At 32.5% G+C, this 57,671-nt stretch carries 50 protein-coding genes (1 of these 50 running past the window's edge); 35 read left to right on the top strand and 15 right to left on the bottom strand.

The features are described 5' to 3' along the window. From RC62_RS06275 to RC62_RS06265, 3 genes are all read left to right on the top strand, one after another. Nucleotides 1-19, top strand: the end of a protein-coding gene (locus RC62_RS06275) for a S41 family peptidase (protein ID WP_055093689.1). 1,559 nt of this gene lie to the left of the window's left edge; the window shows 19 of its 1,578 coding nt (coding positions 1,560-1,578); the start codon falls outside the window, past its left edge; its stop codon occupies nucleotides 17-19. Nucleotides 20-38: 19 nt separating this feature from the next. Further along, entirely contained in the window at nucleotides 39-404 is a 366-nt protein-coding gene (locus RC62_RS06270; RefSeq protein WP_055093687.1) for a nuclear transport factor 2 family protein, read from the top strand. Between the two features lie 77 nt (nucleotides 405-481). Then, nucleotides 482-793 carry a hypothetical protein gene (locus tag RC62_RS06265; protein ID WP_055093685.1) on the top strand — a complete coding sequence of 104 codons (312 nt, stop codon included), beginning with the start codon at nucleotides 482-484 and terminating at the stop codon, nucleotides 791-793. A gap of 173 nt (nucleotides 794-966) precedes the next feature. On the opposite strand, the gene RC62_RS06260 is transcribed toward RC62_RS06265, so the two are convergent. From RC62_RS06260 to RC62_RS06250, 3 genes are all read right to left on the bottom strand, one after another. Then, complete coding sequence (locus RC62_RS06260) at nucleotides 967-1,572, bottom strand: FAD-dependent oxidoreductase (RefSeq protein WP_055093683.1); 606 nt, start codon at nucleotides 1,570-1,572, stop codon at nucleotides 967-969. Between the two features lies 1 nt (nucleotide 1,573). Continuing rightward, nucleotides 1,574-1,774: a hypothetical protein gene (locus RC62_RS06255; RefSeq protein ID WP_017496183.1), complete on the bottom strand. Its 201-nt coding sequence runs from the start codon at nucleotides 1,772-1,774 to the stop codon at nucleotides 1,574-1,576. Between the two features lie 107 nt (nucleotides 1,775-1,881). Next, nucleotides 1,882-2,460 carry a MarC family protein gene (locus RC62_RS06250; RefSeq protein WP_055093681.1) on the bottom strand — a complete coding sequence of 193 codons (579 nt, stop codon included), beginning with the start codon at nucleotides 2,458-2,460 and terminating at the stop codon, nucleotides 1,882-1,884. A 305-nt stretch (nucleotides 2,461-2,765) separates the two neighbouring features. Here RC62_RS06250 and RC62_RS06245 point away from each other — a divergent pair, with 305 nt between their 5' ends. From RC62_RS06245 to RC62_RS06235, 3 genes are all read left to right on the top strand, one after another. Then, nucleotides 2,766-3,335: a DUF3109 family protein gene (locus RC62_RS06245; RefSeq protein WP_055093679.1), complete on the top strand. Its 570-nt coding sequence runs from the start codon at nucleotides 2,766-2,768 to the stop codon at nucleotides 3,333-3,335. Nucleotides 3,336-3,671: 336 nt separating this feature from the next. After that, nucleotides 3,672-4,649: a ribonucleotide-diphosphate reductase subunit beta gene (locus RC62_RS06240; protein ID WP_029270611.1), complete on the top strand. Its 978-nt coding sequence runs from the start codon at nucleotides 3,672-3,674 to the stop codon at nucleotides 4,647-4,649. A gap of 251 nt (nucleotides 4,650-4,900) precedes the next feature. Next, nucleotides 4,901-7,297: a ribonucleoside-diphosphate reductase subunit alpha gene (locus RC62_RS06235; protein ID WP_055093676.1), complete on the top strand. Its 2,397-nt coding sequence runs from the start codon at nucleotides 4,901-4,903 to the stop codon at nucleotides 7,295-7,297. Between the two features lie 183 nt (nucleotides 7,298-7,480). On the opposite strand, the gene RC62_RS06230 is transcribed toward RC62_RS06235, so the two are convergent. Beyond that, on the bottom strand, nucleotides 7,481-7,795 hold the full coding sequence (locus RC62_RS06230; protein WP_055093674.1) for a GIY-YIG nuclease family protein: 315 nt from the start codon (nucleotides 7,793-7,795) through the stop codon (nucleotides 7,481-7,483). 267 nt (nucleotides 7,796-8,062) lie between these two features. Here RC62_RS06230 and RC62_RS06225 point away from each other — a divergent pair, with 267 nt between their 5' ends. The 17 genes from RC62_RS06225 (at nucleotide 8,063) to RC62_RS06145 (ending at nucleotide 31,830) form a co-directional block, all read left to right on the top strand. After that, on the top strand, nucleotides 8,063-9,460 hold the full coding sequence (locus RC62_RS06225) for a DUF1800 domain-containing protein (protein WP_055093672.1): 1,398 nt from the start codon (nucleotides 8,063-8,065) through the stop codon (nucleotides 9,458-9,460). Nucleotides 9,461-9,472: 12 nt separating this feature from the next. Continuing rightward, nucleotides 9,473-10,639, top strand: a complete 1,167-nt coding sequence (locus RC62_RS06220; protein ID WP_055093670.1) for a DUF1501 domain-containing protein — start codon at nucleotides 9,473-9,475, stop codon at nucleotides 10,637-10,639. Nucleotides 10,640-11,090: 451 nt separating this feature from the next. Continuing rightward, nucleotides 11,091-11,930, top strand: coding sequence for a prephenate dehydratase (locus RC62_RS06215; RefSeq protein ID WP_055093668.1), 840 nt, complete (start codon nucleotides 11,091-11,093; stop codon nucleotides 11,928-11,930). 88 nt (nucleotides 11,931-12,018) lie between these two features. After that, nucleotides 12,019-13,164: a pyridoxal phosphate-dependent aminotransferase gene (locus tag RC62_RS06210; protein ID WP_055093666.1), complete on the top strand. Its 1,146-nt coding sequence runs from the start codon at nucleotides 12,019-12,021 to the stop codon at nucleotides 13,162-13,164. Nucleotides 13,165-13,356: 192 nt separating this feature from the next. Continuing rightward, complete coding sequence (locus RC62_RS06205; protein WP_055093664.1) at nucleotides 13,357-14,214, top strand: prephenate dehydrogenase; 858 nt, start codon at nucleotides 13,357-13,359, stop codon at nucleotides 14,212-14,214. Nucleotides 14,215-14,233: 19 nt separating this feature from the next. Beyond that, entirely contained in the window at nucleotides 14,234-15,316 is a 1,083-nt protein-coding gene (locus RC62_RS06200; protein ID WP_055093662.1) for a bifunctional 3-deoxy-7-phosphoheptulonate synthase/chorismate mutase type II, read from the top strand. 308 nt (nucleotides 15,317-15,624) lie between these two features. Then, nucleotides 15,625-18,816 (top strand): VIT domain-containing protein, encoded by a 3,192-nt coding sequence (locus RC62_RS06195; RefSeq protein WP_055093660.1) that lies wholly within the window; start codon nucleotides 15,625-15,627, stop codon nucleotides 18,814-18,816. A gap of 138 nt (nucleotides 18,817-18,954) precedes the next feature. Beyond that, nucleotides 18,955-19,932, top strand: a complete 978-nt coding sequence (rsgA, locus tag RC62_RS06190; RefSeq protein ID WP_055093658.1) for a ribosome small subunit-dependent GTPase A — start codon at nucleotides 18,955-18,957, stop codon at nucleotides 19,930-19,932. 154 nt (nucleotides 19,933-20,086) lie between these two features. After that, nucleotides 20,087-20,539 carry a D-aminoacyl-tRNA deacylase gene (gene dtd / locus RC62_RS06185; protein WP_055093656.1) on the top strand — a complete coding sequence of 151 codons (453 nt, stop codon included), beginning with the start codon at nucleotides 20,087-20,089 and terminating at the stop codon, nucleotides 20,537-20,539. A gap of 64 nt (nucleotides 20,540-20,603) precedes the next feature. Beyond that, entirely contained in the window at nucleotides 20,604-22,511 is a 1,908-nt protein-coding gene (locus RC62_RS06180) for a DUF3857 domain-containing protein (RefSeq protein ID WP_055093654.1), read from the top strand. A gap of 8 nt (nucleotides 22,512-22,519) precedes the next feature. Then, nucleotides 22,520-24,541, top strand: coding sequence for a DUF3857 domain-containing protein (locus RC62_RS06175; RefSeq protein ID WP_055093652.1), 2,022 nt, complete (start codon nucleotides 22,520-22,522; stop codon nucleotides 24,539-24,541). 1 nt (nucleotide 24,542) lies between these two features. Beyond that, entirely contained in the window at nucleotides 24,543-26,534 is a 1,992-nt protein-coding gene (locus RC62_RS06170; protein WP_055093650.1) for a DUF3857 domain-containing protein, read from the top strand. Nucleotides 26,535-26,536: 2 nt separating this feature from the next. After that, nucleotides 26,537-26,863, top strand: a complete 327-nt coding sequence (locus tag RC62_RS06165; protein WP_012022600.1) for a nucleotide pyrophosphohydrolase — start codon at nucleotides 26,537-26,539, stop codon at nucleotides 26,861-26,863. Nucleotides 26,864-26,992: 129 nt separating this feature from the next. Next, nucleotides 26,993-28,216, top strand: coding sequence for a 3-phosphoshikimate 1-carboxyvinyltransferase (locus RC62_RS06160; protein ID WP_055093648.1), 1,224 nt, complete (start codon nucleotides 26,993-26,995; stop codon nucleotides 28,214-28,216). 336 nt (nucleotides 28,217-28,552) lie between these two features. Beyond that, the gene (gene queA / locus RC62_RS06155) at nucleotides 28,553-29,602 is read left to right on the top strand and encodes a tRNA preQ1(34) S-adenosylmethionine ribosyltransferase-isomerase QueA (RefSeq protein WP_055093646.1); all 1,050 of its coding nucleotides are present in this window, start codon (nucleotides 28,553-28,555) and stop codon (nucleotides 29,600-29,602) included. A gap of 173 nt (nucleotides 29,603-29,775) precedes the next feature. Beyond that, nucleotides 29,776-31,053, top strand: coding sequence for a kynureninase (kynU, locus tag RC62_RS06150; protein ID WP_055093643.1), 1,278 nt, complete (start codon nucleotides 29,776-29,778; stop codon nucleotides 31,051-31,053). A gap of 330 nt (nucleotides 31,054-31,383) precedes the next feature. Next, complete coding sequence (locus tag RC62_RS06145) at nucleotides 31,384-31,830, top strand: YMGG-like glycine zipper-containing protein (RefSeq protein ID WP_055093641.1); 447 nt, start codon at nucleotides 31,384-31,386, stop codon at nucleotides 31,828-31,830. A 55-nt stretch (nucleotides 31,831-31,885) separates the two neighbouring features. Here the strand turns inward: RC62_RS06145 and RC62_RS06140 are convergent, their stop codons facing one another. Together RC62_RS06140 and RC62_RS06135 are read right to left on the bottom strand one after the other, a co-directional pair. Beyond that, nucleotides 31,886-33,697 (bottom strand): hypothetical protein, encoded by a 1,812-nt coding sequence (locus RC62_RS06140; RefSeq protein ID WP_055093639.1) that lies wholly within the window; start codon nucleotides 33,695-33,697, stop codon nucleotides 31,886-31,888. A gap of 238 nt (nucleotides 33,698-33,935) precedes the next feature. After that, complete coding sequence (locus RC62_RS06135; protein ID WP_055093637.1) at nucleotides 33,936-35,492, bottom strand: hypothetical protein; 1,557 nt, start codon at nucleotides 35,490-35,492, stop codon at nucleotides 33,936-33,938. Nucleotides 35,493-35,608: 116 nt separating this feature from the next. On the opposite strand from RC62_RS06135, the gene RC62_RS06130 reads away from it, so the two are divergent. Beyond that, on the top strand, nucleotides 35,609-37,999 hold the full coding sequence (locus tag RC62_RS06130) for a penicillin acylase family protein (RefSeq protein WP_055093635.1): 2,391 nt from the start codon (nucleotides 35,609-35,611) through the stop codon (nucleotides 37,997-37,999). A gap of 180 nt (nucleotides 38,000-38,179) precedes the next feature. Here the strand turns inward: RC62_RS06130 and RC62_RS06125 are convergent, their stop codons facing one another. The 6 genes from RC62_RS06125 to RC62_RS06100 form a co-directional block, all read right to left on the bottom strand. Then, the gene (locus RC62_RS06125; protein ID WP_245176796.1) at nucleotides 38,180-38,530 is read right to left on the bottom strand and encodes a hypothetical protein; all 351 of its coding nucleotides are present in this window, start codon (nucleotides 38,528-38,530) and stop codon (nucleotides 38,180-38,182) included. A gap of 474 nt (nucleotides 38,531-39,004) precedes the next feature. After that, complete coding sequence (locus RC62_RS06120) at nucleotides 39,005-39,472, bottom strand: nuclear transport factor 2 family protein (protein ID WP_245176795.1); 468 nt, start codon at nucleotides 39,470-39,472, stop codon at nucleotides 39,005-39,007. A 34-nt stretch (nucleotides 39,473-39,506) separates the two neighbouring features. Beyond that, a complete protein-coding gene (locus tag RC62_RS06115) occupies nucleotides 39,507-41,015 on the bottom strand; it encodes a serine hydrolase (RefSeq protein ID WP_055093629.1) in 1,509 nt (502 codons plus the stop codon). A gap of 74 nt (nucleotides 41,016-41,089) precedes the next feature. Continuing rightward, nucleotides 41,090-41,896: a helix-turn-helix domain-containing protein gene (locus RC62_RS06110; protein ID WP_055093627.1), complete on the bottom strand. Its 807-nt coding sequence runs from the start codon at nucleotides 41,894-41,896 to the stop codon at nucleotides 41,090-41,092. Nucleotides 41,897-41,944: 48 nt separating this feature from the next. Further along, the gene (locus RC62_RS06105; RefSeq protein ID WP_055093625.1) at nucleotides 41,945-42,511 is read right to left on the bottom strand and encodes an HD domain-containing protein; all 567 of its coding nucleotides are present in this window, start codon (nucleotides 42,509-42,511) and stop codon (nucleotides 41,945-41,947) included. 68 nt (nucleotides 42,512-42,579) lie between these two features. Then, complete coding sequence (locus RC62_RS06100) at nucleotides 42,580-43,173, bottom strand: GNAT family N-acetyltransferase (RefSeq protein WP_055093623.1); 594 nt, start codon at nucleotides 43,171-43,173, stop codon at nucleotides 42,580-42,582. 465 nt (nucleotides 43,174-43,638) lie between these two features. On the opposite strand from RC62_RS06100, the gene RC62_RS06095 reads away from it, so the two are divergent. After that, nucleotides 43,639-44,982 carry an FAD-dependent oxidoreductase gene (locus RC62_RS06095; protein WP_055093621.1) on the top strand — a complete coding sequence of 448 codons (1,344 nt, stop codon included), beginning with the start codon at nucleotides 43,639-43,641 and terminating at the stop codon, nucleotides 44,980-44,982. A 196-nt stretch (nucleotides 44,983-45,178) separates the two neighbouring features. On the opposite strand, the gene RC62_RS06090 is transcribed toward RC62_RS06095, so the two are convergent. After that, the gene (locus RC62_RS06090) at nucleotides 45,179-46,696 is read right to left on the bottom strand and encodes a helicase HerA-like domain-containing protein (protein WP_055093620.1); all 1,518 of its coding nucleotides are present in this window, start codon (nucleotides 46,694-46,696) and stop codon (nucleotides 45,179-45,181) included. A gap of 380 nt (nucleotides 46,697-47,076) precedes the next feature. Between RC62_RS06090 and RC62_RS06085 the strand changes: the two genes are divergently transcribed. From RC62_RS06085 to RC62_RS06050, 8 genes are all read left to right on the top strand, one after another. Continuing rightward, nucleotides 47,077-47,901 carry a MotA/TolQ/ExbB proton channel family protein gene (locus RC62_RS06085; protein WP_055093618.1) on the top strand — a complete coding sequence of 275 codons (825 nt, stop codon included), beginning with the start codon at nucleotides 47,077-47,079 and terminating at the stop codon, nucleotides 47,899-47,901. A gap of 56 nt (nucleotides 47,902-47,957) precedes the next feature. Continuing rightward, nucleotides 47,958-48,584: an ExbD/TolR family protein gene (locus RC62_RS06080; protein ID WP_055093616.1), complete on the top strand. Its 627-nt coding sequence runs from the start codon at nucleotides 47,958-47,960 to the stop codon at nucleotides 48,582-48,584. 19 nt (nucleotides 48,585-48,603) lie between these two features. After that, a complete protein-coding gene (locus tag RC62_RS06075) occupies nucleotides 48,604-49,164 on the top strand; it encodes an ExbD/TolR family protein (protein ID WP_055093614.1) in 561 nt (186 codons plus the stop codon). Nucleotides 49,165-49,194: 30 nt separating this feature from the next. Beyond that, nucleotides 49,195-49,995 carry an energy transducer TonB gene (locus RC62_RS06070; protein ID WP_055093612.1) on the top strand — a complete coding sequence of 267 codons (801 nt, stop codon included), beginning with the start codon at nucleotides 49,195-49,197 and terminating at the stop codon, nucleotides 49,993-49,995. Then, nucleotides 49,995-50,225: a hypothetical protein gene (locus RC62_RS06065; RefSeq protein ID WP_055093610.1), complete on the top strand. Its 231-nt coding sequence runs from the start codon at nucleotides 49,995-49,997 to the stop codon at nucleotides 50,223-50,225. Before RC62_RS06070 ends, RC62_RS06065 begins: the two co-directional genes overlap by 1 nt. A 2-nt stretch (nucleotides 50,226-50,227) precedes the next feature. Further along, the gene (locus RC62_RS06060) at nucleotides 50,228-51,151 is read left to right on the top strand and encodes a PstS family phosphate ABC transporter substrate-binding protein (protein WP_055093608.1); all 924 of its coding nucleotides are present in this window, start codon (nucleotides 50,228-50,230) and stop codon (nucleotides 51,149-51,151) included. Nucleotides 51,152-51,167: 16 nt separating this feature from the next. Then, the gene (locus RC62_RS06055) at nucleotides 51,168-52,835 is read left to right on the top strand and encodes a tetratricopeptide repeat protein (RefSeq protein WP_055093606.1); all 1,668 of its coding nucleotides are present in this window, start codon (nucleotides 51,168-51,170) and stop codon (nucleotides 52,833-52,835) included. A 99-nt stretch (nucleotides 52,836-52,934) separates the two neighbouring features. Then, a complete protein-coding gene (locus tag RC62_RS06050) occupies nucleotides 52,935-53,567 on the top strand; it encodes a 7-carboxy-7-deazaguanine synthase QueE (protein ID WP_055093604.1) in 633 nt (210 codons plus the stop codon). 81 nt (nucleotides 53,568-53,648) lie between these two features. On the opposite strand, the gene RC62_RS06045 is transcribed toward RC62_RS06050, so the two are convergent. Together RC62_RS06045 and RC62_RS06040 are read right to left on the bottom strand one after the other, a co-directional pair. After that, the gene (locus RC62_RS06045; RefSeq protein WP_055093602.1) at nucleotides 53,649-54,194 is read right to left on the bottom strand and encodes a YfiT family bacillithiol transferase; all 546 of its coding nucleotides are present in this window, start codon (nucleotides 54,192-54,194) and stop codon (nucleotides 53,649-53,651) included. Nucleotides 54,195-54,211: 17 nt separating this feature from the next. Next, nucleotides 54,212-54,919, bottom strand: a complete 708-nt coding sequence (locus RC62_RS06040) for a class I SAM-dependent methyltransferase (RefSeq protein WP_055093600.1) — start codon at nucleotides 54,917-54,919, stop codon at nucleotides 54,212-54,214. Nucleotides 54,920-54,993: 74 nt separating this feature from the next. On the opposite strand from RC62_RS06040, the gene RC62_RS06035 reads away from it, so the two are divergent. After that, the gene (locus RC62_RS06035) at nucleotides 54,994-55,488 is read left to right on the top strand and encodes a YkgJ family cysteine cluster protein (RefSeq protein ID WP_055093599.1); all 495 of its coding nucleotides are present in this window, start codon (nucleotides 54,994-54,996) and stop codon (nucleotides 55,486-55,488) included. A gap of 112 nt (nucleotides 55,489-55,600) precedes the next feature. Beyond that, nucleotides 55,601-56,836, top strand: coding sequence for an ABC transporter permease (locus RC62_RS06030; RefSeq protein ID WP_055093597.1), 1,236 nt, complete (start codon nucleotides 55,601-55,603; stop codon nucleotides 56,834-56,836). Nucleotides 56,837-57,671: the final 835 nt, after the last annotated feature.

Below are 57,671 nucleotides of genomic sequence, written 5' to 3'. Positions count from 1 at the left end.
TTTGAATCCGAAAAAGTAATTCTTAATTTTTATATCAAATGAAAATAGAAACTATTGTAAATGCTGAAATCGAACTTTTAACGGCAATTAAAAATGCTGATGTTGCAACATTGGATAAAATGCTTCATGATGATTTGCTTTTTAATTTAGCAAACGGACAAACTATTACTAAAGAATTTGATTTAGAATCGTATCGTTCAGGCAAAATAAAAGTAGAAACTATAGAGGCTTCAGATCAGATTATAAATGTAATTGGAGATATTGCTGTAGTTGTGGTAACTGTTTTATTAAAAGGAAATTATGAAGGTAATTCTTTAAATGGAACTTATAAGTACAACGGAGTTTGGAAACAATTTGATGAAACCTTAAAGGTGATTGCCGGAAGTTGTATCATTTTACAATAAAATAATAATAATTTTTTAAAATATAGTGTAATAAATCTTGTCTGGAAATAAACGAGATTTACAGTAAAATATAAAATATGAAAAATCTAAAAAGAATAAGTTTTTTAATGTTGTTGATGACTTTTGTAATTTCTTGCGCCTGTATGAAGGATAAAAATACAATTTCAGGAAAAGTTGAGTCGATAGAATTTGGAAAGGACGGTTACACTGCCAAAATCAATACCGATAAAAATGAAGTTTATTTTGCAGTAATAAGCATTGTAAATGTTGGAGGACCGCAAAACTACAAGAAATTAAAAGAAGGTGATGAGGTATCGTTAAAAGGAGAAATCTGGAAAACAGATACAGAAAAACATATCACAGTAAAAGAAATTGTTTCGGTGAAGTAATTTTTTTACCATATAAGTTATATAAGTTCATTTAATGCTATGTGTAAATCATAGCTATTAATGAAAACTTAAGCAAAAAAAGAAAACCATATAAGTTATATAAGTCAATATAATGCATTTCGCATATTAAATGAACTTATATAACTTATATGGTTTAATAATTTTATAGAGTTTTATCGAATGCTATCGTGCGAGTGAGTTTGTACACCGTTATTCCATAAAGTAAGAATATCTGTTGCAACCGCAGCACCACTTCCGGCAGCAATTGCCAATTGACTTCTCCAGCCTGCTAAAGTTCCAATTACATAAATACCGTCGGCTACTTTATGATCGTCGTTTTTAAGCTGAATACGTTGTTTTTCGGGTAATGCTTTTTTATGAGGTTCAATGTATTGCATTAAGCCTTCGATATCAAAAGTATTTGCAGAACCAATGCCTATAACAATACTTTTGGTTTTGTATGAGTTTTTGTTTGTTGTAACTGTAAATTCAGGGTAAGTCCCTTCGATTTTAATTACTTTCTCATTTGGGATCTGGGTAATATGCGGATAACTCATTGTTAAATCCTGTGTACTTTCTGTGAGTAAATCAGAACCTAATTTGCCTGGCGTTATACCATAAGCATTGTAGAAAATTGCTTCTTGTAAAGAAGAATTTTTTTGATGCGTAAAAATTCCAATTTTTTTATCGGCTGCAAAGGATTTCTTTTTTGCTGATCCCAAAACCAGAGCACAAGACATGCCAGAAACTCCTCCGCCAATAATTAAAACGTCAAACATATTATCGTCCGTTTGTTTTTTCTTCAATTCTTTTAGAAATTCTAAAAATTAAAAGAATCAAAACGGCACAAAATGAAGCTGCAATTCCAATAAAAGCAACTACACTATCTCCCTGAAAAGGATTTTTGAAGTCTAGCAACGTAATATTAAAAACAATTAAAGCTAATGCTAGAAGCACTAAGATTGAAGTGAAAATTTTCATAATGGTTGTTTGTTTGCCTAAAATAATAAAGTAAAACCCTTTGACCTGAAAAATGTCCTAAAGTTGTATTTTAGAAATTTTATGGGGTAAATTTATAAAAATAATTGTTAGACAAACAAACCTTTAACATTAGCGGCAAATAATTTAACAGCAATCGCTAAAAGTATCACTCCAAATGTCTTACGAACCACGCCAAGTCCGTTTTCTCCTAATAAATTCTCGATTTTTTTTGAAGATTTCAAAACAATATAAACCAATATAATATTCAATAAAATAGCGATAATAATATTAATGGTATGAAATTGAGATCGTAAGGAAAGTAAAGTTGTCATTGTTCCTGCTCCGGCGATTAACGGAAACGCTAATGGGACTATTGAAGCAGATCCCGGTTCTTCGTCACGATAAATCCTGATTCCTAAAATCATCTCCAAGGCCAGAAAAAATAATACAAAAGAACCTGCAACGGCAAATGAATGAACATCTATGCCTATCAGGTTAAGAAAACCTTCACCAACAAAAAGAAAAACAATCATAATGGCACCAGCAACTATCGAAGCTTTCTCAGATTCTATATGTCCAACTTTAGCCCTTAGATTTACAATAATAGGAATTGATCCTACGATATCAATTACAGCAAAAAGTACCATTCCGACAGTGATAATTTCTTTAAAATCAATCTCTAACATATTTCTTAAATTTATGGATTAAAAGATGTGCAAAGGTAGATAATAAAGATAGCGCTTTTTTATAAGATATGATGAACAAGGTATTTTTGTTATAAAAACACGTGTTAGTAATTAAAATAGTGATTTTTGTAACAAATGTGTGCTTTTACCAAAGAGATTCGCAAAGATTTGAGCAAAGATAAGCAGGATAAAGTTTTCTGATTTTTTAGATATATTGCTTCAGGCTTTACGGTGAAATATTTAGATCGTTTTATCTGCTTTCTTTGTCTATCTTTGCACTTTATAAATTTCAGTACTTTATTATCATGTTTCAATTAGGGAAAACCATTATTTCAGAAGATATTCTTGAAAAAGAATTTGTGTGCAACTTGTCAGCTTGTAAAGGAGCTTGCTGCGTTGACGGAGATGCCGGTGCGCCACTTAGTGAAGCAGAAACTAAAATAATGGAAGAAATTTATCCTAAGGTAAAACCGTTTTTAAGAAAAGAAGGAATTGCAGCTATCGAAGCCCAAGGAACCTGGGTAAAAGGAACTGATGGTGATCTTGAAACACCGTTAATAGATAATAAAGATTGTGCTTATGTTATTTTTGACGGTAAAACAGCGCTTTGTGGAATCGAGCAAGCCTATAATCAAGGTATTGTAGACTGGAAAAAACCAGTTTCATGTCATTTGTACCCAATTCGTGTAAAAGACTTTACAGAATTCGCTGCCGTAAATTATGATAAATGGGATATTTGTGATGATGCCTGTTCTTTAGGAAAAGAATTGGAAGTTCCGGTTTATAAATTTGTCAAAGAAGCGTTAATTCGCCGTTTTGGTCAGGACTGGTATTTAGAGCTTGAAAAAGTGGCTGAAGAACTTAAAAAATCTTAAAAACAAGCGCCTCTTAGTTACCACTTTTAGCAGAGATATTTTGACTCAAAAAATAAAGTTTTAACTCAAAAAAAACTTTTAAAAACAAATTAAAATTTCTTGCTTTTTATTTCAAAAAGTCTATATTTTACAGGGGCTTTAGGTATAAAAGCTACTATTAAATGTCTCATTTACAAATATTTAATTATTGTCTGAAAAATATCTCATTTTTTCTGCTTTGTTAAAAACTACGTCGAATTGTGAATAAGTTTGGCTTTCATTTTTGGCTGTAAATGACAATCTTTGTAGTCTATTGAATTAGTAAAAATTCAGTACAAAAATTAAACAAAAATTACCATGTCACAAGTTGAACCAATATTACAAGAAAATAAAAATCGTTTCGTTATTTTTCCTATCAAACATCATGATATTTGGGAATGGTATAAGAAAATGGAAGCTAGTTTCTGGACTGCTGAAGAAATCGATTTACACCAGGACTTGACAGATTGGAACAATAAACTTAGTGACGACGAAAGATATTTTATTAAACACATTTTGGCATTCTTTGCAGCTTCTGACGGAATCGTAAATGAGAATCTTGCTGAGAACTTTGTAAACGAAGTTCAATATGCAGAAGCAAAGTTTTTCTATGGTTTTCAAATCATGATGGAAAACATTCATAGCGAAACTTACTCTTTGCTAATTGACACTTACGTGAAAGATGAAGCGGAAAAAGCAGAATTGTTTAATGCATTAGAAGTTTTTCCGGCAATTAAGAAAAAAGCAGACTGGGCTTTAAAGTGGATTGAATCTGATTCATTCGCTGAAAGACTGATTGCTTTTGCAGCAGTTGAAGGAATTTTCTTTTCAGGTGCTTTCTGTTCTATCTATTGGTTGAAAAAACGTGGTTTAATGCCAGGTTTGACTTTTTCTAATGAGTTGATTTCCCGTGACGAAGGTGTACACTGTGATTTTGCAGTTCACTTACATAATCATCATTTAATCAATAAAGTCCCAAAAGACAGAATTAAAGAAATTATTGTTGATGCATTAGATATCGAAAGAGAATTTGTTACAGAATCCCTGCCGGTAAGTTTAATAGGTATGAACGCTGCTTTAATGACGCAATATTTAGAGTTTGTCGCAGATCGATTATTAGTAGAATTAGGTTGCGAGCGTGTATATGGATCAGCGAATCCGTTTGATTTCATGGACATGATCTCTCTTCAGGGAAAAACCAATTTCTTTGAAAAACGTGTTGCCGAGTATCAAAAATCAGGTGTGATGAACACGGATAGTGATGCTCAGAAAATTTCATTCGATGCAGATTTTTAGGCACCAAAATAATTTTAGCGTAATCTAAGACGCTAAGAAAAATTACAATTTTTTAAGATTGAATCTTCATCCCAAATCGCTGATTCAATAACAATTTTTAATGTATTTAAATTCATTTTTCGAATTTGAATCGGGTAACTATTGAGGATCCTGCAATTCTCAAAAAATAATTTAAAAACACGCAATGTTTAAGTCTTGGAATTCGTTATTCCAATGTCTTTCATTTTTTCAATAACTAAAATAGTAAGCTTATGTATGTAGTAAAAAGAGATGGCCACAAAGAGCCGGTAATGTTTGATAAGATTACAGAAAGAATCAAAAAATTGTGTTACGGCTTGAATGAACTTGTAGATCCTGTTAAGGTAGCCATGCGTGTTATCGAAGGATTGTATGACGGTGTTTCTACATCTGAACTTGATAATCTTGCAGCAGAAACGGCAGCTTCTATGACAATTGCGCATCCTGATTATGCACAATTAGCAGCTCGTGTGGCAATTTCGAACCTACACTCAAATACTAAAAAGTCGTTCTCAGAAACGATGAAAGATATGTATAATTACGTAAATCCAAGAAATGGCCAGGAAGCACCATTACTTTCGGATGAAGTATTTAAAGTGATTCAGGAAAACTCGGCTTTCCTTGATTCTCATATTATTTATACAAGAGATTTTAATTACGATTACTTTGGTTTCAAAACCTTAGAACGTTCGTATTTGTTAAAAATAAACGGAAAAATCGTAGAAAGACCACAGCATATGTTGATGCGTGTTTCGGTTGGTATTCACCTTGACGATTTAAAATCAGTAATCGAAACTTACGATTTAATGTCTAAAAAGTTCTTTACGCATGCAACGCCAACGTTGTTTAATGCCGGAACTCCAAAACCACAAATGTCTTCTTGTTTCCTTTTAGCAATGCAGGACGATAGTATCGATGGTATTTACGACACTTTAAAACAAACGGCTAAAATCTCGCAATCAGCGGGAGGAATTGGTCTTTCTATTCATAACGTTCGTGCAACAGGATCTTATATTCGTGGTACAAACGGAACTTCAAACGGAATCGTTCCAATGTTGAGAGTTTTCAACGATACGGCTCGTTATGTAGATCAGGGTGGAGGAAAACGTAAAGGAAGTTTTGCGATTTACATCGAAACATGGCATGCGGATATCTTCGACTTTTTGGATTTAAAGAAAAACACAGGAAAAGAAGAAATGCGTGCACGTGATTTATTCTTCGCAATGTGGACATCTGATTTATTCATGAAACGTGTTCAGGAAGATGCATCATGGACTTTAATGTGTCCTAACGAATGTCCTGGATTATACGATGTTTACGGAGAAGAATTCGAAGCAATGTACCTTGATTATGAGTTTAGAGGAAAAGGTAGAAAAACGATTCGTGCACGTGAATTATGGGAGAAAATCCTTGAATCACAAATCGAAACCGGAACGCCTTATATGTTGTACAAAGATGCAGCAAACCGTAAATCAAACCACAAGAATTTAGGAACAATTCGTTCATCAAACTTGTGTACAGAGATTATGGAGTTTACTTCTAAAGATGAAATCGCAGTTTGTAACCTGGCTTCTATCTCATTACCAATGTTTATTGAGAATGGTAAATTCGATCACGAAGCACTTTACAATGTTACAAAACGTGTAACTCGTAACCTGAACAAAGTAATCGACAGAAACTACTATCCTGTAAAAGAAGCTGAAAATTCTAACTTACGCCACCGTCCGGTTGGTTTAGGGGTTCAAGGATTAGCAGATGCTTTTATCATGTTGCGTATGCCGTTTACAAGTGATGAAGCAAAAGCATTAAATCAGGAAATTTTCGAAACATTATACTTCGCAGCTGTAACCGCTTCTATGGAAATGGCAAAAGAAGAAGGACCATATTCTACATTTGCTGGATCTCCAATGTCACAAGGAGAATTTCAATACAACATGTGGGGAATGAAAGATGAAGAATTATCAGGCCGTTGGGACTGGGCTTCATTAAGAAAAGAAGTAATGGAGCATGGAGTTCGTAACTCATTATTAGTTGCACCAATGCCAACCGCTTCGACTTCTCAAATTTTAGGAAACAACGAAGCTTTTGAACCATATACATCAAACATTTACACACGTCGTGTATTGTCTGGAGAATTCATAGTAGTAAACAAACATTTACTTCACGATTTAGTAGACAGAGGTTTATGGAACGAAACGTTGAAGCAAGAAATTATGCGTCATAACGGATCAGTTCAAAATATTGATGTGATTCCGCAAGACCTTAAAGAACTATACAAAACAGTTTGGGAAATGTCGATGAAAGACATTATCGATATGTCACGTCAAAGAGGTTATTTTATTGACCAGTCGCAATCATTAAACTTGTTCATGCAAGATGCAAACTATTCTAAACTGACGTCAATGCACTTTTATGCTTGGCAATCAGGTTTAAAAACAGGAATGTATTACCTAAGAACAAAATCTGCGGTTGATGCAATTAAATTTACCCTAAACAACGATAAAAAAGAAGAAGATGCTCCGGTAACTTTAGTTCCGGAAACAGAAGCAATCAGCGTAGAGGATTACAAAGCAATGCTTTTAAAAGCACAAGCAGCTGAGCCTGATGATTGTGAAATGTGTGGAAGTTAATGATTTTAGAGTTTAGATCTAAGATTTTAGATTTTTAGAATATTTATAAAAAGCAGTTATTGTAATGATAGCTGCTTTTTTTGTTATTCTTTTTTATCCGTAATCTTTGTCATTCCGAGGAACGAGGAATCTTAACAAGAAGCTCCGTAAAGTAATTCAGAATTTGTGAAGAAAATTAGTGATTTAAACGAATAAATAGTTTAAGAAATCAAGGTCTAGATTAATAGTTTTGATTAACTCTATTTTTTTATTTCTAGTCCAACCTTTTATTTCTTTTTCACGACTAATTGCTTCTTGAATCCAGGTAAATTTTTCATAATATAACAAAAATTCAATTTTATATTTTGAAGCAAAACTTTTATTTCCGGCTATAATATTTTCTTTGTGCTGATTTAAACGAGTTTTTAAGTTATTTGTTACTCCAGTATAGAAAACAGTTTTTGATCTGTTTGTTATAATGTAGATATAATAAGTATGATAGCCTTCTAATAATTGCATTTTGCTAAATTACTATTTCTGATTTATTAGAGAAGAAAAATAAAGAAAGAATTTTCTTTATTTATTGATGATGTTTTTTTGCGCCAATGCATGTGGAGTTTCTTGTGAAGATTTCTCGTTCCTCGGAATGACAATATTGAGAAGAAAACATCGTTCTAATTATTACCAAAGATTTTAAAACTTAGTCCCTTAGTAACTAAGAAACTCAGAACCTTCTCTTTAAACCTTTAAGAGAAAGTCAAGTCTTATTGTAATAATTTCTGAATTATGAAAAAAAGCAATCTTTGGTCCTTACGATTGGGTTTTTCCGGAAAAGAATCCGATGCAATAGAAAAATTAGGATTAGAAAAATTTCTAAAACATTCCTATGATTCAAAATTCGATACACAACTCCCCACTTTTTTAAATGACGATCCCAAAACATTAATCGAACTCAAAGAGCTGCGAGAAGCGATAAAAACTGCCGATTCAGAAGCAAAAAAGAAAATTCTCAAGCAGGAAATTTATTCATCAGTTGAGCTAAAAAAATGGTGGATTGGCAAAATGCGAAACGATGAATTTCCGTTACGCGAAAATATGGTTTGTTTCTGGCATAATCATTTCGTTTCTACAACTCAAAAAGTAAAAGTCAATTACTGGATTTATCAGCACAATATGATTTTGCGAGAAAATGCATTTGGGAATTTCAAAAAACTGACCAAGGAAATCGTAAAATCGAATGCAATGGTCAAATACCTGGACAATGTCGATAACAAAAAAGGAAAGTACAACGAAAATCTAAGTCGGGAATTACTCGAATTATTCACAATCGGGATCGGAAATTATTCTGAAAATGACATCAAAGAAGGCGCAAGAGCTTTGGCCGGATTAAATTACGGAGACGATGGCGCAATGTATAGAAGCCTGGCGCAGGATAATACCAATAAAACCTACTTCGGTAAAACCGGAAACTGGAATTCAGATGATTTGGTTGATATTATTTTTGAGCAAAAAAATATTCCATATCTCATTACCCGAAAAATTCTAAAATGGTTTATTTACGATAATCCTTCAGAAGAATTAGTAACCTATTACGGCGATTATTTCAGAAAAGTAAAGTTCGAAATACAGCCTTTATTAACCAAAATTTTTACCGAAGAATATAAAAAAGAAACCTCAGGAACGAAAATCAAAGATCCGCTGGTTTATATTTTACAGCTTTTAGATGAATTACATATCGACGATCTTGATGATGGTATGATTCTTTATTTTCTGAAACAACAAGGAATGGATTTGTACAATCAGGTAAATGTAAAAGGTTGGGACGGTGGGAATTCCTGGCTGACTTCACAAATTTATTTACAGCGCAACAATACCTCAGATTTGCTTTGCAGCGGAAGAAGCATTACCAGAAAAATACTGAATACGATGACTTCGGATACTGAAAAACCAAAAACAGAAGTAGAGAAAATAGACATTAAAATCGACTTTGATCCTAACGGAAATAATAAAACCATCATCACCGAATTATCAAAGAGATTATTATTTAAAGTAAATGATTCGATGCAAAAAGACATGGAGAATTTACTGAAATACGATTTCGACCCTAAAGAAGCCCACGCCAATTTTGCCGTAATACGACTTTTTGATTATATCACGAAACTACCCGAATATCAATTAATCTAGAAAGTTACAGCTATGAACAGAAGGAATTTTCTAACGCTTACAGGAACTTTTACTGGCGGAATGCTGGTGCTTCCTGATTTTTTACATGCATTTGGTTCGCAAAATAATTTAGTAATCGGCGAGCAATGTATTGTATTTGTACAGTTGAATGGCGGAAACGATGGTTTAAACACTTTTATTCCGTACGATAATCCATTGTATTATGATCTTCGAACTAAAATTGCCTTAAATAAAGATTTGGTTATCAGTAAGAATAAAGGAATGGCTTTTCATCCTTCGTTAAAAGATTTTGCTCAAATGCAGCAAAACGGAGATTTAACCGTAATTCAGAATGTGGGATATCCGGAACCAATTCGGTCGCATTTTCGCAGTCAGGAAATTTGGCAAACCGCAACAGATTCTAATAAATATATTAATGAAGGCTGGTTAGGGCGTTATCTGGATTTGCAATGCAACGGACATCAGGCAACGGCAGGAATCAATATCGATTCGATTGATAATCTCGCATTAAAAGGATTAGAACCTAATTCGATCACGGTAAAAGACCCAAATCGATTCAAAGTAAAATCAGATAAAGAAGAAAATGTAACCTTATCCGATAATCCGCAATTAGATTTTGTTCGAAAAATTGCCAATTCCGTTACCGAAGGATCAGATGAAATTCAGAAAGCATTGGCGAAATCAAAATCAGAAATCACTTATCCTAAAACTGACTTATCTAAAAATCTGGAATGGATTGGACGATTGATTAAAGGGAATCTGAATTCGAAAATATATTATACTTCGCTTGGCGGATTTGATACACATGACAATCAACTCGCCATTCACGAGAAAAAATTAGCCGATTTAAATGATGCCTTGTACAGTTTTTATCAGGATTTAAAACAAGCCCAATTGCTTCAAAATGTTACTATCGTAGTGTTTTCAGAGTTTGGGCGACGAGTAAAAGACAACGGAAACGGAACAGATCACGGAACTGCTGCGCCAATGTTTATAATAGGAGGAAATAACAAAGGAACTATTTTAGGACACAATCCGGATCTAGCGAACCTGGATAATGGCGATTTAAAATACGAAACCGATTTTAGAAGTGTCTATGCATCTTTATTAAAAGAAAAAATGAATTTCGATTATTCTAAAATTGGTATTAAAAATCAGCCGGTTTCGGGGTTGTTTTGAGAATAGATAGCCACGAATTCACGAATTATTTATTTAGAATTTTTGAAAATATGAATTAAATGATCACAAAGATTCGAGCTAATTCGTGAATTCGTGGCGAAAAAACTTAGCATCTCAGCAACTTAGGACCTCAGAATCTCATTATAAATATCTTATTTTAAACCAATATTTTTATATTATCATACAAAACCTGCTAAATTTGTTAAGAAATCCTTTTTTGTTTCATAAAATGCAATATTTTTTTTGGTGCACTGAAATTAATTTATACATTCGCAGAGAATTTATTGAAAAACACAAACAAAATGTCTAATAACCGTTTTTATTTTAGCAACTCTTTTTATTTCTTCTTTAGTAGAAGTGAGGATTGTGCTATGGTTATTTGAGAAAATTAAAAAAGACAAATAAAACTAATATACAATCCTGATGAAAATCAGGATTTTTTTTTGAATATATGACAACTAAAATTGCAATACAAGGTATAAAAGGTTCTTTTCATCATCAGGTAGTGAAAGAGTATTTCTCTGAAAATGTGACTATTGATGAGTGTTTGTCTTTTGAAGAATTGGTTGACAGCCTGCTTTCAGGAAAATCTGATCAGGCAGTTATGGCAATAGAAAATTCGATTGCAGGGCCAATTATTCCAAATTATGCTTTGATTGACAAGAACAATTTGCACATAATTGGAGAACATTATTTAAGTATCCACCAAAATTTAATGGCATTGAAAGGTCAGAGAATTGAGGATATAAAAGAAGTTCATTCACACCCAATGGCAATTTTGCAATGTATGGATTTCTTAAAACAATATCCAAATATTAAGTTGGTTGAAGATAAGGATACGGCTGAAACGGCAAGAAGAATTCAGGAGAAACAATTAAGTGGAATTGCAGCGATTGGAAGTAAAGTAGCTTCAGAAATGTATAATTTAGAAATTCTGGCTCCGGAAATTCAAACGATCAAAAACAATATGACTCGTTTTGTAATCATTAAAAAACAAAATTCATTTTTGCCCGAAAACGAAATCAACAGAGCTTCTATCAAATTTGAATTAGATCACAAAAGAGGAAGTTTAGCAGCAGTTTTGAATGTAATGAGCGATTGCAAACTGAATTTGACAAAAATTCAATCGCTTCCAAAAATCGAAACACCTTGGAAATATTCATTTTTCGTAGATGTGACATTCGAGAAATATGAAGATTTTGCAAAAGCTAAATCACTATTAAATATAATGGCAGAGTATTTAAAGGTTTTGGGAGAATATAAAAATACTAAACCTTTAAGTCAGTCTTAAAGTTAGAAAGTCGAAAGTCAAAAAGTCTAAAAAGAAAGCATAAAGCTTACGGCCTAAAGCCTAAAGCATTTTTTAATAAAAAATAGAAATGATTACAACAGCAAAAAGATTAGATACAGTTGAAGAATACTACTTCTCATCAAAATTAAGAGAAGTTCGTCAACTGCAGTCTGAAGGAAAATCTATCATCAATATGGGAATTGGAAGCCCAGATTTGAGTCCGTCGAAAGCAGTAATTGAAGCGGTTGCCGCAGCAATTCAAGATGAAAACGGGCATGGTTATCAGAGCTATCAGGGATTACCGGAATTGAGAAAAGGGATGGCAGATTTTTATCACAATCAGTTTGGTGTTGAGTTGAACCCTAATAATGAAATTTTGCCTTTGATGGGTTCGAAAGAAGGAATCATGCACATTTCGTTGGCTTTTTTAAATGAAGGTGATCACGTTTTGATTCCGAATCCGGGTTATCCAACGTATACGTCGGTAACTAATTTGGTTGGAGCAGTTCCTGTTTATTATGACTTGAAAGAAGCAAATGCATGGGAACCGGATTTTGAAGCTTTAGAGAAATTAGAGCTGGAGAAAGTGAAAATTATGTGGCTGGGATATCCGCACATGCCAACAGGAGCAAGAGGAAGTTTAGCGTTATTTGAAAAATTAGTTGCTTTTGCTAAAAAACACAATATATTATTGGTCAACGACAATCCGTATAGTTTTGTTTTGAATGATAACCCAATGAGTTTATTGCAGGTTGAAGGAGCGAAAGATGTGGCTTTAGAATTGAATTCACTTAGTAAGACATTCAACATGGCAGGCTGGAGAGTTGGGATGGTTTTAGGGAATCCTGAAATTATCGATGCAGTCTTAAAAGTAAAAAGCAACATGGACAGCGGAATGTTCTACGGAATCCAGAAAGGTGCAGTTGCAGCATTGAATTGCGATAAATCATGGTTCGAAGATCAAAATAAGATTTACAGACGCCGCAGAGAATTAACTGAAAAATTAGCAGAAAAATTAGGCTGCAAAGTTTATAAAGAAGGCGTTGGACTTTTTGTCTGGGCAAAATTGCCGGAAGGAATTGAATCATCAGAAAAGTTCATTGACGAAATATTATACGAGAAACACATTTTCATCACACCGGGAACCATTTTTGGAAGCAACGGCGAAGGTTATATACGATTCTCGTTGTGTGTAAAAGAAGAAAAAGTACAAGAAGCGATTGATAGATTTTAGAAGCAAGAGCAAAGAGTAAAGAGTCAAGATTTTATATTTTTTGGTATAGTTTGTCTGGGTGATAAGAAAAAAATAAAGATCTTGAAAAAACGAGAAGCCGTAGCCCTGATAGAAGTGGAAATCCTTTTGCGCCGGGGTTCGGCGGTAAAGATTGAAACGGATAGCAGGAAATAGCTTCTAATAAAAAGAAATATGAAAGTATACGTAATAGGAATAGGGTTAATAGGCGGTTCGATGGTGCTGGACATCAAAGACCAACATCCTGATGCAACTATTTTTGGGATTGATAATAACGAAAAACACCTGCAGGAAGCAATTGATCTAGGTGTTATTGATCAGGCAGGAAGTTTTGAAGAATTGGCAGAAGCTGATTTTGTAATTGTTTCGGTTCCTGTAGATGTTGCATTGGTAGTTTTGCCAAAAGTGCTGGATTTAGTTGGTGATAAAACGATTGTTTTTGAAGTAGGTTCGACTAAAAAGCCAATTTGTGATGCTGTTGCCAGTCACCCAAAAAGAAGAAATTTTATTGCAACGCATCCGATAGCAGGAACGGAGTTCTCAGGACCTTCGGCAGCGATAAGAGGTTTGTTTAAAGGAAAGACAAACATAATTTGTGAGGTGGAAAAAACCACTTTTAAATTGCAGGAAAAGGCGTTAAAGCTTTTTAGCGAAATAGGAATGAGGATTCGATATATGGATCCAACTTCGCACGATAAACATATTGCTTACGTTTCGCATTTGTCGCACATTAGCTCGTTTATGCTTGGGAAAACGGTAATGAATAAGGAAAAAGACGAACAGGATATTTTTGATATGGCGGGAAGTGGATTTGAAAGTACTGTTCGTTTAGCCAAAAGTTCGCCGGCAATGTGGACACCGATTTTTAAGCAGAACAAAGAACACGTTATTGAAACATTAGAAGAATATATCTCAAATCTCAGTCGGTTTAGGGATTTGTTGAAAGATGAAAATTACAATGCCATTTTTGAAGAAATGGAAAGCACGAATAAAATCAAAGAAATATTAAACGGATTAACAATTAAAAAATAAAAATAAACTAAAAATTAAGATGGAAAATAAGAAAGAAATGAGAAAGTGGTTAGAAGATTTCAATTTAAATCACCCACTTGTGATAGCAGGACCATGTAGTGCAGAAACAGAAGATCAAGTATTGAAAATTGCTCATGAATTGAAAGATTCAAAAGTTAGTGTGTTCAGAGCAGGAATCTGGAAACCAAGAACTCGTCCGGGAGGATTTGAAGGTGTTGGAGAAATTGGTTTAAAATGGTTGCAAAAAGCTAAGAAAGAAACTGGTTTATTAATGGGAACTGAAGTTGCAACTGCAGCGCATTGTAAACTGGCTTTAGAACATGATATCGACGTTTTATGGGTTGGTGCCCGTACAACTGCAAACCCTTTTGCTGTTCAGGAAATTGCTGATACGTTGAAAGGAACTGATAAAATCGTTTTAGTTAAAAACCCTGTAAACCCTGATTTAGCTTTATGGTTAGGTGGTGTTGAGCGTTTACATATGGCTGGAATCGAGAAATTAGGAGTTATTCACAGAGGTTTCTCGACTTACGAAAAAACAAAATACAGAAACATTCCGGAATGGCAAATTGCTATCGAATTACAAAATAAATTCCCTGATTTACCATTAATCATCGATCCATCTCATATTACAGGAGATCGTAAAATGATTTTTGAAGTAACTCAAGAGGCTTTAGATTTGAATTACGATGGTATGATTATCGAAACGCACTACGATCCGGACAATGCTTGGTCTGATGCTGCCCAACAAGTTACTCCTGATGCTTTGAAACAAATCATTAAAGATTTGACGATCAGAAAAACAGATGATACTACAGATGAGTACAGCAATAAAATGACAAAATTAAGAGCGAACATCGATGTACTTGATGCTAACTTATTAGAGATGTTAGGAAAACGTATGAAAGTAGCCGACGAAATTGGTCAGGTGAAAAAAGATGCAAACGTAGCGATTCTTCAAAATAACCGTTGGAACGAAATTTTAGGAAAAATGATTCTTGAAGGAGAGAAAAAAGGACTTTCTGAAGAATTTGTTTTAAAAATGTTCAAAGCGATTCACCAGGAAAGTATTGGTCACCAGGAGAAAATTTTCAACGCATAATTTTCTAAACCCTATTAAGTGATATAAGTTAATTTAAGTTTTATTAAAACTATTTTAAAATTTTCTTATAGCATTATTTGAAAATAGATTGTTTTTTTTAAGAATCTCCGGCACTTTGTAAAAGAAGTGTTGGAGATTTTTTTTGGTTATAACCTATATAAGTTAAATCTATATAGAACAGCTTTAATCTCAATCTTAGGCTAATATTTTCTTATATAGCTTATATAGTTTAAATTTTTTTATAACCCATTCCAACCTTTTTAGATTTTATATGCTCTATAGTTATATACAAACTTAACTCTCGTGTTATGAAATTAAAAAGACGTTTATCTCAGCCAGGAATTTTTCAAGTAAACTTGAAAGTGTTATTTTATATGTTATTGTTTTTAGGAACAAAATCCTTCGCACAAAGTCCGGAACTTACGGTAAAAGGGGAAGATGCTGAAAAAGTAAGGATGAATAAATTAATTGTCAATGTAAAAGTGGTTGGGAATATTGCGTATACAACTGCCGAAATGCATTTTTTTAATTCAGGAACACGCCAGATGGAAGCAGAACTTATTTTTCCGTTACCAGAAAATGTTTCGGTTTCAAGATATGCAATTGATATTAATGGAAAAATGAGAGAAGCAGTTCCTGTAAATAAAAATAAAGGCAAACAGGTTTTTGAAGCCATCGAACATCGTCGTGTCGATCCCGGATTGTTGGAAAAGGTAGATGGTAATAATTTTAGAACCAGAATTTATCCGTTGATGCCAAACGGAGAACGAACTGTTATTATTGGCTATGAAGAAGAACTTTCGGCATTTGATAAAGATAATCTGGCGTACCAATTAGTGAGTCGTTATCCTAAAAAACTGGATCAGTTTGAAATAAATGTTTCGGTTTTAGGAACTGCGACAACGCCAACTATTGCGGAGAATTCCGGTAGTGAAATTGCTTTTTCAAAATGGAATCAATCTTTTCAGACTTCCATAAAAAAAGAAAACTATCAGCCATCTGAAAAATTAGTTTTTAAAATTCCAATTCAGCAAAATATTCCAAGCGTAATTATGCAGGATGTTGGCGGTCAGCATTATTTTTATGGAAATACTTTTGTCGAAGGAAATAAAATCACCAAAAAAACACCAGTTTCAATTGGCTTGATTTGGGATAATTCTTTGAGTTGCAAAACACGTGATTTGAAAAAAGAATTGGCTTTGCTTGATGCTTATTTTCAAAAAATAAAAAATACGAAAGTCACTTTGTACTTTTTGAATTACACTTTCGAAAAACAAAATGAATATATAATTACTAATGGAAACTGGAATGCATTAAAAGCTATTTTAGAAAATACTAAATATGATGGAGGAACTAGATTTTCTAAAATCAACCTTTTAGCTCACGATGAATTTTTGTTTTTCTCTGATGGTTTATCTTCTTTAAGTGACAATGTTTTACCAAAAACTAAAAAGCCAATTTATACGATTACGTCATCTGTTTCTGCTGATTTTTCTTTCCTTAATTATTCTTCGATGCAAACTGGCGCTAATTTGATCAACTTAAACCAGATAAATCAGGAAAATGCGTTGGATAAATTGATGAATACGACCCTGAAATTTTTAGGAATAAAAGATAATTATACAGTAACTGATTTATATCCAATCGAAGGAACTTCAGTTTCTGGTAGTTTTAGTTTTTCAGGGATTTCATTAAATCCTAAAAATGAAATTACGTTGTTATTTGGTTATAATAACGAAGCTGTTTTAGAGCGAAAAATAACGCTGGATGCAAGTATTCAAAGTACAAATGATATTAATATTGAAAAACTTTGGGCACAGAAAAAAATAGCGAATCTTGATTTTCAATACGCTAAAAATGCTGATGAGATTGAACTTCTGGGTAAAAAATACGGAATCATAACCAAAAATACATCATTGATCGTTCTGGAAGATATTCGAGATTATATCTCTTATGATATTATTCCGCCAGCAGAATTACGTGCGGAATTTGACCGAATTAAAAAACAGGAACAGAATAATAATCTCGCACAACAAAAGAATAACTGGGAAAGTATCCAAAGTTATTTTGAAGATTTAAATCATTGGTGGAAAAAAGATCTTAAATATTCAGCTCCAAAAGTTTTACCAAAATCTAAGAAAAACTTTCGCAGAGGATCTGAAACCATAAAAGGCGATGCCAATGCTGTGCTTACAATTGATGAGCCTGTTGGTTCAGGACCAGTATTATCTATAGTCGAAGAAGCGAAATCAAGTCCTGTAGCAGATCAGGTTAAATTTGTTGCGCCGGTATCGGCAAGAGCTTCTGAAATGACTTTAGACAGCTCAGAAAAAAAAGCAGAATCTGAGTTGAAAGAAGTTGTCGTTGTTGGTTATGGAACAGTTAAAAAATCTGATGTTTCTTATTCTGTGCAAACAATCTCGTCTGAAAGTATTTCGAAAAATACTAATGTATCTCAAGCACTTGCCGGAAAAGTTGCGGGAGTTCAAGTAAGTCAAGCGACTGAAGCTGATAAATCTTTAAATAAGGAAACTTTATCGAATGAAGATTCTAAAAAAGATTTTATTGTAGAAAACAAGGATTCTCAGGCAATCGAAAATCAGACTAAAACCTGGAATCCGGATCGATTATATCTTAAAGCTTTAGCAAAAGCACCAAAAGAAAAACAATACGAATTGTATTTTGAATTAAGAAACGGACAAGAAAACAACCCAAGCTTTTATTTTGATGTAGCACATTTTTTCTATAATCAGGGCGATGTAAAAAGAGCATTGCAAATCATTAGCAATATTGCAGATTTAGGTTTAGAAAATCATCAGCTTTATAAAACACTTACTTATACTTTACGACAATGGAAAGCTTATGATGATGCTGAGTTTACTGCAAGGCAAATTGCAAAATGGAGAGCGCATGAGCCACAAAGTTTAAGAGATTATGCATTAGCTCTTGAAGATGCAGGAAAGTATCAGGAAGCTTTTGACCAATTGATTAAAGCCTTAGAAGTAAACTATTACGGAGAAATGAGCGGACAATATGAAGGTGTTGAAGATATTATTTTAATGGATATTAACCGCCTGACTATTGAACATAAAGGTTTGAAAACAGACAAACTCGATAAAAAATATTTGGAGAAAATGCCAGTTGATATTAGAATAATTATGAATTGGAATTTAATGGATGTTGATCTTGATTTGCATATTATGGAGCCAAATGGAGAAGAATGTTATTATGGACATAAAGACACACAAGCCGGCGCAAGATTCTCTAAAGATTTTACACAAGGTTACGGTCCAGAACAATATTTAATCAGAAATGCGATTAAAGGAAAATATCAAATTAAAACCAATTATTTTGGCGAAACTGAGCTTACTCAAAATGGTCCTGCTACAATTATGGTGGAAATTTATACTACAAGAGCGGGAAAAACCACAAAAACTTTAAAAACAATTCAGTTAGGAAAAATTAAAGAAAATGAGATATTAGCTGAAATTGTTTGGTAAACGAGTCAATTTTAGGATCTGTTTTTCAATTTTAAAAGGCGAAGTTGCGTTGTTCAATTCTAAAAACGTAATTTTGCCTTTTAATATTTTTAGTTTTCAGAATAATCTAAAATCTAAAATCAGCAATCTAAAATTTGAATGACAGGACTCGTATATAAATCTACAGGAAGTTGGTACACTGTAAAATCAGAAAAAGGCGGTTTTATAGAATGTCGTATGAAAGGGAAGTTTAGGATGAAAGGGATCAAAAGTACCAATCCTATTGCTGTAGGCGATATTGTCGATTATGAACTCGAAGAAACTTCTGATGCTTTAACCGGAACTATTTTTAATATTCACGAAAGAAAGAATTATATCGTTCGTAAATCGGTTAATTTATCGCATCAAATGCATATTATCGCATCGAATATTGATCGTGTATTTTTATTGATCACGATTAATAATCCTCCAACAACCTTCAATTTTATAGATCGTTTTCTGGTAACTGCCGAAGCCTATAATATCGAAACAATCTTGGTTTTTAATAAAATAGATACTTTTGATGAACCAACATTGGAGGATCAATTGTATATGCAATACGTATATCAGCAAATCGGGTATAAATGTCTTCGTGTTTCTTCTACAGAAATGAAAGGTGTTGAGGAATTAAAAGAAATGATGATTGGTAAAGTAAGTATGTTTTCCGGACATTCAGGAGTAGGTAAATCGACTTTGGTAAATGCAATGGAACCGTCTTTACATCTTAAAACCAAAACCATTTCTGAGGCCAGCAAACAAGGTCAGCATACCACTACTTTTGCAGAAATGTATGATTTGTCTTTTGATGCAAAAATCATCGACACACCGGGAATTAAAGGTTTCGGAATTGTTGATATGGAAAAAGAAGAAATCAGCGGTTATTTTCCTGAATTCTTCAAATTAAAAGATCAATGCAAATTCAATAATTGCCTGCATAAAGAAGAACCACATTGTGCTATTAAAGCTGCTTTAGAAAGAGACGAGATCGCCTGGTCACGTTATAACAGTTACTTGAAGATCTTAGAAGGCGATGACGAAAATTATCGTACAGATTCTTATGATGAAGATCGTAAAGCAAGTGATGAACTTAGGAAATAAAAAACAAATCTCAATTTCTTGAAGTCCAAATTCCAAATCAAAAATTATCGACAGAGTTTGATTGTAGAGATGAACTGCAGTGCATGTAACGTTAGAGTTTAAAATCTTTTTAATTCGTATAATCTGTGGTAAAACCAAAATATCTTCTATTATAATGAAAATAGTAATTCAAAGAGTTTCTCAGGCATCAGTTACGGTTGATGAAAAAAAAGTAGCTGATATTCAGAAAGGTTTATTAATATTAGTTGGAATTGAAGATCTCGATACTCAGGAAGATATTGATTGGCTGGTTGGGAAAATCATAAAAATGAGAATTTTTGGCGACGAGAATGACGTCATGAATTGTTCTGTTCAGGATGTTGATGGCGATATTATTGTGGTAAGTCAATTTACACTTCATGCTTCTATAAAAAAAGGGAATCGTCCATCTTATATAAAAGCTGCCAAACCAGACTTTGCGATCCCAATGTATGAGAATTTTGTTCAGTCTTTAGAAAAAGAATTCAATAAGAAAATACAAACCGGAATTTTTGGTGCAGATATGAAGGTTAATCTCCTGAATGACGGGCCTGTAACGATTTTAATAGACAGCAAAAACAGAGATTAAAAAATCATTAGACCAGTGTTAAAAATTTCTAAAAATAATATATATTTGGCGAAATTACTTACTAATGAAAAAACCTTTTTTCGCATTATTTTTTTTCTTTGTTTCCCTAATTTCTTCTGCTCAAAAGAGTGAATATGCCGTAACTGCAATTGCAGATAGTCTTAAAGAAAATGCTAATGCTGTTGTTCGTTTAGATCAGACTGATATAAATATTCTTTCGCAGCGGAGTATGACTATTAAGACTGAGAGAGTTGTAACAGTTTTAAATGAAAAGGGAGCATGGGGAATTAATGCACACGATAGTTATAATAAAAGAAGCTCCATTAAAAATATTGAAGCTACGATTTACGATGCATTAGGTAATGAAATTAAAAAAATAAAACGAAAAGATTTTAAAGATGTTAGTGCAGTTGATGGGGCCACACTTGCTTCTGATGCAAGATATATTTATTTAGAATATACTCCAATCTCTTATCCATATACAGTAGTTTACAAAAGTGAGAAAGAAACTTCAAGTACTGCTCTTTTTCCAAACTGGTATCCTTTAGAAGATTATTTTGTTAGCGTAGAAAAAAGCATCTTGAATGTGAAGTATCCTAATAATCTTGGATTTAGAAAAAAAGAAAGTCAACTTTCAGTTTTTGATATTAAAAAAATTACAGATACAGATACTCAATTATCGTATGTGACTAAAAATATTTTAGCACAAAAACCTGAGGATTATAGTCCAGGTTTTAGTCAATTGTATCCAAAAGTAATGATGAGTTTAGAATATTTTAATCTTGAAGGAATTGATGGAAATGCAAAGAACTGGAAGGAATATGGAAAGTGGTTTTCAGATAAAATTTTAAAAGAGACAACAATACTACCTGAAGAAACAAAAGCAAAAATAAAAGGATTAGTTGGTAATGAATCAGATCCGATCAAGAAAGCAAAAATTGTATATAAGTTTATGCAGGAAAAGTCTAGATACGTGAGTATCCAATTGGGAATTGGCGGATTTAAACCTATGATGGCTGCAGATGTTGATCGGTTAGGATATGGAGACTGTAAGGCACTATCTAATTATACAAGAGCTTTGTTAGACGTTGTAGGTGTGCAGTCTTATTACACAGAGTTATATGGGAATTTTGATTTGCTTGATATTGATGAGGATTTCTTTTCAATACAAGGAAATCATGTAATCTTGTGTGTGGCAGATCAGAATGAATATGTTTTTTTAGAATGTACAAATCAAAATGATCCTTTTGGATATCAAGCAAATTTTACTGATGATAGAAAAGTTCTTGTTATTAAGCCTGATGGTGGAGAAATAATAAGAACAAAAATTTACGATCCATTAAAAAATAAGCAGTCTAGCCAAGGAAGTTATGTAATAGATGAGAATGGTAGTTTTTCGGGTAAAATAAATATTCAATCTGAGGGGTCTAAATACGGTAGAAGGATACAAGTAGAGAAATTACAGCCAAACGAAAAAGAAGCTCATTACAAAAATTATTGGAGTAATATCAATAATTTAAAACTTGGAAAAATATCTCTTTTAAATAATAAAGAGAATATTCAATTTACTGAAGATGTACAAATAAGCGCCATAAACTATGCTGTGATTTCGGGTAATAAAATGATTTTTACGGTAGATGCTTTCAATCAAAGTTCCGTTAATGTCAAAAGAATCAGAAATAGAAAAAATCCATTTGAAATTCAGCGTGGCTATTTAGATACAGATGAAATCGAAATTAATTTACCCGCTGGTTTTACGATAGAATTTTTGCCTTCAAATTTTGAATTGAAAGGAAAATTTGGAGAATATAAAACCGAAATCATCAAAAAAGAAAATAATAAACTGACGTATAAACGCTCGATGTTTTTAAATAAAGGGAAATATTCTAATAAAGAATATGATGAATACCGCCTTTTTATGGAGCAGGTTTCAAGAAACGACAATGCTAAAATTATATTAACCAAGAACTAATCAATCAAATGAAAATTACCAAACTTTTTAGTCTTTCACTTCTATTGTTGCTTATTACAAATGCAACAGCACAGGAATTTAAATTAGGAAAAGTATCTATTGCTGAATTAGAGCAAAAAGTGCATCCTAAAGATTCATCAGCTGCAGCTGCTATATTGTATAAAAAAGGAGAAACCAGAATAGAATATGATGTAAAAGATGGTTTTGTTACCTTGACCGATGTTGAGACCAGAATTAAAATTTATAAAAAAGAAGGTTACAATTGGGCAAATCAAGGTCTTTGGTATTACAATACAATTAATTTACCTGAAAAAGTAACTTTTACGGATGCAGTAACTTATAATCTGGTAGGAGGAAAAATAGAAAAGACAAAACTGAAAAGTGAAGGTGTTTTCGATGAAGGCGTAGATAAATTTAGAAGGCTTAAAAAGATAACGATGCCTAATGTTAAAGAAGGATCGGTAATTGAGTTTAGATATACCATTAAAAGTCCAACAGACAGATTGATAAGAGAATGGGGTTTTCAAACGAGCATTCCCGTAAATTATTCGGAGTTTATAACGTATATTCCTGAATATTATGTTTTTAATACCAAGCAAAAAGGTTATGTTTTTCCTAAAATTACAAGTGAGAGAAATTCCAGAACTGTAACACTTACTAATAAGGAACGAACTATTCCGGGAGGTACACAAGATACGAGAACGCAGTATGCTTCAGATAAGTTTGACTATATAGAAACTAAAACGACATATTTGGCAATCGATTTTCCTGCAATAAAAGAGGAAGTATATGTCAATAATATCGATAATTATGTTTCAGGTGTTCAACATGAATTATCAATGATAACCAATTTTAAAGGTGAGAAGAAAATGTATTCTACTGATTGGAATTCGGTAGTAAAAACGATTTATAGTTATGATGATTTTGGTCCAGAGTTAAATAAAACAGGCTATTTTGAAGATGATTTAAATGCATTACTATCAGGAGTTAATAATGCTGATGAAAAAATAATCATTATTTTAAATTATGTAAAATCAAGAGTAAAATGGAATGATTATTTTGGATATAGTTGTGATAAAGGAGTTAAAAGAGCATACAAAGAAAAGTCAGGAAATATTGCTGACATAAATTTAATGCTTACCGCTATGTTACGTTATGCAGGTTTGACAGCAAACCCGGTTTTGGTAAGTACACGTTCTAACGGAATTGCAATTTTTCCAAATAGAACTGCTTTTAATTATGTGATTGCGGCAGTTGAAACTCCAAACGGAAATATTTTATTAGACGCTTCTGATAAATTTTCAACTCCAAATGTTTTACCCTTTAGAGCTTTGAACTGGTCAGGAAGATTGATTAGAAAAGACGGAAGTTCTGAAGAAGTAGATTTGATGCCAAAAAAAGCATCGATTGATAATATAACTCTGAATTATAGAATTAACCCCGAAGGAAAAATAACAGGAAAAACCAGAAGACAATTAGGGGATTATCAAGCTTTGATAACAAGAGATAATATAGATAGTGTAAAAGAAGAAGAATATTTAGAAAAGCTCGAAAATCAAAATAATAAGATTGAAATTACCGATTATTCAAGAGCAAATGAAAAAGAAATTTTGTTGCCAGTTATAGAAACGTATTCATTTACGGGTAATAACTTATGCGAAATAATAGGAGGAAAAATATATGTTAGTCCAATGTTATTCTTTGCAAACGAAAAAAATCCATTTAAGCAAGAGACTAGGGAATATCCAGTAGATTTCGGATTTCCTTTTACAAGCAGATATAATATTACAATTCAAATCCCTGAAGGATTTATGGTTGAAACATTGCCAGCCCCGGCAGTTATCAATATGCAGGATAATTTAGGTGTATTTAAATTTAATATCGGGGCAAATGGTAATTCATTACAATTAAGTGTTCAGCACCAAATTAATGAAGCGATAGTTTCTACAGAGCAATATGAGATGCTTAAAGAATATTATAAAGGGATGATCGCAAAACAATCTGAGAAAATTGTTTTAAAAAGAATATAATATGAAGTTTCAGAGCTTAATTATAATTATTTTTTTGTTTTTAGGATTTTCAAAAGTCAAAGCTCAAAACTATGAACTAGGAAAAGTTACTATTGCTGAATTAAATGAAAAAGTAAATCCAAAAGATAGTACAGCGCCAGCAACAATATTATTTAAAAAAGGAAAGACTTTTTATACGTTTGATAAAGACAAAGGTTTTTCAGCGAATCATCTCTATGAATTTAAAATTAAAATTTATAAGAAAGAAGGACTAAAATGGGCTGATCAAAAAGTACGTTTTTACGTTGGTTATCAAACGATGAGCGAAGACCGTTTAGAGTTTTCGAACGCCGTTACTTATAATTTAGAAAATGGATCGATTGTAAAAACAAAACTGGATAATCAGGGGACTTTTAAGAAAAAAGTAAATGAGTTTTGGAATGAAAAAACAATCACGTTGCCAAACGTAAAAGCAGGTTCGATAATCGAATACAGATATATATTGAAATCTGAAAATGTAGTAAAATTACCGGATTTTGATTTCCAGTATGATATTCCGATCAATTATTTCGAATATAAAACAGATATTCCGGAATATTATATTTATAAACCAATTTTGATTGGAGGGCATAAAGTCGAAACAGATTCAAAACTCACTAATGGTAGTCAAAGTTTTGAAGATGAATATAACAGATCAAAAGGCATTTCGTATAAACAAATAAGTGCTTTTTATAAAGGAAAAGATATTTCCGCATTAACAAAAGAGCCTTATGTGGATAATATAGATAACTACAGAGGGTCTGTTCAGCATGAACTAGAAAGGGTTCGTTATCCGGATCAGCCTGTAAAAGATTATACCATGACATGGGAAGGCGTGGCAACCAATATTTTTAAAAATGAAAATTTTGGAAAAGAACTAAATCAAAGTGATTTTTTGTTAGAAGATGTTAAACGATTATTGACTAATGTTGAGTCTAAAAATGAACGGCTGAATATCATTTTTAAATTCATTCAAAACAAAATGAACTGGAATGAAGTAAATGATTGTTTTACAGATAAAGGAGTTAAAAAGGCGTATGCCGATCAAACGGGAAATGTAGCTGAAATCAATTTTATTTTGATCAACATGTTAAAATTGGCAGGAATAGATGTAGGTCCGGTTTTAGTGAGTACAATAGAAAACGGAGTTCCTGTTTACCCCACAAGAACAGGATTTAATTATGTAATTGCAGCTGCTGAAATCGATGGAAAACAAATTTTGTTAGACGCCAGCCATAAATTTACTTATCCAGGAGTTTTGCCTTTAAATGTTTTAAACTGGAGAGGGAGACTCATTAAAGATGATGGAACTTCGCAAGAAATAAATCTGGTTCCTGATAAAGCATCAAAAGAGTTTTCAAACTTAGTTGTTAAAATAGATAATCTGGGCAAAATAGAAGGTAAAATCAGAATTCAAAGAACAGATTATGATGCTTATCACTTTAGAATTGAAAATGCCAATAAAAATCAAGACAATTATCTCGAAAAATTAGAAGAACAATTGGGGGATCTGAAAATTTCTAATTACACAATTGAAAATAAGAAAACGAATCTATCAGATCCTGTAATAGAAACCTTCTCTTTCGTATCAGACAATAGAGTAGAAATAATTGGAAACAAAATTTTTGTAAATCCGTTGTTGTTTTTTACAAGAAGTAAAAATCCTTTTACTCAGGAAGTGAGACAAATGCCGATTTATTTTGGTTATCCAACTCAGGAAAAATTCAATTTAAATATAGAAATTCCGGATGGATATGCTATAGAATCTTTGCCATCTCCAATTAAGATTTCATCAGAAAACAAAGAGATTGTTTATGTATTAAATATATCGGGAGAAGAAAACAAAATTCAAATAAGTAGTTTAAAAGAAATTAACAATAGTATTTTTGCAGCAGATCAATATAATGGATTAAAAGAACTTTTCCAGAAAATGATTATGAGTCAAAATGAAAAAATTGTTCTTAAAAAAATATAACTATGGACTTGAAAAATGCACAACTTGATGTCGATACCTGGATAAAAGAACACGGTGTTCGCTATTTTAATGAGCTTACAAATATGGCACAACTTACAGAAGAGGTAGGAGAAGTAGCCAGAATTATTGCCCGCAGATATGGTGAGCAATCCGAGAAAGAAAGTGATAAAAATAAAGATTTAGGCGAAGAATTAGCTGATGTTGTTTTTGTTGTTTTATGTCTTGCCAACCAAACCGGAATAGATTTGCAAGCCGCTTTTGATAAAAAAATGGATTTAAAATCAGTTCGCGATAAAGACCGTCATAAAAACAATGATAAATTGAAATAATTGTGAAATATCACTTATAAGTTTTGAATTATGAGTTTTGAATTTTGAATTATGAATGTGGAGTGGTAAATTGCGTGGCGAATTACGTTTCTAATCATAATTCAAAATTTACAACTTATAATTAAAAAAATGAATTTACTACTTCAAACAACTCAACATAACTTAAAAGGACAAATTGCAGTAACAGGATCAAAAAGCGAAACGAATCGTTTATTGTTATTAAAAGCATTGTTTCCAAATATTACACTTTCTAATACTTCAAACTCTGATGATAGCGAGGTAATGCAAAAAGCCTTGATTGGGAATGATGAGATTGTAGACATTCATCATGCAGGAACGGCAATGCGTTTCCTGACAGCTTATTTTGCCGTAAATGAAGGACGCGAAGTAGTGATGACAGGTTCAGGCAGAATGCAGGAACGTCCTATAAAAATTTTAGTAGAAGCTTTGGGACAATTGGGAGTTGAGATTTCTTATGAAAAAGAAGAAGGTTATCCGCCAATTAGAATTAAAGGAAAAAAAGTAACCGCTTCAAAAGTTACTTTGGCAGCAAATGTAAGCAGCCAGTATATTTCCGCACTTTTATTAATCGCTTCAAAATTAGAAAATGGTTTAGAGCTGACTTTAGAGGGAGAAATTACTTCGATTCCGTATATCAAAATGACCTTGGCTTTGCTAAACGATTTAGACATTCAGACTAGTTTTGAAGAAAACGTGATTAAAGTTTATCCAAAAGCTGGAGTAGCTTCAAAAGAAATGGTGGTAGAATCAGATTGGAGTTCGGCATCGTACTTTTTTAGTTTAGTTGCTTTGGCAGATACAGCTTCTATCACTTTAAGCAGTTACAAAGAAAATAGTTTACAAGGAGATTCTGAATTAGTTTCTCTTTATGAAAAGTTAGGAGTTCAGACTACTTTTCAGGACAATAAAATGACGTTGGTAAAACAAGAGAATTTTAAATACGAAACGGTAAACTTCGAGTTAAACAATACACCTGATATTGCACAAACAATTGTAGTAACTTGTTTAGGTTTAGGAATTGGCTGTCATTTAACAGGTCTTCATACCTTAAAAATTAAAGAAACGGACAGACTTGAAGCCCTTCGAATTGAGTTGACAAAATTAGGAGCCAATATCTCGGTAACGAATGATAGTCTGACTCTGGTAGCTTCAGAAAATATTAATCATAATATAAAAATAGGAACTTACAACGATCACCGTATGGCAATGGCATTTGCACCTTTGGCTTTAAAAGTACCTATCATTATCGAAGATGCTGAGGTAGTTTCTAAATCATACCCTGATTTCTGGAATGACTTAAAAGCTTTAAATTTCCAAGTTTCAGAATTATAGGTTTAAACCATATAAGTGATATAAGTTCATTAAATAAGCATAATTTGAATAGCCTCCAGTTTTAACTGGAGGTTTTTTTATGCGCAAACTGCCCGGATTTAGTCAAATAAAAACACCAGCAATTTTTAAAGATTCCTAATTTAAATGAACTTATATCACTTATATGGTGAAATCCCATTTTTTTATCTCACCAAAACACCACTAAATCAGCGACTTTTGAAAATAAACGTCAAAACACTTGACAACGCCTATCTCACAGTCGTATATTTGCACACGATTAAAAATCAGGTCTTCAAATAATCCTGATTGAAAATCTATAACTCATAACTTTCTCAAATGAAATTATCACATTTTCAATTTAATTTACCGAAAGAACTTTTAGCAGAATTCCCGGCAGAAAACAGAGACGAATCTCGTTTAATGGTGATCGATCGTCAAAAACAAACTATAGAGCACAAAATGTTTAAAGATGTTATCAATTATTTTGATGACGGAGACGTTTTGATTCTTAACAATACAAAAGTTTTCCCTGCACGTTTGTACGGAAACAAAGAAAAAACAGGAGCAAGAATTGAAGTTTTCTTATTAAGAGAATTAAATTCAGAACAACGTCTTTGGGACGTTTTAGTTGATCCGGCTCGTAAAATCCGTATCGGAAACAAACTTTATTTTGGTGATGACGATTCGTTAGTTGCTGAGGTAATCGACAACACAACTTCTCGTGGTAGAACTTTACGTTTTTTATATGACGGTTCTTATGAAGAATTCAGAAACAAATTGACAGAACTTGGAGAAACTCCAATTCCTAAATACATCAGTAGAGAAGTAACAGCAGAAGATGCTGAAAGATATCAAACAATCTACGCAAAAGAAGAAGGAGCTGTAGCGGCACCAACAGCAGGTTTACACTTCTCAAAACATCTTTTGAAAAAACTGGAAATCAAAGGAATCAACTTTGCTGAAGTTACACTTCACGTTGGTTTAGGAACTTTTAACCCGGTTGAGGTTGAAGATTTATCTAAGCACAAAATGGATTCTGAAGAATTGATTATCAAACAAGAAGCTTGCGATATTGTAAATGCTGCCAAGGCAAACAAAAAACGTATTTGTGCTGTTGGAACAACTTCGATGCGTGCTATCGAAAGTTCAGTTTCATCTCAAAATACTTTGAATCCTTATGAAGGTTGGACAAATAAATTTATTTTCCCTCCTCACGATTTTAGTATTGCAAACTGTATGATTACAAATTTTCACACACCAAAATCAACATTATTAATGATGATTTCTGCTTTCTGTGGACATGATTTAATGAAACGTGCATACGACGAAGCAATCAAAGAAGAATACAAATTCTATTCTTACGGAGATGCAATGTTAATTATCTAATATTAGATATTTAAAATAAATATAAAACCTGTCAGTGATGACGGGTTTTTTTATTTAAAACTGGTTTCAAGTTTTTTTTGTTTCAGGTTTCAAGTTTTACAGAACGTTAAACTTGAAACCTGAAACTTGAAACAAAAAAACATTTCCTATTTTTACGCATCAAAACAAATACAATGACTTTTCAAAATACACGTGAATTCGCACGAGAGCTTGATTCGCAAGACACATTAAATCATTATCAGGATCAGTTTATATTTCCTAAAGTAAATGACAAACGCGTAATTTATTTCACAGGGAATTCCTTAGGCTTACAGCCAAAACGAACTAAAGCATACATTGACGAAGTAATGAACGATTGGGCAGATCTTGCTGTAGAAGGTCATTTTTATGCTCAAAAACCATGGTGGGATTATCAGGAAAGATTCGCTGAACCATTGAGTAAAATTGTTGGAGCATTGCCATCAGAAGTTACGGTAATGAATACTCTGACGGTAAATCTTCATTTATTGATGGTTTCTTTTTATCAGCCAAAAGGCAAACGTTATAAAATTATTTGCGAGGAAAAAGCATTTCCATCAGATCAATATATGTTTCAAAGTCAGGTACATTTTCATGGATATAAAACAGAAGATGCCATAGTTGAAATCAAACGTCGTGAAGGCGAACACAATATTCGTCTTGAAGATGTTTTGGCAAAAATTGAAGAAGTTGGTGATGAACTGGCTTTAGTTTTAATTGGTGGAGTAAATTATTATACCGGACAAGTTTTCGATATTAAAACCATTACCGAAGCCGGGCAAAAAGCAGGCGCAAAAGTGGGTTGGGATCTGGCGCACGCTGCGGGAAACATCAAATTGGAACTTCATAACTGGAATGTAGATTTTGCTGCCTGGTGCAGTTATAAATACATGAATTCAGGGCCGGGAAATGCTTCCGGTTGTTTCGTACACGAAAAGCATCACAATAATCCGGATTTACCAAGATTTGCAGGTTGGTGGGGACACAATAAAGAACGCCGTTTTAAAATGGAGCCAAATTTTGATCCCGTTCACGGAGCTGATGGCTGGCAAATTAGTAATCTGCCGGTACTTTCTTTAGCACCTTATTTAGCATCTGTAGAAATGTTTGCTGAGGTTGGTATGGATGCTTTGATAAAAAAGAGAGATCATATTACTTCATACTTAGAATTTATTTTACATGAAATCGATAAAGAAGTGTCAGGTAATTTTGAAATCATTACACCTTCAAACCCTGAAGAAAGAGCTTCACAATTATCTGTTTTTTTACACGGAGAAGGAAGAAGTCTATTTGATTATTTAATGAAAAACGGAGTAATTACAGATTGGCGTGAACCAAATGTAATTCGTCTGGCTCCGGTTCCATTATATTGTTCTTATGAAGATATGTATGACTTTGGCCAAATCCTTAAAAAAGGAATTTTAGGAAAGTAAAAGTAAATTAATCTCGCAAAGACGCGAAGGCGCAAAGTTTTTTGTTTCACGCAGATTTAAATGATTTAAGCAGATTTTTTTAATCATTTTGATCCTTTAATCTGTGGCTAAATTAAACTTTGCGGCTCTGCGATTTTGCGAGATTATTTTTAGGCATCGACTTAAAAATAATCCGCTTTAAATCCGCGTTTTGCTTTAGCAATTCGTTTCATCTGGGTCTAATTTTTAAGTGTGATCTTTAAATTCTGTAACCATTAACCTGAATCATGTAACATCAACAAAAGAAATCTTCTTTAATTTGTAGTGTAATAATTTTAAACTACAATAATCATGAAAGCCTTATATATATTATTCGCCGCTTTATCAATAGTTTCTTGTCAAAATCAAGGAAAAGAACAATTAAATAAAGCAAAACAAGCTAGCATTGATTCAATGAAAGTGGAAATTGATAAACAAAGAGTTCTTGATTCAATGAAAACGGAAATGGCTAATATTAAAGAACAGCAAAAAGTAGAACAACAGAAAGTAGAATCTCAAAAAGTTGTGGTAGTACACCAACAACAAGCAGACGGAACTTCGACTACAACAACTACACAAAAGAAAAAAGGATGGAGTGCTACTGCTAAAGGTGCTGTAATTGGTGCAGGAGTTGGTGCTGCAACAGGAGCAATTGTAAGTAAGAAAAAAGGAGAAGGTGCTATTATTGGTGGTTTAGCAGGTGCTGCTTTAGGAACTGGAACTGGTGCTGTTATCGATAGCAAAAAGAAAAAAGAATAGAACAATTTCTATATAAATAAAAACCCCGATTTAATTTAAATCGGGGTTTTGTGTTTTAAGCTAATTCTAAAATTGGGATTTGTATTTTAGATAATTCTAATTTATAAAATTCAAAATCCTTTTTAATTTTATTTAAATCCTCTTTAAAATATAAAGCAGGAGAAAATAAAGTATTATAATATTCAATTCCTTCCAGAATATTGGTTCTAAAAGTATTCCATTTTTTTAGTTGAGAATTGGTAATTTCCCCTGAATTATTTTCGATTTCATTCCTAAAATAATCCACATACATTTTTAATTCCTTGACAAATAAATTTGGTCTGTTTTCCGTTCGCAGAATCGATTTGTTTCCATAAATATGACCCAACATATGAGCCAAAGAAACTTCTTGGTCAAAATAGGCCATATTTGGGCCGGGACATATAACAACTCCCTGCGCTTGTCCTTTTATTTTAATATCATTCTCTAAATAGGAAGCATTTGCTAAACCTACACATAAACATGATTTCTCTGTAATGGCGAATTTTGCTTTTTCGAATGCCAGTTCTGACATCGTATTTTTTACGTTTTCTAATTCTTCAAGCTTATGATCTTGAAATTTTTTAGAAGCCGTACATATTCCGTGTGGATCGTATTCTTTACTTAAAGCAAGAAATTTTTTAGGGCAGGAACTTCCGGCCTTATTTTGTTCTATTCTTTTTTGTTTCAAAATTTCATTCGTTGTTCCTCTTAAAGTGTTAAAAGGAACTCCCAATGGCGAAATATGACTAAGATATAAATCTTCTTCTTTTGCATTCATTAATAATTCCCGTGTTGCTTTATCTACAGAAGTAGCTTCGGGAACCAGTAAAAAAGGCGTTCCCCAGCCTACAGAATCTACTTTGTAGTTTTCTAATAAAAATTCATGTTCTTCAGAAGTTCCTACACCGCCTTGAACCGTTATTTTAAGAGGTAAAGGATTTTTTGGTGCATAAATTTGTTTTTGCTGTAATACTTTTGTCATCAGCTCATGTGCTGATTGCACTAGCTGATCCTTTTTTTGTTTAAATTCTTCTAATATTGGACCTAACAAAAGTCCGTCAGTAGCAAAAGCATGACCGCCACAATTTAATCCGGATTCAATACGATATTCAGAAACCCAAAGTCCTTTTTTAGCTAAAAAGTTTCCCTGAATCATCGCTGATCTAAAGTCACTTACTTTTAAAATAATTTTCTTTTTAAGCTCGTTATTTAGATTCGGGAAAAAATCTGAAAAATTCTCAAAATAGCTAAATAACCTTGGATTCATTCCTGCAGAAAGTACGACAGAAGATTCAAGATTACTTTTTGCAAATCCTCTTAGTGCAGCATGAGCATCATTAAATTCAATTGGGAGTTGTTCGTTTTTTTCAAAATTATCTTTGTCCAGTTTGGTCATGATATTCACATCAATCAATCCTGGAGAAAGATGCGATTCGATATAATTTTGTATGTTTTCTTTAAAAGAGATTCCATCGTCTAATAAATTCTGGAAGCCTTTTTTTATATCTGATGTATTGGGTAACATTGTGATATAATTTTCTACGGCTGCTTTGCTTTCTATTAATTCGGTTTTAAAACTTTCGAACTTTTCTTTTACGATTTTATCAACTAGATTAAGATATGAAGTAATTCTTTCGGCTCTGTAGTCGTGAAATTTTTGACTTATTTCCTCATAAGGAATATTGAATTTGGTGCTGTAAAAGTTACGCATCTTTTCAATAAGATCATCATCAGCAATAGAAACCACAGACGAAATACCGTATTGTGCCACTCGAATTGGGCTGTCGATAGTATAGGCAAGCCCCATTACAGGAATATGAAAAGTGTGTAAAGGTGGTTTTGTCATTTGTTTTTAAATTAAAAATAAAAGCAAATTTTGGAAAAAGAAATTACTTAAAACCTGATAATTGTCAGGTTTGTAAAATGTTAGGTGATGTTTTTTGCCACGAATTAGTCTTGTTTTTGTCATTTCGAAGAATGAGAAATCTTCGCAAGTAGCTCTGCAAAGATTGGCGATTTTGATTGTGTCAGTTTCTTGCGAAGATTTCTCCTCCGTCTAAATGACAAGATTGTCTGGAATAGCTTTAAATCAAAATCTTCTTTAAAGATTCGGCTATGCTTCTCCAGAGAAAGTTATAGAATGATTTTTCCTGGATTCGATCTAATTCTACATCTGCCTTTTTGGTTTCATCATTCGAATCATTTTTAAGCAATAAATTAGCAACTGCAGTTTTTAATTTTGCTTCTTTCTCACGATTTTTCTTTTTAAATAATTTTACTTTTAGATCTTCGTAATCCAGTGTTGCATTTCCTTTTGCAGTATTATCATTTCCATAAAAATTAAAATGATATTTATTGAATTTTCCGCTAAATGTAGTGTTTATATAAGGTTTTGTAAACCTTTCCATTGCAACTACATTAAAATTAGAGATCGTTCCCTGAATATGAAAGGTGTCATTCAGACTCAGAACATTAAAATTCCAGTCGACATCAAGAGGAGATGTTTTCATGAAGAGGCAATTGACTTTGATCTTTACATCGGCCATTTTTTTTAGGCCAAAACCGCTTTTTAGATTCGTTACCTGCATATTAAAACGATCAAAATTTAAAATTCCTGGACCTTTCGAGAAATCAATTTCTTCCTCATATACCAGTTTCGATTTTAAAATTTGTATGGTATCTATTTCAAGAGGAAATTTAATTTTTCGTAATAAATGATTGTAAAGATATTTTTTGCTCAAATCATCTTTCGGAATTTTATTGCGGTAAATATTGGCATCTACATGATTAGCGATAAGGGAGTTTGCTTTAAAGAAAAAAAGATCATTTTTGAACCCCCAATCCATTTTTTCGATGTGTGCCGAATCTAATTTAATAGTATAAATGTCTTTTTCCTTATCTAATTTACTCACAAATACTTTACGGCTGAATTCCGGTAAATAAGCAAATTTCTTAATCTTTAAAAAATTATTTTCTGTACTTATTTGTCCAATCGTCATAGTATAAAATGCGCTTGGTTTGTAATATAAACTATCACATACCAACACATATTTATCAAAATGCATAGGAATCTTTTCTTTTAAAGTAGCATTTGTAAGCAGAATGCCTTCAAGTTTTAAAATGATTTTCCTGATGCTTAGAATTGGTTTGTTGCTATCTAAAGAAACAACATCGATTGTCCCTTCATTTAGATAAATATTCGAAACCGCGACAATTTTGCGAAACGGCTCGATAATCTGGCTCTTTATACTTTTGCTGTTATTTAAAAGTTTCTCACCTTTTTTGTATAAAATTACCCTGGGCTTATTGATGATGATACTTTCGGCCTGAATAACATCATGAAAAGCAAGATCCCAAATATTAAAGTGTTTAATATTGATCGATTCGATTTTAGAAAAAAGCCCATTTTTACTATCTTTTGGTTGGTTTTTTGGACTTACTAATAATGTTGTAGCGTTTATATTTCGGGAAATAAGCGAAACTTCAATTTTTTCATATTGAATGTTATATTCCGTCTTATTTTTTTCGTTTATAATTATGGGTAATTGCTTTTTTATCCAATAATTGAGACCAATATTGACTAAAATGACAAAAAGAAACACAGAAATTATACCTATCGCTATTTTTTTGTAGATTGACATTTATTGTATTGATTTTAAATACATAAATTTAGACTTTAAAAAATGATGTTTTTTACACGATTTAATCTTAAAGTTATATCATTACAGATTCCTTTATCATTATACTTATTTTGAATATGAGAAAAATAAAAAAAATTCTGCTGGTTTTATTATTATTGATTGTTGTTCTTGGAATTGGTTTATGCGCCTATATCTTTCATTTAAAACCCAAATATGAAGGTGAGGTACAACTTAAAAACATCCAAAAAGAAACCACTGTATATTTTGATGATTTTGGAGTTCCTCATATTTATGCCAATTCTGAAAAAGATGCAATGACCGCTTTAGGATATGTTCATGCTCAGGAAAGATTATGGCAAATGGAATTGTTACGCCGAATTGCACCGGGAAGGTTATCTGAGATTTTTGGATCTGTAGCGCTTAAAAATGATAAATTTTTCTCCGGAATTGGTATCGAGGAAGCTTCGGCGAAAGCCATTGCGAAACTGGATAAAAATAGTCAGAGTTATAAAATGACAATGGCTTATCTAGACGGGATTAATCAATATTTAGAACAAGGAACCACGCCAGTTGAATTTACTTTGGTGGGCGTTAAAAAAGAAAAATTTACGATAAAAGATGTTTATAATATTTTTGGATATATGTCTTTTAGCTTTGCAATGGCTCAAAAAACAGATCCTTTATTAACTGATATTCGAAATAAATATGGAGCTGAATATTTGAAAGATTTAGGAATTGAAGGCGAGTTTAATACCACACAAATTAAAAGTTCAAAAGAAAATATTGAAGAATATACCTCAATCGCAAAATCTGTAGCAGCATTGTTGGACAATTCACCAATTCCGCCATTTGTGGGAAGTAACAGTTGGGTTGCAGGACCAAATAAAACCAAAAGCGGAAAAGTGATTTTTGCCAATGATCCCCATATCGGATTTTCTCAGCCTGCAACTTGGTACGAGGCGCATCTAATTACGCCAGAGTTTGAATTATATGGCTGTTATCTGGCTGGAACTCCATATCCGTTATTGGCACATAACCGTGAGTATGCTTACGGATTAACCATGTTTGAAAATGATGATATCGATTTTTATCAGGAAAAGGATAAAGCAGGAGATTCAAATCAATATCAGACACCAATGGGTTTTGCAGCTTATGAAACCAGAAAAAAAACAATTAAGGTAAAAGATACTTCTGATGTCGTTCTTACTGTAAAATCAAGCCGACACGGATCTATAATGAATGATTTGTTAGAACGATTGGATAGAAAAAATCCTATCGCAATGTCGTGGATTTATACCCAACAGCCTATTCAGATACTTGATGCCGTTTACGGATTATCGCATGCTAAAAATAAAGAAGATTTCAGGAAAGCAGTTCAATTGGTTGCTGCACCGGGATTGAATGTAATGTATGGCGATGCCAAAGGAAATGTAGCCTGGTGGGCGACGGGAACACTTTATAAACATGATAAAGGTGTAAATTCTTTTTTAATACTAGATGGAGCAAGCGGTAAAGATGATATTAAAGAATATTTAGATTTCTCTAAAAATCCATCTGCCGAAAATCCAAAATGGGGATATGTTTACTCAGCAAATAATCAGCCTGAAGCGATTGATGGTTATTTATATCCGGGTTATTATTTGCCGGAAGATCGTGCCAAAAGAATTTCTGCTTTAATGGATGCTAAATCAGATTGGGACAAAGAAGCGATTAGTAAAATGATTTTTGATAATACTTCGCCAGTTTCTCCGGGCGTGGTTCAGAGTTTGATTTCGAATGTAAACACGGCTTCGCTTTCAGCAAAAGAAAAAGAAGTAATTAAGGTTTTAAAATCATGGAAAGGAACGAATAATCTTGAAGATCTTGCCCCAACGATTTATAATAAATGGATTTATTTATATCTAAAAAACACTTTTGAAGATGAAATGGGAGAGGATAATTTTAATCTTTTTTTAGGAACCAGTTTAGGGAAACAAATAATAGCCAGACAAATTGAGAATAAAAATTCGGTTTGGTGGGATAATATTAAAACCAAAAATGTAAAAGAAACCAGAACCGAAATTGTCTCAACATCATTTCATCAATCTGTAAAAGAACTCCAGGAACAATTAGGAGATCAGGTTGCTGATTGGAATTGGGGAAAAGTACATACTGTAGAACATGAACATCCATTAGGGAAAATAGCAGCATTACGCAGGCTTTTTGACGTAGGGCCATTTGCAGCTCCGGGATCTAATGAAGTAATAAACAATCAATTCTTCGGATTTAATAAAGAAGGTAAATATTATGTAAAAGGCGGACCGTCAACCCGAAGAGTTGTTGATTTCTCGGATATAGAAAATAGCTGGAGTATCTTGCCAACCGGGCAATCAGGAAATCCGTTTAGTAAACATTATGATGATCAGGCAGAAATGTATAATGAAGGTAAATTCAGAAAAATGAAATTGAATAAAGATGAGATTATAAAAATATCAACTAAATTGGTTTTTAAACCGGCAAAGGAATAGTTTTTTTAGTTTCAGGTTTCAAGTTTCAGGTTTTTGCTTTTGTGGTTTTACCCCAAGCAAGCAAAGTTTTTTTGTGTTACTGCAGATCGAAGAGTTAAGCTATTGATCTTTGTCAAAGTTTTAAACTTTGACAAAGATCAAAAAAAACTTAGTATCTCAGCAACTTAGTATCTTAGAACCTTATTTTTTATATTTCCCTCGAACAATGTCATTTGCAAAAATCTCAAGATTATAAGCCAGAGCATCATTTGCAATCATAACATTTGTAGTTCGATATGCAGTATCCTGTTTATACGTTTTTAGTAATGTTTCCAGTTCAATTTCGTTGTAAAATGCAAACATATTATAAACAGCGTCTCTGAAATTTTTGTAATTAATACTTTCTGTTATTTCGACTGTTTTTTGATCATTCCATTTTTCTTTTTGAGCAGCTTCATTTATAGTTTCTAAACAAAAATCGACAACGTAGTTTTTGTAATGTGCTGCCTCAACAATTTTGTCTATTATGATTTTGTTTTGCTGAGTAGGCATAGGTACTGTTTTTTCCGTAGTTTGAGAAAAACAAATAGTTGGAATAAATACGCATAGTAATAAAACTAAAAGAGAAGAAATCTTTAAATTTTTCATAGGTCAATTAAATACTATTTACAACTTTAGCGATTGTAAATCAGATTGATTTGGGTTATTGAAATAATTATTTTTGGGCAGTGCTAAAATAGTTTTTTTATGCTAAATATCGAATTGGAAAAGCATTTTTAAAATAAAAAAAACTCTGACAGTTTTGGTTTTTACCACAACTGTCAGAGTTGGTAAGATAAAGATTACCGCTCCTACATATAGTTTTTACGGAATATTATTTTTTTGATTTGATGATTGAAACTGTATAATCTCTTATGATTATGCTGGCGTCTTTTAGTTAGACGAATCATTTTTAAATAAGTTTCACAATCATCTTATTATTTTTGTAATTATCTTTATTAATGATGTTATAGTAGTCACCTGGCTTTACTTTTTTATTGGCCTATGCTCATAACTAACGATTCGTTTTAGTTTCCAATCTTTGTCTTTTCGTTCCCAGATATGAATAAATTTACCGGTTCCTTCCGGTTTACCGTCAACATAAAAAGTATGTTCGCCCACTTGTACAGCGCCAAAATCTCCTAATTTGTCAATTGTACAGGAATTTAATTTTCGGGTAAGCTTTTCTGGTCTTATGCATTTTTGGTTTAATGATTTGATTTCATTTTCTTTCGAAACATTTAAGCCAAAACGATCGTCGTAAAACTCAACATCATCAGCAATTATTCTTTTAAATTGAGATGCATCACATTGATTAAATGCAACATCAAAAAGTAAACTGTCCATCTTAATGATTTCGGTTTTTAGAAGGTCCATTTTTAAAACCTCATTATTGGTTTGTCCGTTTGCCTCTCTACTTAAAAATAGAATAAAAAGCACTATTATATTTATCATGGGAGTCATAATTGTGTTCTTGTTAATATCCATTTTATTTCGTTTCTATGTCAATTATTTTCTTTCCGTTTTCGCCTAAATAGTGATTCACTATTTTTTCGTAAACTTTATAACCGTCGTCAACATTAGTAAAAATTATTAAACCTTGTTTAGTTTTAGGCAACAACAAAGTGATGGTCTGAACTCCTTCGTCTGCACCGCCATGTGATAAAGCATAATCATTATTTCCTAAATCGTATATTTCGAAACCCAGGCCAAAATATTTGTTTTTCTTTGTTTCAACCTGATGCGATGTCATATCGTCGAATACTTTTTTGCTCAATCCGTCGCTATTCATTACGCTGCATAAAAACGTTCCGTAATCTTCGATTGTAGTAAGTAAATCATCAGCCGCATTTGCCGTTTTATTTTTAGTTGGCTCATATGCATTTCCTTTATTGTCATATCCAACTGCAAATCTTGAAACATCAGTAATTTTATTCCACACAAATTTTGTATCAGTCATTTTTAGTGGTTTAATGATTAATTCATCTGCTAATTGTTCTAAAGTTTTGCTGAATTTTTTCTCTAACGCTTTTCTCAGATATTCAAAACCTTCACCTGAATATTGATATTTTGTTCCGGGTTTAAATTTAAAATCTAATTTACCGGATTCGTTCATAGATCTCCAATTTGGAAAACCCGTTTGATGGCTTAAAATAATTCTTGTTGTTAATAGCTTGATATTAGGATTATTGGCAATATCCGGATCTGTCCAATACTTGTATAACGGTTCGTCTAAATTCAGTTTTCCTGCGCTTGCCAGTTTCAACGCTACAATTGCTGTTACCGGTTTAGTCAGTGAAGCTACATTCCAAATTGTATTGTAAGGTGCTGTAACTCCTTTTTTGAGCTCACCAAATACTTTTATTTGCTGTAGTTTTCCGTTATTGATGATTCCAATACCAAGAGTGGGAACATTATTCTGTTTCAGCCATTTCTCAATTTCCTGATCATTGTCAAAAATACTTGCTTTAGTTCCCGCAGTATTTACATTTTGATGATCGTAACTAAAAGATCTTCTAAGTTTCCAGATGCCATTTTCTATTATCCATACATGTGTAAATCTTGCTGTACTGCCAAATTTGTCTTTCTGTCCCGGCACAGGTTCAAAAAACTGATGAATTCCAATCTGTAAAGCTCCGTACAAAATTCCGCTTTTGGATAACGGATAAATTTCAGTGCTTCCGTCTACTAAATCCCTTCTCGCTTGGTAAGTTTTAGTAGAACCGCATAAACCTTTTCTAATGTTTTTAAGAAATAAAGCTTTGTCCTGAATACTGTCTTTGTCGTGGTAAAATTCAAAGTTGTTACTTAGTAAATTTTCGAACTGCGAGACATCGCAAGTATTGAAGCCAACATTAAATAAAAGACTGTCTTTTGACATAATGGTCTTATACAATGCTGAGTTGTTTTCTTCCTGTGAAAATCCAATATGGAATTGAATAAGCAGGATTCCAACTAAAATCGCTTTTAGCTGAAAAAATGATTTGTTGATTTTCATTTTGATTGATTTGATTGATGATTTTGCAATATTAATGCAATCAAATGTAACAAAATTGTACAAATGCGAAATTGCTATCTTTTTTTAGAAAGAAAATAAGACTCAGAATCGAAAGTTTTCGGAGTTGATTTTGTTACATCTTTAAATTTTTTTATAAAATGCGACTGATCAAAATATTTGTTGTAAAGTGCTACTTCTGTCAAAGTAAGCTTCTCAATAGTAGCGTTTACCATTTGATCAACGGATTTTCTAAATTTCAATATCTGAATGTAGTTTTTAATAGTAAGTCCTGTTGCTGTTTTAAATTTAATTTGAAGTGATCTTTGCGAAGAATTCAGCATTTTTCCAATTTCGGAAACTGTAATTTCTTCATTATGCAATTTGATAATCTCACAAATTTTTTCAACCACACTTTTATTAGGATGTAAAGTATTTAATTCTTCAAAATAAGCGTTTAAGGTATCTAATAATGTAGTAACATCACTTTTTAAATTAGTGTCAACTTCAGTTTTAAAAGGTAATTCTGTCGAGTTAATTTTGATAATAGAATCGCTAAAATCGCTCAAATCATAACTAGGAAACATCGAAAGTGTCGATGTATGCAATTGTATTATAGTGACTTTAGTTTTTGGCTGTATATGGACTAAAACTTTATTGGTCATTTGCGAACAAAAGTAAAAACCTTCGTTCATTTCATATTTCTGTTTACTTGTATGAACTTCTATCGCTTTTCCGCTAACAATAGCCAGATTAAAACAGCCATTGGGTAAAACAAGTTTATTTTCTATCAGGCTTTCGCCAATACTGTTATCAAGACACCAAATTTTATTTACAAATCGCTCGCAAATTTTACTTACATAATATTCTGAATATAGGTTCATTTGAGATTAAGTTATAATCGATTTGTTGTTATCCTGAACGTTTTTATTTTATTGATGTTTTATTTGTGAATCAGTATTACAGTATTTTGAGTAATTTTCAATTCTTTCTGATAATCTTTTTTCTAAATATTCATTTCCACCTTTTAATGTATTTAGTATTTGTAAGGCTTGTTTATGATATTCATTTATCTTTTCAACGCTCCAGCTTTCAGGCGGAATTTGCAAATTAGTTATTCTGTCTGCTAGTTTAACCGCCCAAACTTCTTTTGATAATTTTTTAATTCGGCTTAAACTATCATTCATTCTTTCTTCTTTAGCAATTGCGGCATTTTTTGTTAATGCTAAAACTGCCAGAGCAATTTCTTCATCAAATTCATTTACAAGTTCATCAAATGTAGTTTGGGTATCTTCAAGTACATCATGTAGTAATGCAACTTGAATGGCAAATGCAGTATTAAACTGTTTTGTTTCTTGCGAAGCAATTATAATTTCCATTGCTACATTACTTAAATGAACAACGTAAGGTAAATTAGTGCCGGGAATTACCTGATTTTGACTGGCATGTTTTTTAGCGGCAAATTTTATGGTGTTTTGATATATAGCTTGTAATTGCATTGTAGATATATAGTTTTTAGAATAAGCTAAAATACTATTTTTTTCTATGACAAAGGACTAATAAGCTTTTAGATAAACTCAGGAAAATAATCTTGCTTTGTCTTTTTCCATTGTTCTAAAATCACACTGTAATAAACATCATCTTTGCTTTTTCCTTCAGAGTCTGTATAGTTATTTCTAAAGATTCCTTCTTTTACAGCACCCAGTTTTTCAATCGCTCTTTGTGATCTGTTGTTTTCAAGATCTGCGCTAAATTGTATTCTTTTAAATTGAATGCTTTCGAAACCAAAATTTAATAATTCGTATTTGCAGGCTTTGTTTAAGCCGGTTCCCTGAAATTCCTTGCCATACCAAGTCCAGCCAATTTCGCATTTTTGACTTGCGTGATTTAAATAACCGTAACGCGTACTTCCTGCAACTTTGTTGGTTGCTTTGTCAATAATTAAAAACGAATAACAGATTCCGTCTGCCTTTTGCTTTAAGGTATTTATAATGTAATTTTCAAAATCTGAATCATTTCTAACATACATTCCCATGTATTTCCAGATTTCGTCATCAAAAATGATTTCTTTGAGTTCGATGTTTCTTTCATTCTCAAATGGTAGTAATAATACTCGTTCGTTTTCTAAAATGATATCAGATTGTAATAGTTCGATTTTCATAGAGTTTGTTTAGTTATAGTTTTGTCACCAAAGTTTTTTACCTCATTTTTGTCATTCTGAGGAACGAAGAATCTCCGTAAGGAACTCTACAAAGATTGGCGATTTTGTTTGCAGAGTTTCTCCTTGCGTCGAAATGAAAAAAACTTTGCAATTTTGTGAGAAATAGCTATAATGTTTTTTAGAGTTCTCGTCAAGCGAAAATACTCTTTTTCGGATTTCTAATAAATCAATAAAAACCAGAATTTGTTATGAAAATGAGACTCGCATGAGGGATAGAGGCGGTATCTCGCTATTTAAAGAAACAAGGCTTTTAGCCGTAGTTTTTGTTAATAGGGAATAAAGCCGAAAGCCCGACCCGCTTTTTTCGGCGGGACATGCCCATATTAATCATAAATATTTCCTTTATTTTTAAGCTCTTGTAGAATTATTACTTATTTTTACGATCTTATATTTAGATTTTTCTTGATGCAAACTCCACTAAAAATTGCTGTTGTAGGTTCTGGATTGGTAGGATCACTATTGGCAATTTATCTCAAAAAAGCAGGTCACACGGTTCATGTTTATGATCGTAGTCCTGATATTCGTAAAATTAATTTTTCGGGTCGTTCTATAAATTTAGCAATGTCTAACCGTGGATGGAAAGCGCTTGATGGCGTTGGAGTTGGCGATTCAGTTCGGGAAATTGCGATTCCTATGGATAAACGAGCCATTCATTTAGTTGATAAACTTAATTTTCAGAACTACGGACAAGAAGGCGAATCGATTTATTCGATCTCCAGAGGAACACTGAACCGGAAAATGATTGATCTTGCTGAACAAGCCGGAGCTGAATTTTACTTCGAACAAAAAATCTGGGATGTCACGCTTAGTGATGCGACCTTGCATATTGGCGAAACCGAAAGAGGCGAGTGGGAAGAAATAAAATATGATATGGTTTTTGGTGCCGATGGTGCTTTTTCAAGAATACGTCATAGAATGCAACGCCAGAGCATGTTTAATTATTCACAGGAATTTTTGAATATGGGATATAAAGAATTAAATATTCCCGCAAACGCTGATGCAACTCATAAACTGGATAAAAACTCATTTCATATTTGGCCACGCGGCGAGTATATGTTAATCGCGCTTCCTAATTTAGACGGAAGTTTTACGTGTACATTATTTATGCCTTTTGAAGGCGAAAATTCATTTGCATCACTTACAGATCGCAAAATGGTGGAGGATTTCTTTGAGAAAAACTTTCCGGATTCGATTGAAGTTATTCCAAAATTAGCAGAGGATTTCTTTAAAAATCCAACAAGTACTTTAGTAACCATGAAATGTTTCCCCTGGACATACGAAAACAAAATTGCTTTGATTGGCGATGCTTGTCATGCAATTGTTCCATTTTACGGACAAGGTATGAATGCCGGCTTTGAGGATATAACGGTTTTGAATGAAATGATCGAAAAGTATGGAGACGATTGGAAGAAGATTTTCTCAGAATATGAAATTTCACGTAAACCAAATGCTGATGCAATCGCAGAACTTTCGTATCGAAATTTTATGGAAATGAGTACTAAAACTGCCGATGAGAAATTCTTACTGCAAAAGAAAATTGAAAAAACATTCTCTGATAAACATCCTGATAAATGGATTCCGCTTTACAGTCGCGTAACTTTTAGTGATCGGCCATATGCCGAAGCTTTAGCAATTGGAGATTTTCAAAACGGAATTATGGAAGAAGTTTTAAGAACAGAAAATATTGAAAATATCTGGAATACTCCTGAAATCGAAAACAAGATTCTTGAGCTGTTGCAAAAAGCGTAATTTTTTTTGAACCATATAAGTTATATAAGTTCATTTAATTTATAAACAGTAACCCGACAGATTTTTAAAATCTGTCGGGTTTTGTTTATTATAAAATAAAATTTTTTAAACAAGAATAGCGATATGAGTTTATTCAATTTATACGCAAAGTATTAAATTGACTTATATAGCTTATATGGTTTGGATTTTATTTACATTATTTCTTAAATATCTTGGATAAAACACCAAAAACACCACGAATAAAAGTAGCACTTGTAACTACTTTCAAAACTGATTGTGTAACAACTTCTGTAGTGCTTGGTTCTGCTTTTGATGATTTGGTTGGTGCTTGTTGTTCTTGTTGCGCGCTTGCTTGTTGAGCATCGGCAATTTTTTTGTTTAAAATTTCGTAGGCACTTTCATTGTCAATTTCTTCAGCATATTTTTTAACTAATTTCGATTTGCTATTGATAGTATTAATTTCATCAGAAGTTAAAACATCCATTCTGCTCATTGGAGCACGCATCATCGTGGCTACAAGTGGTGTTGGAATCCCTTTTTCGTTTAAGGCTGTAACCAAAGCTTCACCAATTCCCAGACTCGTTAATAATTCATCTGTTTTATAGTATTGAGAAGTAGGGTAATTATCAGCTGTTTTCTTGATCGCCTGACGGTCATTTGCTGTAAAAGCTCTTAAAGCATGTTGAATTTTTAATCCTAATTGCGCCAAAACACCACTTGGAACATCCATAGGGTTTTGGGTTACAAAATAAATACCGACACCTTTCGAACGGATTAGTTTTACAATGGTTTCAATTTGTTCTAATAAAGCTTTGCTGGCTTCATTAAAAATCAAATGCGCTTCATCTATAAAAATAACTAATTCAGGTTGAGACACATCTCCTTTTTCGGGCATTTTTTGATAAATTTCGGCTAATAAACTCAACATAAATGTTGAGAATAATTTTGGTTTGTCCTGAATATCAGTTAAGCGAATGATATTTACATATCCTTTTCCATTTTCGTCAATTCGCATCAAATCCTCAGTATCAAAAGATAACTCGCCAAAGAATATATCGCCGCCTTGTTGTTCTAATTCTATTATTTTTCTTAAAATAGTTCCCGTAGTAGCTGTCGAGATTTTGCCATAGTTGGCAGAGATTTCTTCTTTGCCTTCTTCGGTAATATAATTAATAACTTTTTTGATATCTTTTAAGTCAAGCAAAGGCATACTGTTGTCATCGCAATATTTAAAAATTACAGCAACAACGCCAGCCTGAGTATCATTTAAATCTAAAATTCGCGAAAATAAAACAGGACCAAATTCAGAAACTGTAGCTCTTAAACGCACTCCGTTTTGCTTGGATAAAGACATTAGTTCAACAGGAAATGATGCTATATTATAAGGTATATTAATTTTTGCATGACGTTCTGTTATAAAACCTTCTTCTTTGCCTTCTTTGGCAATTCCGCTAAAATCCCCTTTTATATCCATCATCAAAACTGGAATACCGGCATTTGAGAGCTGTTCAGAAAACACCTGGATAGTTTTCGTTTTTCCTGTTCCGGTTGCTCCGGCTATAAGTCCGTGACGATTTAAAGTTTTTAATGGGATTTTGACATGAGCTTCAGCAAGTGGTTCCCCATCAAAAATGGCTCCTCCCAGTGTTATGCTGTCCCCTTTTGATGTATAACCATTATTTATATCCTGAATGAAATTTTCTTTTTTATTCATGTTTTTATTTGTAATTTAGATGATTATAAGAGTATTGCTTGGTTTTTTAACATTTTAGGCTCATTTTTTTTAGTAGGAAAAAACTATTTTTCATTGAAAATTATATAAAAAATAATTTCGCAACTTTTTAAGAAGATATCAAAGGAATGTTTGAATATTTACTAAAACGTTGTAATTTTCCCATTAATCGTCCCGTTTTTTGTTTTATCTAAAAAATGATGCCGGCAATTTAATGAGATATTTTTTAAATTGACGTTAAATTTCGTTCAATTAAATTAAAAAAAGTTTTTTTATTTAAACTAAACGTATAAATTTGCTCCTCTACAAGTTAAATATAACTAAAAAATAAAAATTATTTAAAACTATTAAAATTAAAAAAAATGGCAAACGTTAAAGTTAAAAAAGAAAGCACTTCAAATGGAGGAGGAATGATTACAGGAATCATTATTGTTGCGTGTATCTTAGTTGGGGTGTTTATTTGGAAAGTAATCATGGGAGATGCTGCTAACTTCGAAGGAGGTAATCCAGAAACAGGTCATCCGATCAATACATTAGGACAGGTTTATAAAGGAGGTTTTATTGTACCAGTATTATTAGGTATGTTTTTAATGGTTGTTGTTTTTTCTATTGAAAGATTTATCGTTATTGGTAAAGCAGCTGGAAAAGCAAACTTAGATAAATTCATGAAAAGCGTTCAGGGGAATATTAAAGAAGGAAACATCGAGGCTGCAATCGCTTCATGTGACAAACAACAAGGTTCAGTTGCAAATGCAATTAAATCTGCTTTGATTAAATACCAAGACGTTAAAAAAGAAGGATTCAACAGTGAGGAAGCTGCAGAAGTAATCCACAAAGAAATTGAAGAGGCAACTTCATTAGAAATGCCAATGTTAGAAAAAAATATGACTATTATCTCTACTTTAGTATCTTTAGGTACATTAGGAGGATTATTAGGAACAGTATCAGGTATGATTAAAGCGTTTGGTGCGTTAGCTTCTGCTGGAACTCCAGACCAGGCTGCTCTTGCAACTGGTATCTCTGAAGCACTTATCAACACTGCAACAGGTATCTCTACTTCAATCTTAGCGATCGTTTCTTATAACTTCTTTACTGCTAAAATTGATGATTTAACTTACTCTATCGATGAGGCTGGTACTACAATTGTAAACACTTACAGAAGATTCAGAGGAAGTTTGAAACAATAATTAATTTTTGATTATTAATAATTACAATTAATTATATCAAATTAAAATAAAAGATAATGGCTAAAATAAAAATGAAAAAAAAGTCAACATCGACAGATATGACTGCCATGTGTGATGTTGCGTTCCTTTTGCTTACGTTCTTTATTTTGACCGCTACTGCTAAAGTGCCTGAAGCACTTCCTGTAGATATGCCTTCATCTGTTGCTCAAACTAAATTGCCGGATTCTGATCTAGCAATTATTACAATAGGAACAGGAAAAGATGGAAAAAGCAAAGTGTTTTTTGACATTAAAGGAAGAGAGATTCGTAAAAAAACTCTTGAAGGAATGGGTGCAAAATTCGGTGTGACTTTTTCAGAAGATGATAAAACTAAATTTGCTTTAATGGATGACTTCGGTGTGCCAATAACAAATTTGAAGCAAATCATTGACATGAAAGCGGCTGACAGAACTAAAGCTGATCAACCTGGAATTCCAATCGATTCGTTAGACAATCAATTAAAAGAGTGGCTTTTGGTTTCAAGAAGAGCTGCGATTGATATTGATGATAAAGAATTGCAAATTGCGATAAAAGGGGATGCTAAAGAGCAATATCCACAAATCAAAAAGATTATGGATATTTTACAAGATCAGAAAATCAATTCCTTTAACTTAGTTACAGGTACGAGAGGAAAAGACTTTTAATTAAAAAATATACACTAAGATGGCTGAATTAAATACCGGCGACGGTGGTGGCGGAAAAGGTGGTAAAGTAAGAAGTAAAAAGCAAAATTCTAAAGTCGATTTAACGGCTATGGTGGATTTGGCATTCTTATTGATCACATTCTTTATGTTAACCACATCGTTGTCAAAACCTCAATCGATGGATTTGTCTCTGCCAGATAAAGATCCGGATGATAAAACTCCTCCTGTTAAAGTAGATGAAAATCGTACAATGACAGTTATGTTGGGTGAAAACAATAAAATGGTGTACTACATGGGTTTATTAAGTGCTCCAAAGATTGGGCCTAAAGATATTGCCTATGGTAAAGACGGAATTCGTAAAGAATTATTGACTCAGAAAAAAGCAGTTTTGGCTTATTCTACAGCTTTAGGGAAACCTAAAAACGGAATTATAGTTATTATTAAGCCAACTAAAAAATCAAATTACCGTAATTTGGTTGATATTTTGGATGAGATGGGTATTTCTGGCGTTGATACTTATGCTATTGTTCCTGAATTTACTCCAGAAGAGACGAAATTGATAGATAAAAAACCGGAGTAATCTAGTTTTAATCCTTAATAATCAAGAAAAATGAAATTAGATATAATTAAAAATCAATGGCTTGATATCGTATTCGAAGGACGTAATAAGATATATGGGGCATATGAATTAAGAAAATCAAATAATAAGACTACTGTAAAGGCTCTTATTATTGGTTCGCTTATTTTCAGTGTTGCTGTTGCAGCTCCTCTTATTGCAAGCTTTTTACCAGATTCTGAAGAAGAAGTGGTAAATAACGATATTAAAATTGCTACAGTAAAATTACCTCCTAAGAAAGAGGAAATTAAGCCAAATCAACCACCACCACCGCCACCACCACCAAAAGTGGATCAGGTTAAGTTTGTGAAACCGGTAGTTGCTAAAGCAAATGAAGTTACTGAAGATCCACCAAAAATTGTAGATCTTAAAGATAAAAAAGTTGGTAACGAAACTATCAAAGGAGATCCGGATGCAGTTTTAACTGTTGATGAGCCAGTTGGTAAAGGACCAGTTACAGAGATCATTCAGGAAGATAACAATGTTTATAATACTGCAGGTATCGAAGTAAAACCAGATTTCCCTGGAGGAATTGAAAAGTTCTACAAATTCGTAGGAAATAATTACAAGACTCCAGAAGAAGAAGGTTTAAAAGGTAAAGTTTATGTTACTTTTGTAGTTGAAAAAGACGGTTCATTAACCGACATTAAAGTTTTAAGGGATATCGGTTACGGTACAGGAGCAGAAGCAATTCGTGTTCTTAAAAAATGTCCAAAATGGACTCCCGGCGAGCAAAATGGTAAAAAAGTTAGGGTTCTTTACTCGCTTCCTATTACTATTCAATCTGCAGAATAATGTTAAAAGATAAGCTTAATAATATTCAGAAGAAATCGCTCAAAGAGCGATTTCTTCTTGTTTTAGGAATAATGTTTTTTTTAATATATCTTGTACTGGGTTTAATGATTATGTTCTGGAAAAAACTTCCATTAGATATGGAGCCTAAATACAGATATGCTTTTGGCGGATTATTGATTGTATATTCAGCAATTCGTTTTTTAAGATTAATCAATTCAAATGCAGAATAATTATGTTGAAATATGGTAAAGTTGTAGGTTTGGTAGTTTTTGTTTTTTTGTTTGCCATGTGCAACCAAAAAAGTAAAAATGAAGCTGATAGTGAGACAATTTTAAAAGGATCAATAGACATTACTGTAGATGAAACAGTAAAGCCCATCGTAGAAGATATGGTGGCTGTTTTTGAAGGAACTTATTATGATGCAAAGATTTCTATAAAACCTAAATCTGAAGCAGAACTTATAAATGATTTGTTGAATCAAAAAGCAAAAGTTGTTGTTACAACCAGAGATTTGACTCAGGAAGAAAAAACCAGATTCGAAAAAAGTAAAATCAACCCAAGAGTTACACTTTTTGCTAAAGATGCGATTGCTTTTGTTACTAATAAAGGCAATAATGATACATTAATTGCGTTGAAAACTGTAATTGATTTTTTACAAGGTAAATCAGATTCTGGAATAAAAGGCCTTGTGTTTGATAATCCAAATTCAAGTACAGTTCGATACATGAAAGAATTGGCAAAGGTGAAAGATATTCCGTCAAAAAATGTTTTTTCTTTTAAAACGAATGATGAAGTTATTAAATTCGTTTCAGAGAATGATGGTATGATTGGAGTAGTAGGCGTAAATTGGCTTTATCAACCATCTCCAAATATGCTGGATATCGTTAAAAAAATAAACGTTATGAGTGTTAAAGGAATTAATGGTGATAAATATTATGATCCTACTCAAAATGATCTTGGAGAAATGAAATATCCTTTGGCACGTGATTTGTTTATTATAAATTGTCAGGGGTATACTGGTTTAGGAATGGGCTTTGCTTCATTTATATCAGGTGACATTGGTCAGCGTATTGTTTTAAAATCAGGTTTATTGCCTATCAGAACTCCGGGAAGAAAGCTTAAAATTAGAAGTCAAATTATAAACGATAAAGAATAAATTAATTACAATAAAGATGAATAAATTTAAAATTTTTAGTCTTGCCTTAGTTGCTTCAGCTACTGTTGCAAAAGCGCAAGATATCAAAGAAGCTAAAAAAGCAATCGATGCTGAACAATTTCAAAAAGCAAAATCTTTGCTTAAATCAATCATCAAAGCAAAACCTTCTGATGGAGAAGCAAATTTTGTTTTAGGTAATGTGTATTTAAATCAATCTATTGTTGATTCGGCTAAAATTTATTACTCGAATGGATTACAGGCATCAGATAAAAAGAACTTAAATTATATTGGATTAGGTCAAATAGATCTTGATAGTAAAAATGCTACTGCTGCCCAGGCTAATTTTGGTTTGGCAACTAAAGATATGAAGCGTAAAGATGTAGAGGAATTTATTTACATTGGTAGAGCTTATATTAACTCAACGAGCCCTGATTATACAAATGCCGTTGCTGTTTTAAAACGTGCCTTATTAATTGAGCCACAAAATGCAACTGCACTTTTAGCAATTGGAGATGCGTATTACGGAGCAAACAATCAAAATGATGCTTATAAAGCGTATCGTGATGCATTTACTGCTGATCCAACGCTTTTAAGAGCTAAAATGCAATTAGGAGTTTTATTAAAAGGAGCTAAATCTTATGAAGAAGCAATTAAATCTTTTAATGAAGTTATCGCATTAAATCCTAATTATGGTCCAGTTTACAGAGAATTGGCTGAAACATATTACAAGTGGGGAAGAAATAAAACATCTACTGCTAAAGTTAATATGCAAAATGCAATTACAAACTACGAAAAATATTTAAGTCTGACAGATTACTCTTTAGATTCTAAAATGCGTCATGCAGATTTCTTAATCTTAGTAAAAGATTATAAAACTCTTGAAACTGTAGCAAATAAAATGATTGCTGAAGATAAAGTTAATCCAAGAATTTACAGATATTTAGGTTATGCTGCTTACGAAAACGGAAATGTTGATGTAGCAATTAAATCTATTGAAGATTTTATTAAAGTACCTTCAAACAAAGTAATTGGTAGAGATTATTTATATTTAGGTTTATCTAAAATTAAAAAAGGGACTAATGCTGAAGGAGTTGTAGATCAGGCTGCTTTTGATGCTGGTGTTGCTGATATTAAAAAAGCTATTGAATTAGAACCTTTAGTGGTAGAAGAACTTGCTGATTTTGGAAAAGCTTTGTTTGGAAAAAAACAATATATTCAGGCAGCTTCTATCTTTGAGCTTGGTGCTAGTAATGCAGAATCTAAAAATTATCTTGATGATTTAGTTTATTATGGTATTTCAGTATATTATGGTAACGCTGGTAAAACTGCAGAAACTCGTGATGCGGCTGCATTGCAAAAAGCGGATGCTACTTTTGATAAAGTTTTAACTGCTTCTCCTACTTATGATGAAGCATATTTATACAAAGGAAGAATCAACAGTTTATTGGACAAAGATGATTTGATTATAAAAAACTATAATGAGTATTTGACTAAAACTACAGCTAAAGGTGCTGAAGAATTAGCGAAGCCTGCTACTGTTAAAAAGGTTATTGAATCTTACAATGCAATTGGTGCTGCTTATGCAAATACAGACAAAGCAAAAGCAATTGAGTATTTCAATAAAACTTTAGTTTTAGATCCTGCAAATACATATGCTGCGCAATCTGTAAAAGCTTTAAAATAATATAAGATCTTTATTAAATATAAAACCGATAGTTCAAAGAACTATCGGTTTTTTTTGTTCCGTATTTAATTGACTATCTTTGCACTTTAAATTGAAATAATGTTATCAAAAGAAATACAATTAGAAGTAAATAAAGGAGCTATGTTGCCTTTGATGGAAGAATTTTACACCATTCAGGGAGAAGGTTTTCATACAGGAACTGCGGCTTACTTTATACGAATTGGAGGTTGTGATGTTGGTTGTCACTGGTGTGATGTGAAGGAGAGCTGGAATGCTGAGTTACATCCGCCAACTAGTGTTGACTTAATTGTAAATAATGCTGCCACTTATGCAGACACTGTTGTTATAACTGGTGGGGAACCTCTAACCTGGGACATGAGCTTGTTAACTCAGGAATTAAAAAACAGAAATTTAAAAGTTCATATTGAAACTTCCGGAGCATATCCATTGACTGGAACCTGGGATTGGATTTGTCTTTCTCCTAAAAAGAATAAATTGCCAACCCAAACAGTTTATGATAATGCACACGAATTAAAAGTGATCATATATAATAAACATGATTTTATTTTTGCTGAAGAGCAGGCAGAACTGGTAAATGGTAATGCAATTTTATTTTTACAGCCAGAATGGAGCAAGAAAGAAGAAATGACACCATTAATTGTTGATTATGTAATGAACAATCCAAAGTGGAGAGTTTCTCTTCAGACACATAAATACTTGAATATTCCTTAATTGCTATAAAAAAATCTCTTCAACTGAAGAGATTTTTTGTTTGTAGTAAATAATATACAGTGTGTAAAAAATAAACATTGTTTATTTCCAGTTTTTGTATTTTTTTAAAGCAGTGATATGTGCTAAATGATGATTTCCATGCCAGGCATATGTTGCTATTAGCTGTTTTATTTTATATTCCGAATTGTTTTCCGGATGGATAAATGATTTTTCCAGATCTTCGTCAGACAAATTCTTCATGATAAAAGCTAGTCTAATATGTAAGCCTTCCAATAAAGTTAAAGTAGGTTCAATGGGCATGTTTAAATTATCGGGCAATTCAGACCACAGATTTTCGTCATAAGGTTTTATTACCGGATTATTTTCAGTCAAAGCCCATTTTATTCTGATGTAACAATTCATATGACTTTCTGCACAGTGATGAATAACTTGTCGAACCGTCCATCCATCAGGACGATATGGAGTGTCTAATTGTTCATCAGTTAAATGAATCGTCTCTTTTTTTAATCTGTCAGGAAAAGATTCGATCTCATGAATTTTATCAGAAATATATTCAGGGCTAAATCTCGTTGGGAATTCAAATTTCCCTATTGGGTATTTTAATTTTTCTAAATCTAATGCTTCCATGATCGTTAAGTTTTGTTCTAAATCGAAAGTTTAGCTAGATAATCATAATGTTCGCCTTCTAAAATAAGTTCACATTTTAATCCGTTTGCAACTGCTGCGTTTTGAAGTGTGTTGTAATCCAGATATAACCAGTCAAAAGGCTCTTCTTTTTCTCCTTTATAGGAAATATTAAAAACAAGTTCACCATAATAATCATTATTAGACGGAATCCATTTTCCGCCGTCTTCATCTTCGTCAAACATATAAATGATATCAGAGCTATCTAGTAAAATTTGTCCACCCGGATTCAAAAGTGACTTTAGTTTATTTAAAAATTTATTGCAGTTCTCTAATTTACCAAAAATACCAACTCCGTTCATCAATAAAATAATGGTGTCGAATTTACCCCCTTCGAAATCGAGTATGTTTTGAACTTTTGCATTTTTAACACCGCGAAGTTTACAAGTTTCAATCGCTTTTTCTGAAATATCTATGGATGTAACATCTAAATTACGATCATTTTGTAATGATAAACTATGACTTCCGGCGCCACATCCAACATCTAATGTTTTTCCGCTGGCCAATTGCAATGCTTTTTGCTCCAGTTTTGGCATTTCATTATAAGAGCGGAACAAATAATCAACGCTCATTTCGTCTTCTTCAGAAATTGTTGTTTCTGTGATGATGTCTTCAGGCGAATTATTAGTCTGAAAGTCAAACATCGCTTTTCCAAATAGATCTTTCATTGTATTTTATTTCAAAGTTTAGGGTTTCAAGTTTAAAGTTGTTTAATTTTGCAAATCAACTTTAAAAAGTAAACTTGAAACAAATTTTAAATAACTTAAATAAGTTAGCCAAAGATAAGCATATCGAAAACAAAAAGTATTTTGATAAGCTGAAAAAGAAACAGCCTAAGAATTTAGATTATATTATGCAGGATTTGCATGATGCCGAATTTAAAAAAACAGACTGTTTAAAATGTGCCAATTGTTGTAAAACAACTGGGCCCTTATTTACTTTGGCGGATATTGAGCGAATTTCAAAATCTTTCAGACAAAAACCACAACAATTCATTGAGCAATATTTGCGAATTGATGAGGATAAGGATTATGTTCTAAAAAGCGTGCCTTGCACTTTTCTTGATAACGATAATTATTGTATGATTTATGATGTTCGTCCAAAAGCCTGTAGAGAGTTTCCGCACACAGATCGTAAAAAGTTTCATCAGATTACAGATATTACCTTGAAAAATGTTGCTATTTGTCCTGCTGCATATAACATAGTTGAAGAAATGAAAAAGAAACTTCCTTTATGAGGAACTGAAATTTTTGTAATTGTTTTTAAAGGCAATTTGTTTTCATTTTTAAAATGTATTTTTGATTGCGCTCAAGCCATTCCAATAGAATAATAAATAAAGAGACTAAAATTTGAATTTAGAATATTTCATAGCCAGAAGACTTATTACTGCCAAAGATTATAAAAGCAGTATATCAGCACCAATCATAAAGATCGCTATTTCAGCAATTGCTATTGGTATTATCATGATGATAGTCTCAGTTGCTACCGGAATTGGTTTGCAGCAAAAGATACGTGATAAAGTTTCTGCTTTCAACGGTCAGATTATTATATCAAACTATGACAATAATAATTCTGAAGTTACTTTAACTCCAATTTCAAAAAAACAGGATTTTTATCCCAATTTTAAATCAGTTCCAGACGTCAGTCATATTCAGGCAATCGCGAGTAAAGCTGGAATTATCAGAACAGAAAACGCATTTGAAGGAATTGTTTTCAAAGGAGTAGGAGGAGATTATGATTGGAACAATATAAAAGAATATATTGTTGAAGGTAAAGTGCCTGATTTTTCTAAAACCTTAAACGAAGATGTTTTAATTTCAAGGCTCTTGGCAGATCGTCTTAATCTGAAAGTAGGAGATAATTTTAATACATTCTTTATTAAAGAAGAGCAAGGTAAAATGCCAAATAGCCGCCGATTCAAAATTGCGGGTATTTTTAATTCGGGATTTCAGCAATTCGATGCTACATATATAATAGGAGATATTCGTCACATTCAGCGAATCAACAAATGGAGTTCGGATCAGGTTGGAGCTTTTGAAGTATTTGTTAAAGATTTTGATAATATAAAAATCACAGGTAATCAGATATACGAACAAACATCATCGAGTTTAGATACAAAAACAATAATCGAAAAATACAGTTATATTTTTGATTGGTTACAACTCTTCGATTTTAATATTGTCGTCATTCTGGGAGTTATGATTTTAGTTGCTACAATAAATATGGTTGTTGCTTTATTGGTGCTCATATTAGAACGTACCCAAATGATTGGAATTCTAAAAGCAATGGGAGCAAATAACTGGACAGTTCGTAAAATATTTCTATATAATGCATTCTATCTTATTATAAGAGGATTGTTTTGGGGTAATTTAATAGGTATTGCGATTTTGTTAATTCAACAGCAGTTTGGAGTAGTACAGTTAAATCCTGAAAATTACTATGTCAATCAGGCACCGGTTTACTTGAACTGGGGTTATATTGCTTTACTGAATTTAATGACTGTTACAGTTTGTTTTGTCGTACTATTAATTCCGTCTTATATAATAACCAAGATCTCGCCAGTGAAAGCTATTCGTTTTGAATAAATGGCTATAAATATTTTACACAACCCGACAAGTTTTCAAAACCTGTCGGGTTTGTTTTTTATATCTATTTATAAGAGAATTTATCCAGTTAAGCATATTTAAAGCTTTTTGGAATTTAAGGATTAGGGGCTATTTCCTGCTCCCGAAGTCTCGGGACCGGCACAAAAGGATTTTCGCTACTATCAGGGCTGGTGAAGTTGTTCTTATAAGAATTGTATCTCTGTATAAGTATAAGGTAGAATTTTGCATTGTTACCGATATCGCAAAACTACAAACCAATCAACCCAAATCCTGACATATGGTGTAAATAGGAGATAACAGGTAAAAGGGCATAAAATTGACATTGAAAAGTAACCATTAAAGAATGATAAATCTGTGAAATCCCTAAAATCGGGAGTTTTTGAAAGCCCTGGATTGCGAAAAAGCCATTTGGTTTAGGAAAATCCCTATAAAGTTAAAAAAAGAGTGTTTTGTAAGTTTGGTGTTATCAGTATGTTAAGGAAAAGTTTTAAAAAACATTGAAATTATACAATAAAAAAGCTTGTAAATGTAAATAAAGGGTCTACTTTTGCACCCGCAACAGCGATAGACGTTCACAGAAATACCGGCAAGCTAAAGAGATCAAAACGGGAATTTATTTTCAAAAAAAGATTAAAAAAAGCTTGTGGGAATTGAAAGAAAGTTTTAAGTTTGCACCCCGCAAAACACGGAAAGTTCATTGATAGGTTGGCAGATAAAGAGAAGAAAAACGAAATGAAAATTTTCAAAAAAAACTTCAAAAAACATTTGCCAGTTAGAAATAAGTTTTCTACTTTTGCACCCGCTTTGAGAAACA

Origin of the sequence: Flavobacterium aquidurense, assembly GCF_001404985.1 — a bacterium.
GTDB lineage: Bacteria > Bacteroidota > Bacteroidia > Flavobacteriales > Flavobacteriaceae > Flavobacterium > Flavobacterium aquidurense_B.
Note: the sequence above shows the minus strand (reverse complement) of the source record. Positions and strands in the feature narration are given on the sequence as shown.

Bases quoted from the DNA above. Each gene is read 5' to 3' on its own strand.
- RC62_RS06070 (WP_055093612.1), top strand. From the start codon at position 49,195: ATGAAATTAGATATAATTAAAAATCAATGGCTTGATATCGTATTCGAA.
- dtd (WP_055093656.1), top strand. From the start codon at position 20,087: ATGAAAATAGTAATTCAAAGAGTTTCTCAGGCATCAGTTACGGTTGAT.
- RC62_RS06130 (WP_055093635.1), top strand. From the start codon at position 35,609: ATGAGAAAAATAAAAAAAATTCTGCTGGTTTTATTATTATTGATTGTT.
- RC62_RS06135 (WP_055093637.1), bottom strand. From the start codon at position 35,492: ATGTCAATCTACAAAAAAATAGCGATAGGTATAATTTCTGTGTTTCTT.
- RC62_RS06200 (WP_055093662.1), top strand. From the start codon at position 14,234: ATGGAAAATAAGAAAGAAATGAGAAAGTGGTTAGAAGATTTCAATTTA.
- RC62_RS06210 (WP_055093666.1), top strand. From the start codon at position 12,019: ATGATTACAACAGCAAAAAGATTAGATACAGTTGAAGAATACTACTTC.
- RC62_RS06270 (WP_055093687.1), top strand. From the start codon at position 39: ATGAAAATAGAAACTATTGTAAATGCTGAAATCGAACTTTTAACGGCA.
- RC62_RS06260 (WP_055093683.1), bottom strand. From the start codon at position 1,572: ATGTTTGACGTTTTAATTATTGGCGGAGGAGTTTCTGGCATGTCTTGT.
- RC62_RS06050 (WP_055093604.1), top strand. From the start codon at position 52,935: ATGTTATCAAAAGAAATACAATTAGAAGTAAATAAAGGAGCTATGTTG.
- RC62_RS06265 (WP_055093685.1), top strand. From the start codon at position 482: ATGAAAAATCTAAAAAGAATAAGTTTTTTAATGTTGTTGATGACTTTT.
- RC62_RS06060 (WP_055093608.1), top strand. From the start codon at position 50,228: ATGTTGAAATATGGTAAAGTTGTAGGTTTGGTAGTTTTTGTTTTTTTG.
- RC62_RS06220 (WP_055093670.1), top strand. From the start codon at position 9,473: ATGAACAGAAGGAATTTTCTAACGCTTACAGGAACTTTTACTGGCGGA.
- RC62_RS06105 (WP_055093625.1), bottom strand. From the start codon at position 42,511: ATGCAATTACAAGCTATATATCAAAACACCATAAAATTTGCCGCTAAA.
- RC62_RS06160 (WP_055093648.1), top strand. From the start codon at position 26,993: ATGAATTTACTACTTCAAACAACTCAACATAACTTAAAAGGACAAATT.
- RC62_RS06100 (WP_055093623.1), bottom strand. From the start codon at position 43,173: ATGAAAATCGAACTATTACAATCTGATATCATTTTAGAAAACGAACGA.
- RC62_RS06235 (WP_055093676.1), top strand. From the start codon at position 4,901: ATGTATGTAGTAAAAAGAGATGGCCACAAAGAGCCGGTAATGTTTGAT.
- RC62_RS06250 (WP_055093681.1), bottom strand. From the start codon at position 2,460: ATGTTAGAGATTGATTTTAAAGAAATTATCACTGTCGGAATGGTACTT.
- RC62_RS06045 (WP_055093602.1), bottom strand. From the start codon at position 54,194: ATGGAAGCATTAGATTTAGAAAAATTAAAATACCCAATAGGGAAATTT.
- rsgA (WP_055093658.1), top strand. From the start codon at position 18,955: ATGACAGGACTCGTATATAAATCTACAGGAAGTTGGTACACTGTAAAA.
- RC62_RS06245 (WP_055093679.1), top strand. From the start codon at position 2,766: ATGTTTCAATTAGGGAAAACCATTATTTCAGAAGATATTCTTGAAAAA.
- RC62_RS06240 (WP_029270611.1), top strand. From the start codon at position 3,672: ATGTCACAAGTTGAACCAATATTACAAGAAAATAAAAATCGTTTCGTT.
- RC62_RS06255 (WP_017496183.1), bottom strand. From the start codon at position 1,774: ATGAAAATTTTCACTTCAATCTTAGTGCTTCTAGCATTAGCTTTAATT.
- RC62_RS06085 (WP_055093618.1), top strand. From the start codon at position 47,077: ATGGCAAACGTTAAAGTTAAAAAAGAAAGCACTTCAAATGGAGGAGGA.
- kynU (WP_055093643.1), top strand. From the start codon at position 29,776: ATGACTTTTCAAAATACACGTGAATTCGCACGAGAGCTTGATTCGCAA.
- RC62_RS06225 (WP_055093672.1), top strand. From the start codon at position 8,063: ATGAAAAAAAGCAATCTTTGGTCCTTACGATTGGGTTTTTCCGGAAAA.
- RC62_RS06170 (WP_055093650.1), top strand. From the start codon at position 24,543: ATGAAGTTTCAGAGCTTAATTATAATTATTTTTTTGTTTTTAGGATTT.
- RC62_RS06140 (WP_055093639.1), bottom strand. From the start codon at position 33,697: ATGACAAAACCACCTTTACACACTTTTCATATTCCTGTAATGGGGCTT.
- RC62_RS06080 (WP_055093616.1), top strand. From the start codon at position 47,958: ATGGCTAAAATAAAAATGAAAAAAAAGTCAACATCGACAGATATGACT.
- RC62_RS06205 (WP_055093664.1), top strand. From the start codon at position 13,357: ATGAAAGTATACGTAATAGGAATAGGGTTAATAGGCGGTTCGATGGTG.
- RC62_RS06075 (WP_055093614.1), top strand. From the start codon at position 48,604: ATGGCTGAATTAAATACCGGCGACGGTGGTGGCGGAAAAGGTGGTAAA.
- RC62_RS06195 (WP_055093660.1), top strand. From the start codon at position 15,625: ATGAAATTAAAAAGACGTTTATCTCAGCCAGGAATTTTTCAAGTAAAC.
- RC62_RS06175 (WP_055093652.1), top strand. From the start codon at position 22,520: ATGAAAATTACCAAACTTTTTAGTCTTTCACTTCTATTGTTGCTTATT.
- RC62_RS06145 (WP_055093641.1), top strand. From the start codon at position 31,384: ATGAAAGCCTTATATATATTATTCGCCGCTTTATCAATAGTTTCTTGT.
- RC62_RS06125 (WP_245176796.1), bottom strand. From the start codon at position 38,530: ATGCCTACTCAGCAAAACAAAATCATAATAGACAAAATTGTTGAGGCA.
- RC62_RS06165 (WP_012022600.1), top strand. From the start codon at position 26,537: ATGGACTTGAAAAATGCACAACTTGATGTCGATACCTGGATAAAAGAA.
- RC62_RS06215 (WP_055093668.1), top strand. From the start codon at position 11,091: ATGACAACTAAAATTGCAATACAAGGTATAAAAGGTTCTTTTCATCAT.
- RC62_RS06095 (WP_055093621.1), top strand. From the start codon at position 43,639: ATGCAAACTCCACTAAAAATTGCTGTTGTAGGTTCTGGATTGGTAGGA.
- RC62_RS06090 (WP_055093620.1), bottom strand. From the start codon at position 46,696: ATGAATAAAAAAGAAAATTTCATTCAGGATATAAATAATGGTTATACA.
- RC62_RS06040 (WP_055093600.1), bottom strand. From the start codon at position 54,919: ATGAAAGATCTATTTGGAAAAGCGATGTTTGACTTTCAGACTAATAAT.
- RC62_RS06120 (WP_245176795.1), bottom strand. From the start codon at position 39,472: ATGATAAATATAATAGTGCTTTTTATTCTATTTTTAAGTAGAGAGGCA.
- RC62_RS06180 (WP_055093654.1), top strand. From the start codon at position 20,604: ATGAAAAAACCTTTTTTCGCATTATTTTTTTTCTTTGTTTCCCTAATT.
- queA (WP_055093646.1), top strand. From the start codon at position 28,553: ATGAAATTATCACATTTTCAATTTAATTTACCGAAAGAACTTTTAGCA.
- RC62_RS06065 (WP_055093610.1), top strand. From the start codon at position 49,995: ATGTTAAAAGATAAGCTTAATAATATTCAGAAGAAATCGCTCAAAGAG.
- RC62_RS06055 (WP_055093606.1), top strand. From the start codon at position 51,168: ATGAATAAATTTAAAATTTTTAGTCTTGCCTTAGTTGCTTCAGCTACT.
- RC62_RS06115 (WP_055093629.1), bottom strand. From the start codon at position 41,015: ATGAAAATCAACAAATCATTTTTTCAGCTAAAAGCGATTTTAGTTGGA.
- RC62_RS06110 (WP_055093627.1), bottom strand. From the start codon at position 41,896: ATGAACCTATATTCAGAATATTATGTAAGTAAAATTTGCGAGCGATTT.
- RC62_RS06230 (WP_055093674.1), bottom strand. From the start codon at position 7,795: ATGCAATTATTAGAAGGCTATCATACTTATTATATCTACATTATAACA.